This window comes from Pseudomonas sp. A0308, assembly GCF_044218815.1.
GTDB classification, from domain to species: Bacteria; Pseudomonadota; Gammaproteobacteria; order Pseudomonadales; family Pseudomonadaceae; genus Aquipseudomonas; species Aquipseudomonas iridis.
The window spans coordinates 4235458-4290817 of record NZ_CP162581.1; the positions used below are offsets into that span (position 1 = coordinate 4235458).

The 55360-nt window shown below is 58.1% G+C and carries 53 protein-coding genes and 5 pseudogenes (2 of these 58 running past the window's edge); 24 read left to right on the plus strand and 34 right to left on the minus strand.

What is annotated here, in order from left to right:
- A protein-coding gene (lptE, locus tag AB4P92_RS19560) for an LPS assembly lipoprotein LptE (protein ID WP_042561242.1) crosses the window boundary here: on the minus strand, nt 1-8 show its beginning. It extends 598 nt beyond the left edge of the window; 8 of the gene's 606 nt are visible here — the first part of the coding sequence; it begins with the start codon at nt 6-8; the stop codon falls past the left edge of the window.
- 88 nt (nt 9-96) lie between these two features.
- The gene (gene leuS / locus AB4P92_RS19565) at nt 97-2703 is read right to left on the minus strand and encodes a leucine--tRNA ligase (protein WP_395598026.1); all 2607 of its coding nucleotides are present in this window, start codon (nt 2701-2703) and stop codon (nt 97-99) included.
- Nucleotides 2704-2957: 254 nt separating this feature from the next.
- Between leuS and AB4P92_RS19570 the strand changes: the two genes are divergently transcribed.
- Together AB4P92_RS19570 and AB4P92_RS19575 are read left to right on the plus strand one after the other, a co-directional pair.
- Nucleotides 2958-3281 carry a hypothetical protein gene (locus AB4P92_RS19570; RefSeq protein ID WP_261736583.1) on the plus strand — a complete coding sequence of 108 codons (324 nt, stop codon included), beginning with the start codon at nt 2958-2960 and terminating at the stop codon, nt 3279-3281.
- A 105-nt stretch (nt 3282-3386) separates the two neighbouring features.
- A complete protein-coding gene (locus AB4P92_RS19575; protein ID WP_042561239.1) occupies nt 3387-4148 on the plus strand; it encodes a YdcF family protein in 762 nt (253 codons plus the stop codon).
- 86 nt (nt 4149-4234) lie between these two features.
- Here the strand turns inward: AB4P92_RS19575 and lnt are convergent, their stop codons facing one another.
- The 5 genes from lnt to miaB all read right to left on the minus strand — a co-directional run bounded on the left by lnt (nt 4235) and on the right by miaB (nt 9666).
- Entirely contained in the window at nt 4235-5758 is a 1524-nt protein-coding gene (lnt, locus tag AB4P92_RS19580) for an apolipoprotein N-acyltransferase (RefSeq protein ID WP_047303587.1), read from the minus strand.
- A gap of 14 nt (nt 5759-5772) precedes the next feature.
- On the minus strand, nt 5773-6612 hold the full coding sequence (locus AB4P92_RS19585; RefSeq protein ID WP_024014438.1) for an HlyC/CorC family transporter: 840 nt from the start codon (nt 6610-6612) through the stop codon (nt 5773-5775).
- Nucleotides 6613-6617: 5 nt separating this feature from the next.
- Nucleotides 6618-7112 (minus strand): rRNA maturation RNase YbeY, encoded by a 495-nt coding sequence (gene ybeY, locus AB4P92_RS19590; RefSeq protein WP_042561237.1) that lies wholly within the window; start codon nt 7110-7112, stop codon nt 6618-6620.
- Nucleotides 7105-8109 carry a PhoH family protein gene (locus tag AB4P92_RS19595; RefSeq protein WP_042561236.1) on the minus strand — a complete coding sequence of 335 codons (1005 nt, stop codon included), beginning with the start codon at nt 8107-8109 and terminating at the stop codon, nt 7105-7107. The genes ybeY and AB4P92_RS19595 overlap by 8 nt, the downstream gene beginning before the upstream one ends.
- A gap of 228 nt (nt 8110-8337) precedes the next feature.
- Complete coding sequence (gene miaB, locus AB4P92_RS19600) at nt 8338-9666, minus strand: tRNA (N6-isopentenyl adenosine(37)-C2)-methylthiotransferase MiaB (protein WP_047303584.1); 1329 nt, start codon at nt 9664-9666, stop codon at nt 8338-8340.
- Between the two features lie 133 nt (nt 9667-9799).
- Here miaB and AB4P92_RS19605 point away from each other — a divergent pair, with 133 nt between their 5' ends.
- Nucleotides 9800-10129 carry a DUF1820 family protein gene (locus AB4P92_RS19605; protein WP_042561234.1) on the plus strand — a complete coding sequence of 110 codons (330 nt, stop codon included), beginning with the start codon at nt 9800-9802 and terminating at the stop codon, nt 10127-10129.
- Nucleotides 10130-10252: 123 nt separating this feature from the next.
- Here the strand turns inward: AB4P92_RS19605 and AB4P92_RS19610 are convergent, their stop codons facing one another.
- The 4 genes from AB4P92_RS19610 to AB4P92_RS19625 all read right to left on the minus strand — a co-directional run bounded on the left by AB4P92_RS19610 (nt 10253) and on the right by AB4P92_RS19625 (nt 13772).
- Complete coding sequence (locus AB4P92_RS19610; RefSeq protein WP_042561233.1) at nt 10253-10807, minus strand: tetratricopeptide repeat protein; 555 nt, start codon at nt 10805-10807, stop codon at nt 10253-10255.
- A 224-nt stretch (nt 10808-11031) separates the two neighbouring features.
- Nucleotides 11032-12315, minus strand: coding sequence for a glutamate-1-semialdehyde 2,1-aminomutase (gene hemL, locus AB4P92_RS19615; protein ID WP_261736586.1), 1284 nt, complete (start codon nt 12313-12315; stop codon nt 11032-11034).
- 17 nt (nt 12316-12332) lie between these two features.
- Nucleotides 12333-12956 carry a thiamine phosphate synthase gene (gene thiE / locus AB4P92_RS19620; RefSeq protein ID WP_395598027.1) on the minus strand — a complete coding sequence of 208 codons (624 nt, stop codon included), beginning with the start codon at nt 12954-12956 and terminating at the stop codon, nt 12333-12335.
- 18 nt (nt 12957-12974) lie between these two features.
- The gene (locus AB4P92_RS19625) at nt 12975-13772 is read right to left on the minus strand and encodes a hydroxymethylpyrimidine/phosphomethylpyrimidine kinase (protein ID WP_047303578.1); all 798 of its coding nucleotides are present in this window, start codon (nt 13770-13772) and stop codon (nt 12975-12977) included.
- Nucleotides 13773-14086: 314 nt separating this feature from the next.
- Between AB4P92_RS19625 and AB4P92_RS19630 the strand changes: the two genes are divergently transcribed.
- From AB4P92_RS19630 to AB4P92_RS19645, 4 genes are all read left to right on the plus strand, one after another.
- Entirely contained in the window at nt 14087-16441 is a 2355-nt protein-coding gene (locus AB4P92_RS19630) for a 7TM diverse intracellular signaling domain-containing protein (RefSeq protein ID WP_395598028.1), read from the plus strand.
- Nucleotides 16442-16535: 94 nt separating this feature from the next.
- Nucleotides 16536-18185, plus strand: a complete 1650-nt coding sequence (locus AB4P92_RS19635) for an acyl-CoA dehydrogenase family protein (protein WP_395598029.1) — start codon at nt 16536-16538, stop codon at nt 18183-18185.
- 192 nt (nt 18186-18377) lie between these two features.
- On the plus strand, nt 18378-19877 hold the full coding sequence (amn, locus tag AB4P92_RS19640) for an AMP nucleosidase (RefSeq protein ID WP_162184593.1): 1500 nt from the start codon (nt 18378-18380) through the stop codon (nt 19875-19877).
- Between the two features lie 72 nt (nt 19878-19949).
- The gene (locus AB4P92_RS19645; protein ID WP_261736590.1) at nt 19950-20585 is read left to right on the plus strand and encodes a pseudouridine synthase; all 636 of its coding nucleotides are present in this window, start codon (nt 19950-19952) and stop codon (nt 20583-20585) included.
- On the opposite strand, the gene AB4P92_RS19650 is transcribed toward AB4P92_RS19645, so the two are convergent.
- Both AB4P92_RS19650 and AB4P92_RS19655 read right to left on the minus strand, forming a co-directional pair.
- A complete protein-coding gene (locus AB4P92_RS19650; protein WP_042561226.1) occupies nt 20580-20789 on the minus strand; it encodes a DUF2788 domain-containing protein in 210 nt (69 codons plus the stop codon). The two genes, AB4P92_RS19645 and AB4P92_RS19650, sit on opposite strands and share 6 nt — an antisense overlap.
- Before the next feature lie 125 nt (nt 20790-20914).
- Entirely contained in the window at nt 20915-21394 is a 480-nt protein-coding gene (locus AB4P92_RS19655) for an Lrp/AsnC family transcriptional regulator (RefSeq protein WP_042561225.1), read from the minus strand.
- A 454-nt stretch (nt 21395-21848) separates the two neighbouring features.
- Between AB4P92_RS19655 and AB4P92_RS19660 the strand changes: the two genes are divergently transcribed.
- Nucleotides 21849-22850 (plus strand): DUF6515 family protein, encoded by a 1002-nt coding sequence (locus tag AB4P92_RS19660; RefSeq protein WP_395598030.1) that lies wholly within the window; start codon nt 21849-21851, stop codon nt 22848-22850.
- A gap of 41 nt (nt 22851-22891) precedes the next feature.
- Here the strand turns inward: AB4P92_RS19660 and AB4P92_RS19665 are convergent, their stop codons facing one another.
- Nucleotides 22892-23779 (minus strand): cation diffusion facilitator family transporter, encoded by an 888-nt coding sequence (locus AB4P92_RS19665; RefSeq protein WP_395598031.1) that lies wholly within the window; start codon nt 23777-23779, stop codon nt 22892-22894.
- Between the two features lie 15 nt (nt 23780-23794).
- Complete coding sequence (locus tag AB4P92_RS19670; RefSeq protein ID WP_150602142.1) at nt 23795-24214, minus strand: polyribonucleotide nucleotidyltransferase; 420 nt, start codon at nt 24212-24214, stop codon at nt 23795-23797.
- A 365-nt stretch (nt 24215-24579) separates the two neighbouring features.
- Here AB4P92_RS19670 and AB4P92_RS19675 point away from each other — a divergent pair.
- A pseudogene (locus AB4P92_RS19675) lies at nt 24580-24960 on the plus strand (DEAD/DEAH box helicase); the annotation flags it as partial.
- A 457-nt stretch (nt 24961-25417) separates the two neighbouring features.
- On the opposite strand, the gene AB4P92_RS19680 reads toward AB4P92_RS19675, so the two are convergent.
- The 8 genes from AB4P92_RS19680 to AB4P92_RS19715 form a co-directional block, all read right to left on the minus strand.
- Nucleotides 25418-27247: a hypothetical protein gene (locus AB4P92_RS19680; protein ID WP_129591701.1), complete on the minus strand. Its 1830-nt coding sequence runs from the start codon at nt 27245-27247 to the stop codon at nt 25418-25420.
- Nucleotides 27248-27482: 235 nt separating this feature from the next.
- Entirely contained in the window at nt 27483-28286 is an 804-nt protein-coding gene (gene istB / locus AB4P92_RS19685; protein ID WP_134234421.1) for an IS21-like element ISPst3 family helper ATPase IstB, read from the minus strand.
- On the minus strand, nt 28279-29778 hold the full coding sequence (gene istA / locus AB4P92_RS19690; protein ID WP_395599682.1) for an IS21-like element ISPst3 family transposase: 1500 nt from the start codon (nt 29776-29778) through the stop codon (nt 28279-28281). The genes istB and istA overlap by 8 nt, the downstream gene beginning before the upstream one ends.
- Before the next feature lie 368 nt (nt 29779-30146).
- Nucleotides 30147-32795, minus strand: a complete 2649-nt coding sequence (locus tag AB4P92_RS19695; protein ID WP_395598032.1) for an AAA family ATPase — start codon at nt 32793-32795, stop codon at nt 30147-30149.
- A gap of 417 nt (nt 32796-33212) precedes the next feature.
- Complete coding sequence (locus AB4P92_RS19700; protein WP_074857882.1) at nt 33213-34202, minus strand: arsenic resistance protein; 990 nt, start codon at nt 34200-34202, stop codon at nt 33213-33215.
- Nucleotides 34203-34465: 263 nt separating this feature from the next.
- Complete coding sequence (locus AB4P92_RS19705) at nt 34466-35755, minus strand: ISL3-like element ISPpu12 family transposase (protein ID WP_395598033.1); 1290 nt, start codon at nt 35753-35755, stop codon at nt 34466-34468.
- 21 nt (nt 35756-35776) lie between these two features.
- Nucleotides 35777-36289: a signal peptidase II gene (lspA, locus tag AB4P92_RS19710; RefSeq protein WP_003821921.1), complete on the minus strand. Its 513-nt coding sequence runs from the start codon at nt 36287-36289 to the stop codon at nt 35777-35779.
- A gap of 3 nt (nt 36290-36292) precedes the next feature.
- The gene (locus AB4P92_RS19715; protein ID WP_004364974.1) at nt 36293-37189 is read right to left on the minus strand and encodes a cation transporter; all 897 of its coding nucleotides are present in this window, start codon (nt 37187-37189) and stop codon (nt 36293-36295) included.
- Nucleotides 37190-37284: 95 nt separating this feature from the next.
- Here AB4P92_RS19715 and cadR (AB4P92_RS19720) point away from each other — a divergent pair, with 95 nt between their 5' ends.
- From cadR (AB4P92_RS19720) to AB4P92_RS19735, 4 genes are all read left to right on the plus strand, one after another.
- On the plus strand, nt 37285-37692 hold the full coding sequence (gene cadR / locus AB4P92_RS19720) for a Cd(II)/Pb(II)-responsive transcriptional regulator (RefSeq protein WP_395598034.1): 408 nt from the start codon (nt 37285-37287) through the stop codon (nt 37690-37692).
- 675 nt (nt 37693-38367) lie between these two features.
- Nucleotides 38368-38565, plus strand: a complete 198-nt coding sequence (locus AB4P92_RS19725) for a hypothetical protein (protein WP_009686170.1) — start codon at nt 38368-38370, stop codon at nt 38563-38565.
- Nucleotides 38562-39005, plus strand: coding sequence for a disulfide bond formation protein B (locus AB4P92_RS19730; RefSeq protein ID WP_081430179.1), 444 nt, complete (start codon nt 38562-38564; stop codon nt 39003-39005). Before AB4P92_RS19725 ends, AB4P92_RS19730 begins: the two co-directional genes overlap by 4 nt.
- Nucleotides 39002-39646 carry a DsbA family protein gene (locus tag AB4P92_RS19735; protein ID WP_395598035.1) on the plus strand — a complete coding sequence of 215 codons (645 nt, stop codon included), beginning with the start codon at nt 39002-39004 and terminating at the stop codon, nt 39644-39646. Before AB4P92_RS19730 ends, AB4P92_RS19735 begins: the two co-directional genes overlap by 4 nt.
- Before the next feature lie 81 nt (nt 39647-39727).
- Here the strand turns inward: AB4P92_RS19735 and cadR (AB4P92_RS19740) are convergent, their stop codons facing one another.
- Complete coding sequence (gene cadR, locus AB4P92_RS19740) at nt 39728-40180, minus strand: Cd(II)/Pb(II)-responsive transcriptional regulator (RefSeq protein ID WP_009686167.1); 453 nt, start codon at nt 40178-40180, stop codon at nt 39728-39730.
- 235 nt (nt 40181-40415) lie between these two features.
- Here cadR (AB4P92_RS19740) and AB4P92_RS19745 point away from each other — a divergent pair, with 235 nt between their 5' ends.
- The 6 genes and pseudogenes from AB4P92_RS19745 to AB4P92_RS19770 all read left to right on the plus strand — a co-directional run.
- Nucleotides 40416-42698: a heavy metal translocating P-type ATPase gene (locus AB4P92_RS19745; RefSeq protein ID WP_045633917.1), complete on the plus strand. Its 2283-nt coding sequence runs from the start codon at nt 40416-40418 to the stop codon at nt 42696-42698.
- Between the two features lie 16 nt (nt 42699-42714).
- The gene (locus tag AB4P92_RS19750) at nt 42715-43077 is read left to right on the plus strand and encodes a DUF3703 domain-containing protein (RefSeq protein ID WP_009686164.1); all 363 of its coding nucleotides are present in this window, start codon (nt 42715-42717) and stop codon (nt 43075-43077) included.
- An 8-nt stretch (nt 43078-43085) separates the two neighbouring features.
- Complete coding sequence (locus AB4P92_RS19755; protein WP_395598036.1) at nt 43086-43544, plus strand: hypothetical protein; 459 nt, start codon at nt 43086-43088, stop codon at nt 43542-43544.
- Nucleotides 43545-43768: 224 nt separating this feature from the next.
- A complete protein-coding gene (locus AB4P92_RS19760) occupies nt 43769-44365 on the plus strand; it encodes a hypothetical protein (protein WP_395598037.1) in 597 nt (198 codons plus the stop codon).
- 1120 nt (nt 44366-45485) lie between these two features.
- Entirely contained in the window at nt 45486-45956 is a 471-nt protein-coding gene (locus AB4P92_RS19765) for an antitoxin Xre/MbcA/ParS toxin-binding domain-containing protein (RefSeq protein ID WP_042922181.1), read from the plus strand.
- Nucleotides 45953-46141, plus strand: a pseudogene (locus AB4P92_RS19770) (RES domain-containing protein); the annotation flags it as partial. The gene AB4P92_RS19765 and the pseudogene AB4P92_RS19770, both read left to right, overlap by 4 nt.
- A 413-nt stretch (nt 46142-46554) precedes the next feature.
- Here the strand turns inward: AB4P92_RS19770 and AB4P92_RS19775 are convergent.
- The gene (locus tag AB4P92_RS19775) at nt 46555-46935 is read right to left on the minus strand and encodes an antitoxin Xre/MbcA/ParS toxin-binding domain-containing protein (protein WP_395599683.1); all 381 of its coding nucleotides are present in this window, start codon (nt 46933-46935) and stop codon (nt 46555-46557) included.
- Between the two features lie 305 nt (nt 46936-47240).
- A pseudogene (locus tag AB4P92_RS19780) lies at nt 47241-47819 on the minus strand (endonuclease I family protein); the annotation flags it as partial.
- 336 nt (nt 47820-48155) lie between these two features.
- On the opposite strand from AB4P92_RS19780, the pseudogene AB4P92_RS19785 reads away from it, so the two are divergent.
- Nucleotides 48156-48312 (plus strand): annotated as a pseudogene (locus AB4P92_RS19785) (DUF4113 domain-containing protein); the annotation flags it as partial.
- A 141-nt stretch (nt 48313-48453) separates the two neighbouring features.
- Here the strand turns inward: AB4P92_RS19785 and AB4P92_RS19790 are convergent.
- From AB4P92_RS19790 to AB4P92_RS19810, 5 genes are all read right to left on the minus strand, one after another.
- A complete protein-coding gene (locus AB4P92_RS19790; protein ID WP_305582338.1) occupies nt 48454-48726 on the minus strand; it encodes a hypothetical protein in 273 nt (90 codons plus the stop codon).
- A 107-nt stretch (nt 48727-48833) separates the two neighbouring features.
- Nucleotides 48834-49115 carry a hypothetical protein gene (locus tag AB4P92_RS19795; protein WP_003298752.1) on the minus strand — a complete coding sequence of 94 codons (282 nt, stop codon included), beginning with the start codon at nt 49113-49115 and terminating at the stop codon, nt 48834-48836.
- 340 nt (nt 49116-49455) lie between these two features.
- Entirely contained in the window at nt 49456-49689 is a 234-nt protein-coding gene (locus AB4P92_RS19800) for a hypothetical protein (RefSeq protein ID WP_003298751.1), read from the minus strand.
- 128 nt (nt 49690-49817) lie between these two features.
- The gene (locus AB4P92_RS19805) at nt 49818-50276 is read right to left on the minus strand and encodes an antitoxin Xre-like helix-turn-helix domain-containing protein (protein WP_226930359.1); all 459 of its coding nucleotides are present in this window, start codon (nt 50274-50276) and stop codon (nt 49818-49820) included.
- Between the two features lie 181 nt (nt 50277-50457).
- Nucleotides 50458-50904, minus strand: coding sequence for a hypothetical protein (locus AB4P92_RS19810; RefSeq protein ID WP_003298997.1), 447 nt, complete (start codon nt 50902-50904; stop codon nt 50458-50460).
- Between the two features lie 104 nt (nt 50905-51008).
- Here AB4P92_RS19810 and AB4P92_RS19815 point away from each other — a divergent pair, with 104 nt between their 5' ends.
- From AB4P92_RS19815 to AB4P92_RS19825, 3 genes and pseudogenes are all read left to right on the plus strand, one after another.
- Nucleotides 51009-51299, plus strand: coding sequence for a helix-turn-helix domain-containing protein (locus AB4P92_RS19815; protein ID WP_003298996.1), 291 nt, complete (start codon nt 51009-51011; stop codon nt 51297-51299).
- Nucleotides 51300-51465: 166 nt separating this feature from the next.
- Nucleotides 51466-52050, plus strand: a complete 585-nt coding sequence (locus AB4P92_RS19820; protein WP_036998750.1) for a DUF6088 family protein — start codon at nt 51466-51468, stop codon at nt 52048-52050.
- Between the two features lie 158 nt (nt 52051-52208).
- A pseudogene (locus AB4P92_RS19825) lies at nt 52209-52310 on the plus strand (ATP-dependent helicase); the annotation flags it as partial.
- A gap of 30 nt (nt 52311-52340) precedes the next feature.
- Here the strand turns inward: AB4P92_RS19825 and tnpC are convergent.
- Genes tnpC through tnpA form a run of 3 tightly spaced genes read right to left on the minus strand, consistent with a single transcriptional unit; the run spans nt 52341 to nt 54567 of the window.
- Nucleotides 52341-53867 (minus strand): IS66 family transposase, encoded by a 1527-nt coding sequence (tnpC, locus tag AB4P92_RS19830; RefSeq protein WP_106120196.1) that lies wholly within the window; start codon nt 53865-53867, stop codon nt 52341-52343.
- Between the two features lie 50 nt (nt 53868-53917).
- A complete protein-coding gene (tnpB, locus tag AB4P92_RS19835) occupies nt 53918-54253 on the minus strand; it encodes an IS66 family insertion sequence element accessory protein TnpB (protein ID WP_040266828.1) in 336 nt (111 codons plus the stop codon).
- Nucleotides 54250-54567 (minus strand): IS66-like element accessory protein TnpA, encoded by a 318-nt coding sequence (gene tnpA / locus AB4P92_RS19840; protein WP_106120197.1) that lies wholly within the window; start codon nt 54565-54567, stop codon nt 54250-54252. Before tnpA ends, tnpB begins: the two co-directional genes overlap by 4 nt.
- Nucleotides 54568-54646: 79 nt before the next feature.
- Between tnpA and hrpB the strand changes: the two genes are divergently transcribed.
- Nucleotides 54647-55360, plus strand: the beginning of a protein-coding gene (gene hrpB, locus AB4P92_RS19845) for an ATP-dependent helicase HrpB (protein ID WP_395598038.1). The gene runs 1737 nt beyond the window's last position; the window shows 714 of its 2451 coding nt (coding positions 1-714); it begins with the start codon at nt 54647-54649; its stop codon lies off the right edge, out of view.

A 55360-nucleotide genomic window follows, 5' to 3' on the forward strand; every position in this document is an offset into this window, starting at 1 on the left:
TTGATCATTGTGTTGCTCCCCTTGAAACCATGTGGGCCGACCTGGCGGCCCGAAAGGTTTTACAGTGCGTCAGGCAAACCTGACGCCCAATCCAATTTAGCTGGCGACGATGTTGACCAGTTTTCCTGGCACAACGATCACTTTGCGAATGGTCAGACCGTCGACGAAACGCAGCACGTTTTCGTTGACGCGAGCGGCGGCTTCAACCTCTTCGCGCGTCGCGCTCGCCGGCATTTCGATCTGGCCACGCAACTTGCCGTTGACCTGGATAACCAGGGTCAGGCTGTCCTGCACCAGTGCGCTTTCGTCCACTGCAGGCCAGCCTGCGTCGATCACGGCGTCGGCGTGCCCCAGTTGATTCCACAGCTCATGGCTGATGTGTGGCGTGATCGGAGCCAGCAGCAAAGTGACGGCTTCCAGACCTTCGTGCACCAGAGCGCGATCCTGCTCGGTGCCTTGCGCGGCTTTTTCCAGCACGTTCATCAGCGTCATGACCTGAGCGATGGCGGTGTTGAATTTGTGGTTCTGGCCGACGTCGTGGCTGGCCTGCTTGATGGCCAGGTGGATCGAGCGGCGAACGGCTTTTTGCTCGTCGTTCAGGCTGGCAACGTCGAGTTTGCCCGGCAGGCCCTGGGTAACGTGGGCTTGCGCCAGACGCCAGACGCGCTTGAGGAAGCGATGCGAGCCTTCCACGCCCGAGTCGGACCATTCGGCGCTCATGTCAGGTGGCGAGGCAAACATCATGAACAGGCGGCAGGTGTCTGCGCCGAACTGATCAATCATCGACTGTGGGTCGACGCCGTTGTTCTTCGACTTGGCCATTTTCTCGGTACCGCCGATTTCCACCGGCAGGCCGTCGGCGATCAGCTTGGCGCTGATGACCTTGGCCTTGCTGTCGCGCTCCAGTTCTACGTCCGCCGGGTTGAACCAGGTGTAGGCACCGTTGGCTTCGCGACGGTAGTAAGTTTCGGCGATTACCATGCCTTGGGTCAGCAGGTTCTTGAATGGCTCGTTGGAGCTAACCAGGCCTTCGTCACGCATCAGCTTGTGGAAGAAACGTGCGTACAGCAGGTGCAGAATCGCGTGTTCGATACCGCCGATGTACTGATCCACCGGCAGCCAGTGGTCGGCCGCGGATTTCTCGACCAGGCCACCTTCAAAGTGCGGCGAGGCGTAACGGGCGTAGTACCACGACGACTCGACGAAGGTGTCCATGGTGTCGGTTTCACGCTTGGCAGGCTGGCCACATTTCGGGCAGCTGCACTCGTAAAACTCAGGCATGCGCGCCAGCGGCGAACCGGCGCCATCCGGCACCACGTCTTCCGGCAACACGACGGGCAGTTGATCTTCCGGTACCGGCACGTCACCGCAAGCGTCGCAGTGGATGATCGGGATAGGGCAGCCCCAGTAGCGCTGGCGGCTGATGCCCCAGTCGCGCAGGCGGAACTGGGTGCGCGAGGCGCCCAGTTCTTTTTTGATCAGTGCCACTTCGATCGCGTCGAACGCGCCGGCGAAATCCAGACCATCGAACACGCCGGAGTTGATCAGCGTGCCGTGCTCGCCGTAGGCGTCTTGCCACGGGGCGGGGTTGGTCTCGCCGGAGCTGGTGCGCACTACCGATTTGATCGGCAGGTCGTACTTGTGGGCGAACTCGAAATCACGCTCGTCGTGCGCTGGCACAGCCATGACCGCGCCGTCGCCATAGTGCATCAGCACATAGTTGGCGACCCAGACCGGGAGTTTTTCACCGGTCAGCGGGTGCTCGACGAACAGGCCGGTCGGCAGGCCTTTTTTCTCTTGAGTGGCGACGTCGGCTTCAGCCACGCTGCCGCCCTTGCATTCAGCGATGAACGCTTGCAGCTCAGGGTTGTTCTGCGCGGCCTGGGTGGCCAGCGGGTGTTCGGCAGCGACGGCCACGTAAGTCGCGCCCATCAGGGTGTCCGGACGGGTGGTGAAGACTTTCAGGGTGCCGGCTGTGCCGATCGAGTCGACGTTGTACGGGAACTGCACTTCCATACCGCGGGATTTGCCGATCCAGTTGCGCTGCATGGTCTTGACCTGTTCAGGCCAGCCAGTCAGTTCGTCGAGGCTCTCCAGCAGCTCATCCGCATAAGCGGTGATCTTGAAGTAGTACATCGGGATTTCACGCTTTTCGATCAGCGCGCCGGAACGCCAGCCGCGACCGTCAATGACTTGTTCGTTGGCCAGAACGGTCTGATCGACCGGGTCCCAGTTCACGGTGCCGCTTTTTTTGTAGATCACGCCTTTTTCGAACAGGCGAGTGAACAGCCATTGTTCCCAGCGGTAGTAATCAGGTTTGCAGGTGGTGACTTCACGCGACCAGTCCACCGCCAGGCCCAGGCTGCGCAGCTGGGTTTTCATGTAGGCGATGTTTTCGTAGGTCCACTTGGCGGGCGCTACGTTGTTTTTCATCGCGGCGTTTTCCGCCGGCATGCCGAAGGCATCCCAACCCATCGGTTGCAGAACGTTCTTGCCTTGCATGCGCTGGTAACGGGAGATCACGTCGCCGATGGTGTAGTTGCGCACGTGCCCCATGTGTAGCTTGCCGCTGGGGTAAGGGAACATCGACAGGCAGTAGAAAGTCTCCTTGCCTGGCTGTTCGCTGACTTCAAAGGACTTTTGCTCATCCCAGAACGACTGGGCGGCGGCTTCGATTTCACGGGGCTGATATTGTTCGTGCATGGCTACTTTTGTACTGGATAGGGGTGGCCTAATCCTCTTCAACGCGGCATTCGGGCTGGCCCGGACGAGCTGGAAGTGGAATGACAGGAAGCGCCGTAGCATACATGACCGCGCTTGGCCTAGGGAAACCCTGATTGCAGCTGTTTGGCCCGCTGAATGGGTGGCGAGGGCCGTTGGTCGCGGCGTGCAGCCGGTTCGTGCAGCGAAGCTAAGCTCTAACTGGGGAGTGAGTCTTATCTTCAATGAGGTGAGGGATGGTGGAGCAACAGCAAAGAAACGTCACGAAACCTGAGTTGTACGAGCGGTTGATGGACCGTCTGGGCATTGCTCTGGACGCTGCAAAAACCGCAGACCGGCTGCGCGACGAGCGCCCCCTGGAACTGGAGTTGCGTGGCTTGAGCCCCGCCGAGTTCAAACTGGTCAAGGCCTATCTGGATCGCAGTGAACGTGAAACGCACGGATGTCTGTCGCAGGCAGTGAAGCAGCTCGATGAAACACATTCGGCCAAGGTCATCTGGCTCAAGGACAAGGCGCCGCGCAAAGACATCGTCAAGGTGCGTGCTTTGCGGGCCAAGTAAGCGCATGGCAGGTCAAGAAACGGATCTTTTTCAACAGGATCCCACCCTATCGGTTGTCGCGTTGTATTAACCCACTTAGGCTTCGGGCATCTTTGGAGATGCCCGATGCCTTTACGTTATTTCATCAAACAACTTCTATTGCCGCCCGGCATTCTTTTGCTGCTGTTGCTGGCCGCGTGGTGGCTGCGCCGCTCACGGCCGCGACTGGCTGGATTGTGTTTTGCCCTCGGTTTTGGCGGATTCTGGCTGATGAGCCTGCCGGTGGTGGTGCAATGGGGTGCAAAAGCCCTCGAGCGAGAGCCGCCACTGGCCCGCGAAGAGTGGGCGACATTGGCGCAGCGTGCCGATGCGATTGTGGTGCTGGGGTCCGGGCGTGAGCGGGGTGATCTGGCCTGGGGCGACGATCAACCCACCGGCGTGGGACTTGAGCGTCAGCGTTATGCGGCGCGATTGGCGAAAGCCTCGGGACTGCCGATTTTGACCAGTGGCGGCTTGCACTACGGTACGCCTCCGACCGAGGCAAAGTTGATGGCCGATTCATTGCTGGACGATTTCGGCGTGACCGTGCGTTGGCAGGAAGGGGAGAGCCGCACCACCTGGGAAAACGCCAGATTCAGCGCCGATATGCTGTTGCCGCAGGGGATCAAGCGCGTAGTCGTGGTGACGCAGGCGTGGCACATGCCGCGATCGGTGTGGAGTTTTCAGGCGGCAGGGTTTGAAGTGGTGCCCGCGCCAGTGGGCTTCTTGGGGACAGACAACGCTCGGCCGTTTGGTGGCTGGCTGCCGGAGTTCAAATCGATCTGGCAGAGCGGACAGTTGCTGAATGAAGCGGTGGGGCAGGTGGGGTATTCGCTGTTTTACCGCTGAGAATCAAAAGATCGCAGCCTGTGGCAGTTCCTACAGGGGGAATACAAATCCCATGTAGGAGCTGCCGCAGGCTGCGATCTTTTGTTTTACAGGGTCTTGGACATCCGGCTAGCCATCAACGCCCAACCGAACAGTCCCAGACACAGGACGATTAGCGGCCACGAACGCCATTGCAGATACGGCGTCAGGTTGTGCATTGGCACCACTTCGCCATACAAAATGCCTTGTTCGAACTGCGGAATCTGCTCGGTGATCTGCCCGAACGGGTTGATCAGGCCGGTCACGCCATTGTTGGTGGCGCGGATCATCCAGCGTCCGGCTTCCAGCGCGCGCATCTGCGCCATCTGCAAATGTTGCAGCGGGCCGATCGAGGTGCCGAACCACGTGTCGTTGCTGATCGTCAGCAGCAGGTCACTGCGCGCCGACAGGCTGGCGGCGAACTCCGGATACACCACTTCGTAGCAGATGAACGGCGCAATCTGGTAACCCTTGGCCTGCAGCATCGGCTGATCGGCGGGACCGCGGGCGAAGTCCGACATCGGCAGGTCGAAGAATGCGATCAGTCCGCGCAGCACATCCTGCAACGGCACGTACTCACCGAACGGCACCAGTTTCTGTTTCAGGTAAGTGCCATCGCCTTCGCCCACCACAGTGATGCCATTGTAGAAGCGTCTTTCGTGGTGCACCGTTTCGCGGATCGGTACGCCGGTGATCAGCGCCGATTTACGTTCGGCGGCGAAGTTACCCATCATGCTCAGGTAGCCCTCGGCGGACTCCTTGAGTACCGGCACCGCCGTTTCCGGCCAGATCAGCAGATCCACTGGTTTGGAGCGGAAACTCAGATCGCGGTACAGCGCCAATTGCGCATTGAGCTGCGCCGGGTCCCACTTCATGCTTTGTTCGACGTTACCCTGAATGGCAGCAACGGTCAGCGGCTCGCCTGAAGGGCTGGTCCAGGCGTGGCCCTTGAGTGCAATCCCTGCCACCCATGGCCCGACCAGCAATAGCAGGCCAACCGCAACAAAAGCCTTGCGACCGGTTTGCAGCAGACGCGGCGCGTTGTAGATCAACGCAGCCGTCAACGCCAGAACGAACGACACCAGCCACATCCCGCCGACCGGCGCGAGACCGGCCAATGGGCCGTCGAGCTGGCTGTAACCGGAATAAAGCCACGGGAAGCCAGTGAGGAACCAGCCGCGAAAGGCTTCCTGGCCCACCCACAGCGCGGCGAATGCCAAAGCATCGGCCAGCGGTGCCTCGTTACGGCGCAGCCAGCGCGCCCAGAGCCAGGCGGGCAGGGCGAAGAAAAAGGCAATCGCCGCGGTAAACAACAGCATCAGGAATCCGGCCAGCAGCACCGAAGCGCCGCCGAAGTGATGAATGCTGTAATAGATCCAACTGGTACCGGCGCCGAACAGGCCGAAACCGAAGCACCAGCCACGGCCCAGTGCCTGACGGGGGCTTAGCTCACGCAGGCCGGCATAGAACAAACCGACCGCCAGCAAAGCCAGCGGCCAGATATCGAAGGGTGCCAGAGCGAACGTGGTGATTGCACCGGCCGCCACGGCCAGCAGGTTACCGGGCCAGCCGGGGCGGGTTGTCCAGCGCATTTCAGTCCTTAGATTTAACGAGCGATGGGCGTCAGTCGCAGCAAGTGAATCCGACGGCTGTCGGCGTTCAGGATGCGGAAACGATAAGCGCCGATTTCAGTGGTTTCGTTGCGTTTTGGCAAGTGCCCGAACGCGCTCATCACCAGGCCGCCGACGGTGTCGAACTCGTCGTCGGAAAACTCGCTGTCGAAGAACTCGTTGAAGTTCTCGATCGGCGTCAGTGCCTTGATCAGGAAGTCACCGCTGGGCAGCGGCTTGATGTAGCTGTCTTCTTCGACGTCGTGCTCGTCCTCGATATCGCCGACGATCTGTTCCAGCACGTCTTCGATGGTCACCAGACCTGCCACGCCGCCGTATTCATCAATGACGATGGCCATGTGGTTGTGGTTGGCGCGGAACTCACGCAGCAACACATTCAGACGCTTGGACTCCGGCACGAACGTGGCCGGGCGCAGCAGGTCCTTGATGTTGAAGCTGTCGCCGTTTTCCTTGAGGATCAGCGGCAGCAGATCCTTGGCCAGCAGCACGCCCATCACGTCGTCATGGCTTTCGCCGATGACCGGATAGCGCGAGTGGGCGGAATCGACCACGGCCGGCAGGAATTCACGCGGTGTCTGGGTCGCCTTGATGCTGACCATCTGCGAACGCGGCACCATGATGTCGCGTACTTGCAGGTCAGCCACCTGAATGGCGCCTTCGACGATGGCCAGCGCTTCGCTGTCCAGCAGTTTGTTCTGATGTGCATCGCGCAGCAGCTCAAGGAGCTCCTGGCGGTTCTTCGGCTCGTGGGCAAAAGCCTGGGTCAGTTTACCCAGCCATGACTTCTGCCCGTTGCTCGATCGATCTTCGCTCATAGCGATTACTCTGAATCCTTTGTTGTAACGATTGGGGATGGTTCGGTTTCGTCGTCCGCGTACGGATCGGGATAGCCCAGTTCAGCAAGCAACTCGCGTTCCAGTGCTTCCATTTCTTCGGCTTCTTCGTCATCTATATGGTCGTAACCAAGCAGATGCAAGCAGCCGTGAATGACCAGATGTGCCCAGTGGGCCTTTAGTTCCTTGCCTTGTTCGGCGGCTTCGCGCTCAACCACGGCCACGCAGATCACCAGATCGCCGAGCAGCGGGATATCGAGAAACTCGTCGGGCACGTCAGCCGGGAACGACAGGACGTTGGTCGCGTAATCCTTCTGGCGCCAGGTGTGATTGAGCTCACGGCCTTCTTCCTCGTCGACCAGACGAATGGTCATTTCCGAGTCAGCGGTGCGCTGGCGCAGGGCCAGTTCGCACCATTGGCGGAACTCGGTTTCACTGGGAGCGGACGCTTCGGTCGCTATTTGCAGGTCAAGCTCAAGCATCGCGGCGAGTGTCCTTCGCAGGTTCATCAGTCACGCGATTTTCGAAGCGCTCGTAGGCTTCGACGATGCGTTGAACCAGCGGGTGGCGCACAACGTCCTTGGGCATGAAGTGCGTGAAGCTGATACCCGGCACGTCTTTGAGCACTTCGATCACGTGGTGCAGGCCCGACTTGGTGCCTTTCGGCAGGTCGACCTGGGTGATGTCCCCCGTGATAACCGCGGTCGAGCCGAAACCGATACGCGTCAGGAACATCTTCATCTGTTCGACGGTAGTGTTCTGGCTTTCGTCGAGAATGATGAAGCTGTTGTTCAGCGTACGACCGCGCATATAGGCCAGCGGCGCGACTTCGATCACCTGACGTTCGATCAGCTTGGCCACATATTCGAAGCCGAGCATTTCGTAGAGTGCGTCATAGAGCGGGCGCAGGTACGGGTCGATCTTCTGCGACAGATCGCCGGGCAGGAAACCGAGCTTTTCACCCGCCTCAACCGCCGGGCGCACCAGCAGGATGCGCCGGATCTGCTCGCGCTCCAGTGCATCGACCGCGCAGGCCACGGCCAGATAGGTCTTGCCGGTACCGGCCGGGCCTATGCCGAAGTTGATGTCGTTACCGAGTATTTCCTTCACGTAGCGCAACTGATTCAAGCCGCGAGGGCGAATCATGCCTTTTTTGGTGCGCAGGGCGACGGAGGCTTCCGCGGGGGCGTGGTTGTCCAGCTCGACGACGGCTGATTCCTGCAGAAACAGGTGAACCATATCTGGCGACAACTCCGTACCCTTGGTTTCGCGGTACAGGCGGCGAATCAGATTTTCCGCAGACGTGGTGTGCTTGGAGTCGCCGATCAGCTCGAACTGGTTTCCGCGGTTGCGGATCTCGATACTCAGGCGCTGTTCGATCAAGCGCAAATGCTCGTCGAATTGCCCGCACAGATTGGCGAAGCGATGAGCCTCAAAGGGCTCGAGAATAAAACGATGTGGTTCTATGGGAGCGTTCAAGGTCGTATTTAGCCGCCCTGGGGCAATTAAGATGAAATCAAGGATAACGCCAGTGGCCTGGGTGCGAAAGCTCTTAAATTAATGAACACAATCTCAGTAACAGTGCAGTCCACTGTGGGAGCTGGCTTGCCAGCGATAGCGGTGCAACAGGCGACATATTTGTCGGGGCTGATGGCCTTATCGCTGGCAAGCCAGCTCCCACAGGATTCTCTATGTTCCTGATATTTGTTACTGGATCAATGAGCCGCGCAGCGAGTGCGGTTGCGCCGCATCGATGTGCACATCTGCGAACTGGCCGATCAGCGTTGGATTGTCGCAGCGGAAGTTGACGATACGATTATTCTCGGTGCGCCCTTGCAGTTCGCCCGGGTCTTTCTTCGAGTAATCGGTCACCAGAATTCGCTGGGTCGAGCCGACCATTTGTCGGCTGATCTCGAAACCTTGCTGATTCAGGCGGTGCTGAAGCGCGTTCAGGCGTTCTTTCTTGAGCGCTTCTGGCGTGTCATCGGCCAGATCGGCAGCCGGTGTGCCCGGGCGCTGGCTGTAGACGAACGAGTAGGAAAAATCGAAACCGACGTCTTCGATCAGCTTCATGGTCTGTTCGAAGTCTTTCTCGGTTTCACCCGGGAAGCCGACGATGAAGTCCGAGCTGATGCAAATCCCCGGCACCGCCGCGCGCAGTTTGCGCAACTTGGATTTGTACTCCAGCGCGGTGTGGTTGCGCTTCATCGCCGCCAGAATCCGGTCAGAGCCCGATTGCACTGGCAAGTGCAGGTGCTTCACCAGTTCCGGTACTTCGGCGTGGGCCTGGATCAGGCTGTCGGAGAACTCCAGCGGATGCGAGGTGGTGTAGCGAATGCGGTCGATGCCATCGACGGCGGCGACCACGCGGATCAATTCCGCCAGGTCGGCCAGACGACCGTCGTGGGTTGCGCCGCGATAGCCGTTGACGTTCTGCCCCAGCAAAGTGACTTCACGTACGCCGTTTTCGGCCAGATGAATGATTTCGGCGAGCACGTCGTCGAAGGGGCGGCTGACTTCTTCACCGCGGGTATAAGGCACCACGCAGAACGTGCAGTACTTGCTGCAACCTTCCATCACCGACACGTAAGCACTCGGGCCGTCAATGCGCGGCTCGGGCAAGTGGTCGAATTTTTCGATTTCCGGGAACGAGACGTCGACTTGCGGCAATTTGGTGATGCGTGCGGCGTCGATCATTTCCGGCAGGCGGTGCAGGGTCTGCGGGCCGAACACCACGTCGACGTAGGGTGCGCGATCACGGATCGCCGCGCCTTCCTGGCTGGCCACGCAACCGCCGACCGCGATCACCATGTCCGGGTTGGCCAGTTTCAATTCGCGCCAGCGGCCCAGTTGCGAGTACACCCGGTCCTGGGCGCGTTCGCGGATCGAGCAGGTATTGAGCAGAATCACGTCGGCATCTTCGGCGCGAGCAGTGACTTCCAGGGCCTGATGTTCACCCAGCAGATCGACCATGCGCGAGCTGTCGTACTCGTTCATCTGGCAACCGTGGGTTTCGATGTAAAGCTTCTTGGCCATGGATTAGGATCGTCACGTGATTCAAAGAACCGCGCATTATAGGGAACATGTCTCCATGTTCCTACCGTTGTGCGTCCGGTGGCTATGCTATAGTTCGCGCCCTCATTTTTATCCCCGATGTTATCCGCCCGCCATGACCAAACGCGAAGCTCCAATCTACAAGGTGATTTTCCTCAACCAGGGCCAGGTGTTCGAAATGTACGCCAAGCAGATCTATCAAAGTGATCTGTGGGGCTTCCTGGAAGTGGAAGAGTTCGTCTTTGGCGAGCGCACGCAGATGGTCGTCGATCCGAGCGAAGAAAAGCTCAAGGCGCAATTCGAAGGCGTGGTGCGCAGCTTTGTGCCGATGCATTCGATCGTGCGCATCGACGAGGTTGAGCGTCTGGGTACACCGAAAATCAGCGAAGCCCGCGGTACCGTCGGCAATGTGATGCCGTTTCCGATGCCGATGCCTGAGAAGTAAGTTTCAAGACCGCGTCGCTCCATTCGCGAGCAGGCTCGCTCCCACATTTGATCTCCAGTGTTCCGAAGACCACTTGTGGGAGCGAGCCTGATCGCGATGGGGCCCGCAAGATCGGCTCAGAAATCAGGGAAGAGGCGAAAACGGCGTGCGCCCATCGGCGCTCTGCAGTTCCATCAGGTATTTACGGAAAATTTGCCCGAGCACCTGTGTGGCGGTTTCGAGGTCTTCGCGGGACATTTTTTCAGAGACTTCGTCGGCAGTGTCCAGCGCCTCTTCGGCGCCGTTGACCGCGGCCATCTTCAGCACGATGTACGCCTGAATGTTGTTGGCCTGCACGCCTTCGCCGTGGAAGAACATGGTGCCGAGCTTGAATTGCGCCTGGGCATGGCCTTGCAGCGAGGCTTTTTCGAAATAGCTCAGGGCTTGATTGAGGTCGCGCGGCGCATTCTTGCCGTCGTAGTAGAACTCACCCAACTCGTATTGCGCTTGCGCATCCCCTTCATCCGCTGCCTTTTGGCAGGCGGCCAGTGCCTGCGTGACGTCTTGCGGCTGAGTATTGAGGGTGCAACGACCCATCGCCGGGATCAACAACGAGTTGCCGCCTGCTTGTGCATGCGCGAGCAGGGGCTGAAGGAGCAACAGGCAGCCCAAGGCAAGGGTGCGGCCGGTGCGGTTCATGGGAATCGACTTACCTCTGAAGGGCACGCGGACCCATCGAGGGATCCAATAAGCGCGCATTATGAAATAAGCAGGGCCATCCTTACAAAGTCTTTACTCGTTTTTCTGCTGCGCGGGGAATATATCGCCCACTTCAGGCGGATATTTAGCAGAGGCGTCGGAAAAACAGCTCGGGTGTAGGTGAAAGCTGACGCTGGCAATGGCCAACGTCAGCGGTTCGGCGATTATTTCAGTTTGGCGAAGGCGCGCTCGGCTGCATCCAGAGTCAACTTCAACTCGGCTTCGCCGTGGGCGATAGAAGTGAAACCGGCTTCGAATGCACTCGGTGCCAGGTACACGCCGCCTTCCAGCATCAGGTGGAAGAAGCGACCGAACAGGGCAGCGTCACTGGCCATCACGTCTTCAAAGGTGACGATGTCGTCGGCACCGCTGAAGTACAGGCCGAACATGCCGCCGGCCTGAGTGGTCACGAACGGAATACCCGCTGCATCAGCGCGTTGTTGCAGGCCGTCTAGCATGCGCGTGGTGTAATCGGTCAGTTCGTCGTGGAAACCCGCACGGCTGATCAGGCGCAGAGTGGTCAAACCGGCAGCCATGGCCAGCGGGTTACCCGACAGCGTGCCGGCCTGATACACCGGGCCCAGTGGCGCGATGCGTTCCATGATTTCACGCTTGCCGCCGAAACAGCCGACGGGCATGCCGCCGCCGATGATCTTGCCGAAGGTGGTCAGGTCTGGTTTCACTCCGTAGTAAGCCTGCGCGCCACCGAGGGCCACGCGGAAACCGGTCATCACTTCGTCGAAAATCAGCACAACGCCATGTTTGTCGCACAGCGAGCGCAGACCTTCGAGGAAGCCCGGCGCTGGCGGTACGCAGTTCATGTTGCCGGCCACTGGCTCAACGATGATGCAGGCGACTTCTTCACCGACTTCGGCGAGCATTTTTTCCACGGCGTCGATGTCGTTGAACGGCAGGGTCAGCGTGTGTTTGGCGAACGCGGCCGGTACACCCGCCGAGCTCGGAACGCCTTGGGTCAGTGCGCCGGAACCGGCCTTGACCAGCAGGCTGTCGGAGTGACCGTGGTAGCAGCCTTCGAATTTGATGATGCTGTCGCGGCCGGTGAAACCACGGGCCAGGCGGATGGCGCTCATGGTCGCTTCGGTGCCGGAGCTGACCATGCGCACCATGTCCATCGACGGCACCAGCGAGCAGACCAGGTCGGCCATCTCGGTTTCCATCGCGGTCGGCGCACCGTACGACAAGCCGTGTTGCAGTTGATTGCGCACCGCGTCCAGCACGTCCGGGTGGCTGTGGCCAAGAATCATCGGGCCCCACGAGCCAACGTAATCGACATAACGCTTGTCGTCTTCGTCAGTGACGTAGGCGCCTTCGGCGTGTTTGAAGAACAGCGGCGTGCCACCCACGCTCTTGAACGCGCGAACCGGTGAGTTCACGCCACCGGGAATGTGTTTCTGGGCATTGGCAAACAGGGTTTCGGAACGAGACATGATCGGGCTCTCAAAAATCAGGATTTGAACAATTCATTGAATGCGCGGGCGCGGCGGGTCACTTCGGCGGTGCTGTCGGCACCAAACAAACCGTGGACCACAGCAAGCAAGTCGACACCGTGGGCCACCAGCGGCGCAGCGTTGTCGAGGGTAATGCCACCAATCGCGCAGATCGGTAGATGCAGCGCACGTTTGGCTTCGTCGAGCAGATCAAGGCTGCAGGTCGGTGCACCGGGTTTTGTGTTGGAATTGAAGAAACGACCGAAGGCGACGTAACTCGCGCCTTCCTTGGCAGCCTGTTGCGCCAGTTCGATTTGCGCGTGGCAAGTCGAGCCGATGATCGCTTTCGAGCCGAGCAGGGCGCGGGTCGGTGACAGCGGGCCGTCGGTCTGGCCCAGGTGTACACCGACGTTCAGGCGCGCGGCCAGTTCGGCGTCGTCGTTGATGATTAGCTGCGTGTTGTAGCGTTCGCACAAATTGCGCAGCGCCTCGGCCTCGCGCAGACGGCGGGCCTCGTCGCTGCTCTTGTCGCGGTATTGCAGCAGAGTGACGCCGCCTTCCAGCGCCGCCTCCACGTACGACAGGAACTTGCCGGCCAGCAACTGGCTGTCGGTAATGGCGTACAGGCCACGTAGTTTCATCAGGCAGACCTCACGACGTTACGAGCAGAAATCCAGCGGCAGGCGACGCGGGACAAACTGGCCTTTGCCCAGCTGTTCGGCATCGCGCAGGGTGCGCCAGGTGTAATCCAGTGCACTGCGCACGGCGCTGGCAAGGTTTTCACCTTGCGCCAGGCGACCGGCCAAGGCACTGGCGAGGGTGCAGCCAGAACCGTGATAACTGCCCGGCAAGCGCTGGCAGTAAAAGGTTTCACGCAGACCGTCGCGGCTGTACAGGCGATTGTGGATTTCAGTTTCGTCGCCGTGGCCACCGGTAATCAGCAGGTTTTTGACGAACGGCAGAAGTTTTTCAGCGCACTCGTCCGCGGTGCCTTCGGGCAGTTCGGCAAGGATGCGTGCTTCGGGAAGGTTGGGGGTCGCGATGATCGACAGTGGCAGCAGACGTTCGCGCATCGCATAGCCGACTTCGTCCTTGCCCAGACGTCCACCGCCGCCGGCGCGCAGTACCGGGTCACAGACCACCGGCAAGTGCGGGTGCGCCGACAACAGTTCGACAACGGTGTCGACCATTTCCAGCGAACCGAGCATGCCCAGTTTGACCGCAGCGACTTCGGAGTCGTTGAGTACGGCATTGGCCTGGGCCAATACCCACTCACGGTCGAGGACGCGAAAGTCAGTGACGTTGACGGTGTCTTGCACGGTCAGGGCGGTGACGGCCGGAGCCGCATGGCAACCCTGCGCGAGCAGGGCTTCGATATCTGCCTGCAAGCCGGCGCCACCACTGGGGTCGTGGCCGGAGAGACAGAGGACAACGGGGCGGGAGCTGTAGATATTCATGGTGCGCGAGCTTACCACCAAAGCTGATTTTCGGGTGTGGCTGGCGCAGCAAGATCAAAAGATCGTCCGATCGCGGCCCGAGTCGTTGGAGGATCTTTTGATCTACCTGACCAATCAAACAGCTCTAGCTCGCTGCTTTGCTCTGGAACGCCCGTTCTAGAGCCTTTGTAGGAAAAATTCCGATGGTGCTCAATGGCCATCAACGGCTATGCTAGTCTGGATCCAAACCAATAACAGGTAACACCGGTTTTACGTCTACTCACAAGGAATGGGGGGCTTCCTGACACAACCGGACGAGCCACGCTGGGGCTTCAATGCGCTATCTGCTGATGTTGCTGTTCTGCTTGCCCCTCATGGCGAGCGCCGTCGAATTCGACGAATTCACCCAGAGCCTCCCTCTGGGCCGGTCACTGCAAGTGTTCGAAGACCCGAGCGGTCAGGCGAGCATTGCCGATGTCCGCGCGCAGGCTGCTGCCGGCAATTTCAAAGCCCACGACAAAGCCACGCTCAATGCCGGGTACTCACGCTCGGCATTCTGGCTGAAGATCGACCTGCATTACCGCCCGAGCAATCCTGGCGCCCAGCGCACCTGGCTGCTGGAGTTGGCGTATCCGCCGCTCGACCATCTCGACCTGTATCTGCCCGACGCCCATGGCGACTTTCATCTGATCCGGCAAACCGGCGATGCCTTGCCGTTCGCCAGTCGTGAGATCCGCCAGAACAACTATCTGTTCGACCTGACGTTCGCGCCGGATCAACAGCAAACCGTGTACCTGCGACTCGCCAGCGAAGGCTCGATCCAGGCGCCGGTGACGTTGTGGTCGAGCACCGCGTATCTCGAAGACCAGCCGGTGCGCCTGTACGTGCTGGGCATCATTTATGGCGTGCTGCTGGGGATGGTGGTCTACAACCTGTTCATCTACCTGAGCGTGCGAGACACCAGTTACCTCTATTACATCTTCTACATTGCCTCGTTCGGGCTCTATCAGCTGTCGGTGAATGGTGCGGCGGTCGAGTATTTCTGGCCGAACAATCCGTGGTGGGCCAACGCCGCCACCCCGTTCTTCATCGGTTGTGCGGGGTTGTTCGGCAGCCAGTTCGCCCGCAGCTTTTTGCAGACCAAGACGCACAGCCGCTGGCTTGACCGCTTGCTGATCGCCTTGATCGCATTCGGCGCGCTGGTGGTTGGTCTGTCGTTGATGGCCAGTTATGCCTTGGCCCTGCGCCTGGCAACAACGTTGGCGCTGACCTTCACCGTGGTGATTTTCGCCGCCGGGATTCTGGCCTGGTGCCGCGGCCTGCGGGTGGCGCGCTACTTCATCATCGCCTGGTCGGCGTTTCTGCTCGGTGGCGTGATCAACACGCTGATGGTGCTGGGCTTGCTGCCGAACGTGTTCCTGACCATGTACGCCAGCCAGATCGGCTCGGCCATCGAAGTGGCGCTGCTGTCGCTGGCATTGGCCGATCGCATCAACGCGATGCGCGAACAACAGGCGCAGACTCTGTTCGATGCCAGCCAGAAACTCGAAGTGCTCAACCAGCAACTGGCCCGCAGTAACAAGCTCAAGGATGAATTCCTCGCGACCCTGACCCACGAACTGCGCACGCCGATGAACGGTGTGATCGGCTCGCTGGAACTGATGCAGACCGTTGACCTCGACCCGGAGCTTGAGCAATACCAGCAAACCGCTGCCGGTTCCGCCCGGGACATGATGCGCATGGTCAACGGCATCCTCACCCTTACCGAATTGCAAGCCGGCAAGCTCAAGGCGACACCGGGCAGCTTCAGCCTGCGCGGCGTGGTCGAGGCATTACGTGTGCAATTTGAAAGTAATGCGGCGAGCAAGTCGCTGGACTTCAAAGTCGACGTGTTGCCGACCCTGCCGGATCGCCTGAATGGCGACAGCACGAAACTGGCGCAATGCCTGGAATGCTTGCTGGATAACGCGATCAAGTTCACTCGCGTGGGCGGTCTGGCGCTACGTGTTAGCGGCAAACCGACGACGGACAATCGTATGGCGCTGTCGTTTGCGGTGATCGACACCGGTATCGGCTTCACTGATCTGGGCGAGGCGACGATGTATCAACGCTTCTTCCAGCTCGACGGGTCGATGACCCGTGAGTACGGCGGCTTGGGCGTGGGTCTGGCGATTTGCCGACAGTTGGTGGAATTGCTCGGCGGCAAGCTCACCCATCGTTCCGAACCCGGTCGCGGCAGCCGTTTCCAGCTGGACGTCGAGTTCGAATTGCCGGTGGTCGAACCTGCGCCAACAGCGGCGCCTGCCCGCGATTGCATACGCGCCCCACAAGACTGCACGGTGTTGTTGGTCGATAACAACAGCGTCAACCAACTGGTGATGCGCGGCATGCTGCTCAAGCTCGGTTTCCGCGTGCGCGCCGCCGATAATAGTGCGGCAGCGCTCGATTACCTGCAGCGCGAGAACTTCGACGCGGTACTGATCGATTGCCAGTCGCCTGCCCAGGACGGCGCGGCATTGTGCTGCCAGATCCATGCTTTGCCGGGTTGCGCGCATCTGCCGGTGTTCATTTTGGCGCTGAGTGCCGACCGCGAGATGTGCAGCCCTGGCGCGGTGATCGATTACTTGAACAAACCGGTGAAATTCGAAGATTTGCAGGCAGCGCTGGAGCGGCGCGTGCTCTGCTGCTGACAGGGTAAAAGCGCCGCAAAAACGGCGGATATGACACTTTGTTCGGCGTGGGGGCGGTGCTTAACTGACCTTCTCGCTGAAGAAGGAACCCGTCATGAACCTGCATCAGTTCGCCGAAACCCACGAAGTCACCAACCAGCCGCCGTCGCTGGACGGCAGCAACCTGTACCGCATTGATCTGCCGTTGCAGGAGTGGTCGCGCCGGTTTGGCGCCGGTTGGGCCGAATCGCGAATTGATGCCTACGGTGCTCTCGCTGGCGGGCCGCTGATGGAAGCCGGGTTCCTCGCCAATCAGAACAAACCGGTATTCGCCAGCCATGACCGCTACGGTCATCGTATCGATCTGGTGGAATTCCATCCCGCTTATCACGAGCTGATGCGCACGGCCATCGAGCATGGCCTGACGTCCTTGCCATGGGCGCACCCGCAGGACGGCGCCCACGTTGCCCGGGCCTCCATGAGTTACCTGCACAGCCAGGCCGAGGCCGGCAGTGGCTGCCCGTTGACCATGACGTTCGCCAGCGTTCCGGCCCTGCGTTTGCAGCCGAACCTGGCCGAGCAATGGCTGCCGAAAATCCTCGCCACCGAATACGATCCGCGCAATGTCGGCATGGCGCACAAGGCCGGGGTCACCATCGGCATGGCGATGACCGAAAAACAGGGCGGCACCGACGTGCGCGCCAATACCACCAAAGCCTATCCGGTCGGTGCCAGTGGGTCGGGCGAGGCCTATGAACTGGTCGGGCACAAGTGGTTCTGCTCGGCGCCGATGTGCGATGCGTTCCTCACGCTGGCGCAGACCGACAAAGGCCTGACCTGTTTTCTGCTGCCGCGCCATCGTCCCGATGACACGCGCAATCAGTTCTACATCCAGCGCCTGAAAAACAAACTCGGCAATCAGTCAAACGCCTCCAGCGAGGTGGAATTTCGCGGGGCGCTGGCGTGGATGGTCGGTGAAGAGGGGCGCGGCGTGCCGACCATCATCGAGATGGTGGCCATGACCCGTTTCGATTGCATGGTCGGCTCCAGCGCGCTGATGCGTCAGGCGCTGACCCAGGCCAGCCATCACTGCGCGCACCGCAAGGTCGGTGGCAAACTGCTGAGCGAACAGCCGTTGATGCAGAACGTGCTGGCCGATCTGGCGCTTGAAAGCGAGGCCGCACTGGCCCTGAGCCTGCGCATGGGCAAAGCGCTCGATCATCTGGATGATCGCCACGAAGCGCAATTCGCCCGGTTGGTGACGGCGGTGGGCAAATACTGGGTCTGCAAACGCGCGCCGGCCATGATCAACGAAGCCGCCGAATGCATGGGCGGTGCGGGTTATGTCGAAGACAGCATCCTGCCGCGACTGTACCGCGAGGCGCCGGTCAACTCTACGTGGGAAGGCTCGGGCAACGTGCAGTGCCTCGACGTGTTGCGTGCCTTGTCGAAAGAGCCGGGCGTGCTGGATGTGTTGTTCAGCGAACTGGGTGACGGCCATGGCGATAAACGTCTGGCCGCACATATTCAGCAGTTGCAGGCGCAGTTCAAGGATACGAGCGACATTCAATACCGGGCGCGGCAGTTGACTGAGGATATTGCGCTGGGGCTACAGGCCAAACTGTTGCTGGAGGCTGGGAATTCGGCGGTCAGTGATGCATTTATTGCCAGTCGTCTGAGTGGGGGCGGACGAGTCTACGGCGCGCTGCCGCGTGGACTGGACGTCGAAGCCATCGTCGCCCGCTCGACGCCGCAAGGTTTCTGACCCCAATCTCCACAACACAACAAAACCCTGTGGGAGCTGGCTTGCCAGCGATGGCGTTCTGTCACTCGACATCGATGTTGAATGTGACGACCTCATCGCTGGCAAGCCAGCTCCCACAGGGATTCGGGTTGTCTGAAAGATTTAGGTGTAGCCACAACGCCACTGTTCCCGTCACGCCACGATGCAGGCAAGATGAAGCTCTGCAAGTCAGAACACAGGAAGCTGATCGTGACCGAAGCGTTTATTGTCGTTCAAACCGCCGAACAAGCCGTGGATCGTCTGGCCGAGCTCCATGAGCGGGCCACCTCTGCGCTGAACTCGGCGCTCAAGCGGTACCTCAAGGATCGCGTCGAGCCCGACGCCGAGCAGCGTGCTCAGTTTCGTTATCCCGAACTGCGTTTGACCTATCACTGCCAGGGCGAAGTCCCGCAGACCACCCGCGCCTACGCCAAGGTGCAACTGCCGGGCACCTACAGCGTCACCGTCACCCACCCGGCGGCCTTTCGCAAATACCTGCTCGAACAACTTGTGCCGCTGATGCATGACTTCACCGTGACCGTGGAAGTCGGCGTCAGCCAGCAAAACATTCCGTATCCATACGTGGTCGAACAGGGCGACGAACTGGCCGGCTCCGGCGTGACGGCAGCGGTGCTGGCGCGCGTTTTCCCGAGTACCGATTTGTCTGCCGCCACCGATGGCATCGCCGACGGTCTCTACGATTGGGAAAATACCGATCCGCTGCCATTGGCGCTGTTTGATGCGGCGCGTGTGGATTTCTCGCTGCGCCGACTGGTGCATTACACCGGCAGCGACTGGCGTCATGTGCAGCCGTGGATCCTGCTGACCAACTATCACCGTTACGTCGACCAGTTCATCGTCCATGGTCTGGAGCAATTGCGCAGCGATCCGCGTTTCGTGCGCATGGTGCTGCCGGGCAACGTGATCATCGAAAAGAGCATGGATCACGGCGAAGCTTCGGCGATTGCTGCCGGTGTGGTCTGGCACCGCTACCAGATGCCGGCCTATCACCTGATCGCCAGCGATGGCCACGGCGTGACCTTGGTCAATATCGGTGTCGGCCCGTCCAACGCCAAGAACATCACCGACCATTTGGCGGTACTGCGTCCGCATTGCTGGCTGATGATCGGTCACTGCGGCGGTCTGCGTCAGTCGCAGACCATCGGCGATTACGTGCTGGCCCACGCCTACATGCGTCGCGACGGTATTCTCGATCGCGTCGTGCCGCCCAACATTCCGATCCCGGCACTGGCCGAAGTGCAAATGGCGCTGCAACAAGCGGCAGCCAATATCACGGGCGAGAAGGGCGACGATCTGAAAAAACGCCTGCGCACCGGCACCGTGCTGACCTACGACGACCGTAACTGGGAACTGCGCTGGGCCCAGGAGCGACCGTTGATCAACCTGTCCCGTGCCGTGGCGGTGGACATGGAAAGTGGCACGATTGCCGCGCAGGGTTATCGCTTGCGAGTGCCGTATGGCACGTTGCTGTGCGTTTCGGACAAACCGCTGCACAGTGAAATCAAGCTGCCGGGTTCGGCCAACGCCTTTTACGAACGCGCGGTCAGCCAGCACTTGAAGATCGGCATCGAAGCAGTCGATCTGCTGCGCACCGAACTCAATTCGCTGCACTCGCGCAAACTGCGCAGCTTCGACGAACCGCCGTTCCGTTAACGGTTAGTCGTGGTCATTTGGCGATCCGGGCACTAGCATTGTCAGCCCAGATCGCCAGATGTTGTTTTGCCCATGTCCCGTCCTCCGCGTCCACCTTCCCGCCGTCCCGGCGCGAAGCCTCCGTCTTCTGCCCCTCGCCGTGTCGCCAAGGCGCCGCCGGCCGAGCCGAAACTGATCCTGTTCAACAAACCGTTCGATGTGCTGACGCAATTCAGCGACGGTGAAGGGCGGGCGACGCTCAAGGATTACATCGACGTGCCGGGCATCTACCCGGCCGGGCGTCTGGACCGAGACAGCGAAGGTTTGCTGCTGCTGACTAACGATGGCCAGTTGCAGGCGCGGATCGCAGACCCGAAACACAAGCTGGCGAAAACCTATTGGGTGCAGGTCGAAGGCGAGCCGACGGACGAGCAGTTGCAGCGTCTGCGTGATGGCGTCGAGTTGAATGACGGCATGACCTTGCCCGCCGAGGCGCGCCAACTCGACGAACCTGATCTGTGGCCACGCAACCCGCCCGTGCGCTTTCGCAAAAGCGTGCCGACGAGTTGGCTGGAACTGGTGATTCGCGAGGGACGCAACCGTCAGGTACGGCGCATGACTGCCGCGGTCGGGCTGCCGACGCTGCGGTTGGTGCGGGTCAGGATTGGTGACTGGACGATCGACGGTCTCGATCAGGGCCAGTGGGCGGAGGTGCCGGCGCGCTTATAGAGCGCCGGATTCGATCAGGCCGATCACCACGCTCTTGATGATGAACGCGGCCACACCCAGGCCCAGCACGAAGAACAGAATGAGCGAGCCGAAGCGACCGGCCTTGGACTTCTTCGCCAGATCCCAGACGATGAAACCCATGAAAATGATCAGGATGCTGACCAGACCGGTCATCATCCATTCTTCGAGTAGTGCAGGATCCATCGGACATCTCCGGCGCTGGGCGGGGTAAAGGGCGGCGGCGATTATACGCCATGGGCAATTGCTGAATCATTGACCTGCGTCGGTGTGCCACACCTCTTCAGTCACCGCTCCTACAGGGAGAGATTTCAGCTACGCAAATGAGTCAGCGGCAACTCGGTACTGTTCAATACCTGATTCAGCACAAAGCTTGAGCGAACGCTTGTTACGCCGTCGATGCGGGTGAGGTGACCGAGCAACAGCTTCTGATAGTGATCCATGTCCGGTACCACCACTTTCAACTGGTAATCAGCATCCACCCCCGTCACCAGGCTGCACTCCAGCACCTGCGGCAACGTGCGAATCGCCGCTTCGAAATTCTCGAAACGCTCTGGCGTGTGCCGGTCCATGCCGATCAGCACGTAAGCCGTCAGGCTCAGGCCGAGCATCTTGCGGTCCAGTAGCGCCACCTGACGCGAGATATAGCCGTCGTCTTCCAGCTGTTTGACCCGGCGCGAGCAAGGCGAGGGTGACAGACCGATGCGCTCGGCCAACTCCTGGTTGGAGATGCGGGCGTCGCGTTGCAATTCCGCCAAAATGCTCAGGTCGTAACGGTCGAGTTTGCTCATCAATCTGTCCTTGGTTGTAACTATTGCGGAGGATTATCTATCCAGGGTGAAAAATTGCGCAAGTGATGTTTATTTGAGCAATCTTCGCAATCCTCTGTCGCGGCCTCAGGCTTATTCTTATCACCAGAATCACTGCTCGGTAACACAGTCCACGCGGCCCGCCCAATCAGGCCTGCCGCGGCCGCCACCCCCACCGGGGTTGGGCCGGCCCCCGAGCTACGCACTGTCCACAAGACGGCGTGAGGTGAGCCGACGTCAAAAGCGTCGAGCCAGGACGAAGTTCTCTAAAGGGAGGCCGACGGGTCTCCCTTTTTTCTTGTGCGCGATTTACTGCTGCGCCGCTCAATAAATAAGTTGCGTGACTGATAACCTGTTGCAGAACCCGGTGTGTGTTTCCCCGGTCTTAGCTACAGGCCACTCCAATCAAGGTCTCTGAGCCGCAGTGAGGAATTTCATGAAGTCGCGCATCTGGCAGCTGGCCGGTGTTGGTTTGCTGTGTATGAGTCTCGGTGCGCAGGCACTGGCCGATGAGCCGCAAAATCGTGGCCCTGACGGCGGCGGTCGCGGGCCGGAACATCAGGGCAATAATCAGGGCCATGGCGGCGACAATCAGCAGCGCCCGCAGAACAACGAAATCATCCGTGGCGACAACAGCCGCCAGTTCGAGCACAACGGTCAGCAGAACAACGGCCAGAACCAGAACCGCCCGGCCTACAACCCCAACCCGGTGCGCCAGCCCCCTCCACCGCCGCAGCTACCGGCCAACAGCCTGCCGATCCAGCCGCGCCCCGACGCCGTGCGCCAGACCCAGGAACCGCGTCAGGGTTACTACCGCGATGAGCGTCCGCAAAACGGCTACAACAATCAGCATTGGCAGACCGGCAATCGGCCCAACGACAACCACTGGCCGGGACGTCCGGACGGTCACGGCACTGGTTGGGGACCCGGCCCGCAATATCGCCCGGGGCATGTGATCGATCGCTTCCCCGATCGTGACTATCGCGTGCCGTATCGCGGTCAGGACTACTTCTATTCCGGCGGCTATTGGTATCGCCCGCAAGGTCCGCGCTACATCGTCGTGCAACCGCCGCGCGGGATTCGTACGCAGTACTTGCCGGATTACGCCCGTGAAGTGTGGGTCGGTGGGTCGCTGCTGTTCCTCGCTGCCGGCTCTTACTACGCGTATCAGCAAGACACGCAGGATTACATCGTGGTCGCGCCGCCCGTGCAGCAGCAACAGCCGCAATCCCAGGGCTACGACGTCGAGGCCTATCCGGCCAATGGACAGTCGCCGCAGCAGGTGCAGCAGGACGGGTACCAGTGTTATCAGTACGCGGTGCAGCAAAGCGGTTTCGATCCGCGCACCGCGACGTATCAACCGGCGCCCGAGGTGGTCCAGGCCTACCGTCAGGCCCAGGGCAATTGCCTGAGCAGTCGCGGTTATCAGGTCAGATAGAAGCCGCTACGAGCTGCAAGTTTCGAGCTACAAGCTTGAAGCTAGCGGCTTGTATCTGCTTTGATCGGGTCTGCGTGCACCAGCACTTCGGCTCGCGGGTAGGCTTTGTGAATGGCATCGGCGGCCTGATCGCTGATGCCGTGAGCGACGGACAACGTCAGCTCCCCCGGCAATTCCAGATGCAACTGCACGAACCAGTGGTTGCCCGAGATCCGTGTGCGCAAGTCATGCGCGCCCAGCACCCCCGGCACACTGCACGCCAGTTCGAGCATGTGCTGGCTGACGTCCGTCGGTAGTTCCTCGTCCATCAACACTGAGAAACTTTCTCGGGCGATCTGCACCGCGCTCCACAGGATGTAGACAGCAATCCCCAGACCGAACCACGCATCCAGTTGCTCAAAGCCAAACCCGGCCAGCACCAGCGCAATCAGAATGCTGCCGTTTAGCAGCATGTCCGAGCGGTAATGCAACGAATCGGCGCGCACGGCATTGGAGCCGGTAGCCTTGATCACCCGATGCTGCAACACCAGCAGCGCCAGCGTCAGCAGCAGGGAAAACACGATCACGCCGATGCTCAGCCAAGGCGCGCCCAGCGGCTGCGGATTGTTCAGCCGCTCATACGCCTGAAATGCGATCAACACCGCACTGCCACCAATGAACAGCGCCTGCGCCATGCCGGCCAGCGACTCCGCCTTGCCGTGGCCATAGCGGTGATCGTCGTCCGCCGGACGTAACGCGTAGTGCACCGCCAGCAGATTGAGCAACGACGTGACGCCGTCCAGCGCCGAGTCGGTGAGGCCGGCGAGCATGCTCACCGAACCGCTCAGCCACCAGGCGATGGCTTTGGCGACGATCAGCGTGCAGGCCACCGCCACCGAGGCGCGGGTGGCCAGCCGCAGCAGGCGGGCGTGTTCGGGCTTGGAGATCATGGGCAGGGTGATTCCTTATGCGGCAGGTTGCAGGCCGAACATCGCCAGTTGCTGAGTGCTGCCCTTGTGCTGGATCAGGCGTGGATCGTCCAGCGGGAAGTTGCGCCCCAGTTCCGTTTCGAGAATAGCCTGCAACTTTTGGTTATCGACCTGACCGTCCGGGCCGACGGCTTGCTTGAGCTTGGCCGGATCGATTTGTGCGGTATGACCTGGCTCGAAATAGATCGCGCCAGTGGCGAAGTCGACAGCAAATGCGATCAGCCCGGGGATCACGTAGAACAGCAGCCCGACGGCATCGAGCACGGCAATCGCCGGGTCAATCTTGCCGTCGATCTGGCCGCGACGATCCGGATAGAAAATCGAGCCGCACGCGGTGATTTGAGTGAGCAGGGTGGCGACCAGCACGCCGCCGATCAGGCGAAAAGGTAAACGCATGGGAAATATCTCCTGAGTCATCTAATAACGAAGCGTCGTCGTGTGAAGTTAAGACCCTGACGAACGCCAAGCAGTTCGCCGTTATACTCGCCGCTGGCAGGGCGTGCCCACAGTAAATTGCGGCCTCGTCTCACCCCTACCGAAATATGTTGAGGATTGAAGTTGTTTTCTCCAGATCGACACCGCGTGAAGGCTGATGAGTCCTGTCGGGGTTCGGCCCTCCGGGCTAAAGCTGTGAGCGCGCCATGCTACGTTGCGGGACTTGGCAAGGAAACGACCCTTACCTGCGTCCCGCGCCTTGCCTGGCACGCTCACATCTTTAACGTGACTCGCCATTTACTGTGGGCACGCCCTGGGGAGCCAGCATGATTTCTTTGCCGATCGATGAAGTTTTACCCGCCCTGCGTGAAGCGTTGGCGACACGCCACGAAGCCGTGCTCGAAGCACCGCCCGGCGCCGGTAAAACCACCCGCGTGCCCTTGGCGCTGCTCAATGAAGCCTGGCTCGATGGGCAAACCATCCTCATGCTTGAGCCTCGTCGTCTGGCGGCGCGTGCCGCAGCGGAACGACTGGCCAGCGAGTTGGGTGAGAAGGTCGGGGAGACCGTCGGGTATCGCATTCGTCTCGACAGCAAGGTTGGCCCCAATACCCGCATCGAAGTGGTCACCGAAGGCATTCTCACTCGCCGCTTGCAGGATGACCCGGCACTGGAAGGCGTGGGTCTGCTGATCTTTGACGAATTCCACGTTTTGCCATTTGCACCGAAATAGTGGCATTTCTTGTCAAAATCATCCTGCCCTTCCTCCCTGGGCTCTCTCCCGCCTCTGGACGCTTACGGCGGCCAGCGTGGCCAATGACACCCAGGCCGGCAAACTTCTGTATGGCGAGGAAACCGTAGTGTGTACAGATGCCACCTACATCGGGGTCTAGAAGCGCAACGAACATGCGAGGTGCCAGGTGATCTTGAATATCTCAGCCCGGCGCAATACCTACCAGCGACACGACAAGCACAGTGTCCTCTACAAACAGTCCAGTCCGGCTGCTACACGAGGTTGATCAGGGTGATCAGAAGCTTCCCGTCCGACGTGAGCTTCTCAACTTGCTCAGTAAGTGACCAGGGCTCTGGGCTCTGGGCTTCTTGAACCGCGAATATTCCTTTGGCCTGGGTTCGCGCGTAGATCGGGCGAGCCAAAGTCTTATCTATCAGATTTGATTATTGCCTGCCTTGTTTGAGTCTGAGCGAAAAGCGTCCTCGTCTAAAGTCTTTAGAATGGTTAGCTGGAGTTGAGGTGGAAGATTGAGGTATTCAAGTATTGCGGGATTCAGTTTTTCATGAATTTCTATCTCCGCTTGACCAAAGAATTCATTGATATAGAAATATAGATCTCTAATAACTTCGTATGGTTTTGCGTGATGGGTCCGTAGAATTGATTTTGATTTAAGGCTATTGTTAAAGGTTGTCGAGGTGGCTGTTTTTATTGATTCTTCGTCAAAGGCTACGCTCTGGCAAAGTTTTCTGTGTATTTTAAGAAGCTTGGAGAGGTGCTTTTCAAGTTTTGATAAGGGGTTGCAAAGTTCGTCAGTGGTGCTGGTGGCGTTTTGCAGTGTTATTGAGTTGATTAGCGAGATGGCTTCAAAAACAAGCTTGGTCGAATCTGTCACCTGCGGGTTCTTAGAGAATGTCCAAAATGGGGTTGGCATGGGGATTTCAATTGATACGTTTTGCTGTTTATTTTGAGCTAAACAAATTATAAATGGATCTAGGCTGTTATTTATCCATCTCCCGGGTTTCTTCAATTCCAAGGTAATGGCATAACTTGCTGCAATAACTGCAATTTCACCTAGCTGTTGCTTCTTGCTGCAGTTCAGTATGTCCTTAAGATTCAGCAGCGCACTCGTATTGTCGCCCTCAATTATCTGAAGGCGTGCCTTTAGATAATGGTGTACTGGCTTGAAAATCTCGAAATCTTCGTCTTGCTCAAGAAGGGCGATAGCTTCTCTGACTGGGGTGGTATCCGAGGCCGCTCTGTCGATAATCTCTAGTGCATATGCTAGAGGTGCGCACTCTTCAATAGTCCTGGTGGCTACAAATCTCTCATAACAATTAAAGATTTCCATAATCGATGTGTCGAGATCTGGCTCGGGGAAACAGTTTGAACTTCCTATCATGTCATGATGCAAGATTATGTGAGACTGATGGAAATTGTCTTGAGTTTTTTTCTGGGCTTGGTTGGTGAACTCGTTAATGTAATACTTAAGGATTCCAAGGAGGCTGGCAGAGTGAATGTCTGGTGTGCCGTTGGATAAATGGCCAATAAATCTTTGAATTGCGGTCCCGGCTATATAGGCGGCGCGAACATTTTTGACTTTATCAGGTAGTTCTTCTTTGCAATCGCGACTGCTGAAATTTTGGTTCAGTTTACCAATTTTATCTTCTATTGTTTTTAACTTGATGTCAGATTTTGTTGTGATCTTATTTAGCGAACTCCTGAAGTCCGCAGTGTTTGCCTCGGTTATTTTGTCAAGCTGTTGTCTCACTGCGTTGCGGGTGTTTTTTGCGCAGTCATATTCCGTCATATGAATATCGGGAAGTAGGTCGAAGAGGTAATATAGAGGTGTTGATTCTGGAAGGCGCGCACGGATATGGCATAAAAATAGTGCCAGTTGGGGGAATGCAATTATTGATAAAAATGCTCCCAAACCAGTTCGGTATGACGTTCTGGTGAAAACAGCCCTTGAGCGAATAAATGACAGGAGAGTCTCTGCAGTGTCCAGGAACTCAGAAAGCTCGTCGGCAATATTTTGATCGTCGCCAGACAAGAGCATTAGCAACTCGCCGATTCGACCTTGGTTGGCACTTCGCCACGGTTTGGTTGCATTGGGACCAAAACGAGACTGTCTTCCATGCCACGAGCGCTGGAACGTCAATTTTTGCTCGTTCGCTTCTATCAGGCCGAATCCACTTGCTAGTGCGTCTATGGTTTCTGCGTAGGTTGGAATCCTTGCCCAGCCGAGGCCTGTTGCGTCCTTCATCGATTCTCGCCCTTTCCGGTACCTAGAAAATGCAGAGTCACTGTTGGCGCTGATGGAAAATTGACCCACCCTGCCGATTGAAATTTGACCCAGGGCGGATTGCTGATTTTGTTACCAGCAACTGTGGATAAGTCTACCAGCGCAGCTGCTGTTGCCCCCACTCCTTCGCTAGCCCAGTTCAGTTGTTTAAGACCTGCCACACGCAGCCATGTAGCAGGCCGTCGTCGCCATGAAATCAGAACGGCTCATCGTCCTCCGGTTCTTGGCCGCCCTTACGCTTTCGCTCCCGTGATTTGATCTTGGCCTGGGCCGCCAAGCTACTGTGTTGCAGGCGATAGGACTCGTTACCGGTTTCGACGATGTGGCAGTGGTGGGTCAGCCGATCCAGCAGGGCGGTGGTCATCTTGGCGTCGCCGAACACGCTCGACCATTCGGCGAAGCTCAGGTTGGTGGTGATCACCACGCTGGTGTGTTCGTACAGCTTGGACAGCAGGTGAAACAGCAACGCACCGCCAGCCTGGCTGAACGGCAGATAACCCAGTTCGTCGAGGATGACCAGATCCATGCGCAGCAGTGCCTGGGCGATCCGCCCGGCTTTGCCGTCGTGTTTTTCGCGCTCCAGCAGATTGACCAGATCGACCGTGGAGTAGAAGCGCACGCGCTTACCGTGCCGGGTGATGCCGGACACGGCCAGCGCGGTGGCTAGGTGGGTTTTACCGGTGCCTGGCCCACCGATCAGCACCACGTTCTGCGCGGTGTCGGTAAAGCTCAGATTGGCCAGCTCGCTGGTCAAGCGAGCGTCGGCGCTGGAGGCGCTGAAGTCGAAGCCGGCCAGATCGCGGTGCATCGGCAGCTTGGCCATGTTCATCTGGTGGCTCACCGAGCGCATGGCGCGATCTGTGTGCTCTTGTTCCAGCAGGTGTTCGAGCAGCCACTTGGACGAGGCTGTGTTCGACTCACCCTGTGCAGTTAACTCCGCCCAGGCCGTGGCCATGCCGTGCAGGCGCAGCTCCTTGAGTTCCGCCATCAAATCACGCATGACCGATCTCCTCGGTCTGGCCACGCAGGCGGTCGTAGCGCGCCGTGTTAGCGACGGGGGCTTCCTTGAGCGACAAGTGGGTTTCGACGCTGGGTGGTGGTTCGGTCGCGGCCAGGCGCGCCACGACATTGAGGATGTGTTCGGCGCTCAGGCTGCCGCTTTCCAGTACCAGCTCAACAGCCACCAGCACCGCATCGAGCCCGGCGACCGGTACGGCAGCCAGAACTTGCGCCATGATCCGGTCACCGCCGGCATGACGCCCCAGACCGTGCTTAAGCTGACGCAGCGGCGCCGGCAGATCAGCAAAGGGCGCGCCGTTGCGCAGCGCACCGGGCTTGCGTTCGATCAGCGGGAGGTAGTGCTGCCAGTCATAGCTGACCTGGTCGCGATCCAGCAAGCGGACATGGCTGGCGATCAGCGCGTCGTCAGCCACCACCTCGATTCGCGTCGGATACAAACGGCTGCTGACCCACTTACCCGCGTACTCACACGGCACCGAGTAGCGGTTGCGCCCGACGCTGACCAGGCAGGTGCTGGAGACCCGCGCAGGCCGCTCGACGTAACCGTCGAATGGCGCTGGCACAGGCATCAGTTCAGCGCGCTCCAACTCCAGCACTTCGGCCACACTCAGCCCGCTGTATTGAGGGTGCGTCAGCTCGTTCCAAAGCGCGCGGCAGCGCTGGCCCAGCCAGGCATTGAGTTCCTCGAAGGAGTGAAACTGACAGTCCTGGGCGTCTAGCCAGATACGCCTGCGGCTGTCTTGCACGTTCTTTTCAACGATGCCCTTTTCCCAACCAGCGGCGACGTTGCAGAAGTCCGGATCGAACAGGTAATGCGCGCACATCACCGCAAAGCGCGCATTCACCGCCCGGCTTTTGCCCTTATTGACCTTGTCGACGGCGGTCTTCATGTTGTCGTAGATGCCCCGGCGCGGCACGCCGCCCAAGGAGCCGAACGAGCGTGTATGGGCGTCAAATAACATCTCATGGCCCTGGCTCGGATACGCCACAAGCCAGAACGCACGGCTGGCACACAGCTTCAGATGTGCCACCTGCATACGCCGGTAAATGCCGCCGACCAGCAAGCCTTCCTCGCTCCAGTCAAACTGAAACGCCTCGCCAAGAGCAAAGGTCAGCGGCACAAAGGCCTGCGACGCCTTGCCCTGTCCCCCTCGCCAGGCACGGATAAACGCGGTGAGCTGGCTGTAGCCACCGTCATAACCTTCGGCTTTGATTTGCGCCAACAGCGCCTTGGCACTGCGCCGCTGTTGCTTGGGCCGTAGCGAATCGGCTTTTAGCGCCTGCTCCAGCGTGGCGTGAAAAGGGCTGAGTTTGTTGAAGATCGCGCGGCGTTGGTAGACCGGCGGCTTGGCCTCAGGTGCTCTGACCCACTTGCGAATCGTGTTGCGCGCCAACCCGGTGCGCTTGGCTATCTCATGCAGCGACAGCTTGTCGCGGAAATACATCCGGCGGATTTTGCCCATCATTTCCATACTGATCACCCTGTGTTCTCCTGCTCAAAAATTGAGCAGAAGCAGTTGAACACCTGGGTCAGTTTTCAGTCGGCAGAACAGCCTCTACTGGGTCAGTTTTCGGTCAGCGGCAACATGGAGTCGGCCAAAAGCGGGCAGTCAGTCTGATCCTGCGGCGAACGCTCAAGCGTCTGCTCCCCTCCAAAACCGCCGGATGCAGTACTTCGGCTTCTAAACCGAAGCTGACGTTCTCGCTCAGCGGAAAGAAAGGCTGCTATGTGACTGCCTTCTGTCACAAAGCGCACTTGCAGTCTGAACGGCAGCATTCACGACCGTCGGCCGTAGTACACGTCGCCCGGAAAACATGTCAGAAGTCCGCAGAGCCACCATCAGGCCTGCGGGGCCTCGATCGCCTCGTCAAGCTTGATGACGGTCTCGAGCATGCGCCGAACGATAACTGCATCGAACTCTTCCGCCCGGTCCCCTTCATGGGTCCCTTTGTTCAGGCAGTTCCACTCGACTTTGTGCTTATCGCGGTATCCAAGTATCTCGCCCAGGTGCGGCACGGCCTCCTGGAAAACGGCCACGTCCTTCCCGCCGAGGAACTTGTGGAGCCCCGTCGCCAAGCTCATGAGGTCAGGGTCTCCCGGCCCCCTCATCCCAACACTGATCTGCGCCTGCAGATTCTTACTTGCAATCTTCTTCCAGAGACGGTTGAGCTCTTCTTCGAAGGCCTTCCGGATGTAACTCAGGGAGTCGCGAATACGCCCTTCTTCGTAGCTGCGGGTCGCCACCGTGAGGTAGTGGCGGGGCGAGTCGAGCTTCACGGTGATCTTCTTGGCGGCGAACGGTACGAGGAAGTCGATCCGGGTCACCGTTTCCTTGTACTTTTTCATCGGCACGGCGTTCTCGAGGCGCTTCACGAAATCCTCACCGTGGGTCGTGACGATGAGTTGCCTCTTGCCGACCTCTTCTGGATTCAAGATGAGGTCGATGATCGCGCCCCGGTGCTCATCGTCGATCGAGTTCACGACATCGTCGAATATCAGGAACGGGAGGCGGTCTCTGGTGATCTTCGCCAACAGGATCGCGAGCCCGAGGCACCGAATGTGACCTTCGCTTAGTACCTGGAGCGCGTCGCACTTGTCCCCGTTCTCGAACTCAATCTCTATCCTCTCCCCGGCGGCCGTCGGCAACCTCAGGGAGTTGAGCCTGTCGGAAGGGTGGTCGTTCTTGTTGATCTCGTTGTAGAACTTGAGGGTCTTCTCGTTGAGATCCGCTGCCAAGGCCAAGGGCAGTCCGGCGTTGTAGGCCAGGAGTTTCTGGCGGAGCGAGTCGTAAGAGATGCTGTAGCTCCAGCTTCTCGCGACCCCTGGTTTCTCGGCTTCCGCCTCCCTGATGAGATCTTCGTTCTCTTGGTTGAACTTCTCGATAGCCTGCGTCGCCTCCTTCTCGCTCTTCGCGTTCGCAGCGACGAGGGTCGAGATGGCCACGATTTCCTCGAGGTCCTTGGTGATCGCGAGGTTATCGTCCTCGAGCCTCTTGATCGCGGCTTTGGATTGTTCGACTTTTCCGTTATGGGTGGCGGTCGCGTCCTTCAGCTCCTGTAGGAGCTCGCGCATTGCCGGCACGGCTCGGAGGAAGGTCTCGATGCCCGCCGCGTCCTTAGCGTCGGAAGCCTCAACGCTGAACGAGCCAACCTCGGGCGCTTTGGCGAACCCGACAGCCGTGGCGGACGCCGGAAGCTTGGCGATTGCTGAAATCAAGTCCCGCCAGCCGAGGTCGAGTGCCTCTCGGACTTCCTTGATCCGTTCTTCGGTCCTCAGGGCGGCGTCGAAGTGCTTCAGCTTTTCCTCCGCATTGCTATACGGATCGACCGGAACTACGAGTCGTCCGTCTCGGTAGAGTTCGGAGGCGCACGCGGGGCACTCGTTCTCAAACTTTTCGCGGTTCCCCTGGATCGCGGCGTAAAGATCCCGAAGAGAAAGTTGGTCCTTGTACTGGTTGAGGAACGCTTCCGATTCCGCCTTCTCTTTGATGAGCCGGAGTAGTTCGTCGACGCTGGCAAGGATAACGTCTGTTCCGGGATCGGTGGCCGTTTTAAGGTTCTGCAGGCGGCCGATTTCGGTGTTGTTCGCCTTTTGCTTGCCACCATTGCCTTCGGGTCCGGTTAGGACGGCCTTGATTTCCTCGAGGTCCTTGCACTCCGGATATTTCGATAGCAGCGCAGCGCCTCGCGTTTCAGCGGCTTTGGCTTTTTCCGGGAGGCCTTCGAGGGTCGCCTTGTGTCCGGCGAGGACCTTCGCCCGCTCCGCGAGATCCCTCCCATTCTTTCCAACTAACTCGGCCAGGTAAGTGTCGAGGCTATCGTTGAACTGCGTTGCGAACGTGTTGAACTCTTCCAAGCCGAACAGCGCCGCCAACCGCGCCTGCTGGGCGACCGGGGTATTGGCCGCCACTCGCGCGAATCCGTCGATCCGGTTCTTTTCGATGAAGCAGAATTCGAAACTTCGGGGGTCCGCTTTTACTTCGATTCCTTTCTCCTTCGCGGTATCTCCATACAGGACAGGTTTCGCCGACCTCCTCGATGTGGCGTTCCTGATGTAGTCCGAGACAGGGATCCGCTTCGAATCCGCTTCGTGGATCGAGGCGAGCAATCCGTATTCGAGTGCCTCGCAGAGACTCGACTTTCCCGTCCCGTTCGGTCCATAGACGAAGGTGTACGGATTCTTGAATTCGAAAGTGTGCTTGTCGGAGAACCCACGAAAGTGCTCGACTTCCACCTTGGTTAGCCGGACGATCTCGCTTTCGTTGGCGTCCGCTTCGTCGACCGCGATTTCGAGTGCCGGAGGCGCTGCCTCCCCCTTGTCGACGATCAGTTTTGCCAAGACTTTCCCGCGCCGGCCTCCGGCTGACCCGACCGCCGCGATTTCGTCGAAACCGCCCAGTATCAGGTTGGCTAGTTTTTTCTCGTATTCGGATAGAGTCGGGGCCGACTTGACCAAGAAGCGTTTGAATTCGACTAGGGACTTGGACATATGCGCTCGCGTAGGGGTTGTTGTCGATTATGCGGTCGGGCGCGGGATGTCGGCACGATGCCTCCATTCTATGCAAAAGCATTTTCGGGGAAAGCCGTGTTCGATGTTTTGCGGAAGATGGCGAGGCACCAATCGACGGCTTTTAGCCTATAGCAGACGCGCAACCCGATACGGTCGGCTGTCCACTTCGAACCGGGTGCTCTCGGACAAAAGCTGGGCTCTTCGTCCTCTCGACCCTGCCATTGGAGCCTAAACCGACGAACGTCCGGATTGGGGCGGATGCGGCCGGTCGCGAATGACCGAAACCGACCCATTGCTGTCACTCACCACAGGCCGTAACCGGCCAAAAGCAGACATCCGCAACAAGATGTTGTCCTACGTCCGCTATCGATGTCACGTGACCAACCCGGAGCAGGTTCAGCCGTTGAGCGGTTCGCTAGTCTCGGCACGATCACGGCAAAGAAACGCTGGCACAGCCCGGACATAGACCAGTTCAGCAACCAGCTCGACAAGGGTCTGGGTAATCACCGCAGCGGCGGCGAGCCCCCGCAGCTGTTCAGGCAGCGCTAATGCAAGGGGCAGCACCACCAGTGAGTTGCGCGTCGAGCTGCTGAAGATCACAGCCCTTGCCGACCGCACAGGCAGCTTGCACACCTTGGAGACCAGTGCACCGATTACGGGAGCCAAGAAGGCAAAGGCGATGTAGATCGGCAGTACGGGAGCAAGCCTGCCGATCTCATTCACTACGGGAGCAATCTGCGAGCCGACCACGGCTATGAGCACCGCCGCCATGGCCGGCACAGGTAACCAGGCCCAAGCATCGGCCCATGTCTTCACCGCTGCGGAGCGCTTTACCAATGCTTCTGTCAGCAGTGCCAGGATCAGGGGGGCCATGATGAGTGCCAGAAAGGCTTCGACAAAGGGGCCTATCGACACGACCACCCCCGAAGTATCACTCAGCATAAGCCCCAGGTAGAGCGGTAAAAGAGCAAGCTGAAGTAACAGCAAAATCGGCGTCGCCGAAAGGATCAGGCGTGAGTCACCCCGGCCAATGTGGGTGAACACGACCACGTAATCGATGCAGGGCGTCAGTAGCACCAATAGCACGCCAATCAGGATGGCGGGATGTCCATCCAGGAAGCGGGTCAGCCCCCAAGCCAGGAGAGGAATCAAAACAAAGTTGGCGACTAGGAGCGCAGCCATGAAGGGCTTGTTGTGCAAGCCATCTTTAAGGTTCAGCAACGGAATCTGAAGAAACATCGCATACATCAGAACAGCGATGGTGGGCGTGACCAAGACCGACAATCCCTGGGCGGTATTCGGAGCCAGCAATCCGCCAATCGCCGCGACAATAACCGCTACGAAGTAGATCGGTACTTGGTTCTGCTCTAGTGCATCTCTTGTCATGGTTCACTCAAAGTCATGGTTTGCTCTCCGCGTTAGGGAGGACAAGGATGGTTAGCTAGGGATAAGGCAAGCAGCGCTAACGGCCAATGGTCATTCATCAATGGCTGCTTCAGGCCTGTACTTGCAGGTTAAAAAGGGCAAGGTCGACCCAAACTGGGCACCCTGAAAATTCGATCATTGGCCAAAAACGGAAGCACTGATTTTTGGGTATACGGATTTAATGGTTGATGGGGCACCTTCACCCCATCAATCTGATACCACCCTCAGATGGTTGATAGATCGACTCCGTAGTTGAGTTCCTCTGCGAAGTCCGGCAGTCCGTAACCGATGGTTTTCTTGTAGAAAGGAGAGACCTTCGCAGTCGGTGCCTTCTTCTTGTGCTTCGTGGTGTAGAGCATTCGTGCCAGCATCACCTCGAAGGAGTAACCGCGCCCTTCACGGTTCTTGTCCTTGGCCAGTCGGTTGATGGACTCCGTGTAAGCGTTGGTGACGGGCATGTCCGTCTCGAAGTAGGTCATGGTCTCTTCGCGCCAGTTTCCCACTGCCCTGACCAGATCGCTCCAGACTTCCTTTTGGCCCTTCGGGATGGTGGCTATCCACTCGTCCAGGGCGGCTTCTGCCTGGAGCCGTGTGGTGGCGTCCCAGATGCCGTAGAAGCGCTCCTTGTGCTCGTAGGCGGCCAGCAGTTGCGGGAACGCGCCTGTCCAGGTCTCCATGATGAGGCGCTCCCGGTCTGAGACTTCGTGAGCGCGTTTCAGCAGGATTTTCCGGTCTCCCTTGAGAGTCCGGCTCTGGGACGGTTTCAGCTCCTTTCTGAGGCCCTTGCGCACTCTCTCTAGGGCATCGTTGGCCATGCGCACCACATGGAACTTATCGACCACGATACGGGCCTGGGGCAGCACAGCCTTGACCGCTGCCCGGTAGGGGTTCCACATGTCCATGCTGACGATCTCGACCTTCTGCCGGTCTTTCAGCTTCATCAGGTAGTTGGTCACCACGTCCTGGCGGCGGGTGGCCAGCAGGTCGAGCAGGGTTCGCTCCTCAATGTTGGTCAGAATGCAGCGGTAGCGCTTGTTCAGGTATAGCTCGTCAATGCCCAGGATGCGGGGCGTCTCGAAGCGGTGCCAGCGCCCCAGGAACTCGGCGCGGGCGTTGAAGATGTCGCGCACCGTCTTCTCGTCCAGGCCGGTCTGTGCCGCCACAAAGGTGTAGGGGTGGTTGAAGGATTCCTTCTCCACGTACTCATGCAGCCGCAGTGTCATACGGAATCCGTCCACCATCTCCGGTAGCTGGGGCCTGAATGTTGTCTTGCAGGCCCGGCAGGTGTATCGGCGGCGGACCACCCAGAGAGTGACCCGCTTGCCGTGGATGGGCAGATCACGATAGGGAACGTCACGCTTGCCGAACCGTACGAACTCACCCTGCACGCCGCATTCCTCGCAGGCGATGGGATCGGGCACGTCCACCTGGAAGTGCATTTCGTCGTCGGTTGATTTGCAGCCCAGTACTTGGTATTGCGGCAGGTGAAGGATGTTGTCGGGAAGTTCGGTCATGGTGTTGTATAGGCGTAGGTGTCAGTCAGATCCATCCGACTCGGCATTGGTGTTTGCTTTTTTACCCAACAAGCTGCTGGAAACGAAAAGTAAGGCACCGAGGACAATTGCAATATCAGCCAGGTTGAAGGCCGGCCAATGCCAGTCTCGCCAATAGAAATCAAAGGAATCCACAACATAGCCGCGAAAGACCCGGTCAATCAGGTTGCCCATGGCGCCACCGAGGATAAGACTGTAAGCGATGGCTTCTCCTTTATGACGATTTTCAAGGATCAGCTTGATCAGAAAAATCGAGACCACTACCGCGATTCCGATAAAAAAGTAGCGCTGCCAGCCTCCACCATTCGCAAAAAGACTGAATGCGGCACCGGTGTTCCATAGGTGCACCCAGTTAAAGAACGGGGTCACCGAAACATACTCGCCATAGGCCATTGATTGCTGCACCAGCCACTTTACAGCCTGATCAGACGCTGCCAGCAGGCCCGATATGGACAATAGGGCATACGGCGAGAGCTTTTTGCCAATAATGAGCATTATTTAACCCTTCAACGCCAAAATGCGTCTGGCACCGTTAAGTACAATGCCCCCCGCGATGGTGCCGATAATCAGATCCGGATAATTGGAACCGGTCCACGCGACCAGGGCGCCGGCGGTGATGACCCCCAGGTTGATCACCACGTCGTTGGCCGAGAATATCCAGCTTGCCTTCATGTGCGCCCCGCCTTCCCGATGTTTGGATATGAGCAGCAGACAACTGGTATTGGCAATCAATGCGACGAATGCGATAGCCATCATCACCAGCGATTCAGGCTCACTACCGAATACAAAGCGTCTCACCACCTCTACGAGCACGCCCACAGCCAAGATCAGTTGCAGTACACCAGCAAGATGCGCGGCACGTACCTGCATTTTCACGCTATGTCCAACCGCATAAAGGGCAAGCCCGTACACCGCCGCATCGGCAAAATTGTCCAGGGATTCTCCAATCAGGCCGGTGGACCGGGCGATCAGACCGGCAGTCATTTCCACCACGAACAGAAGTGCATTGATGCCGAGCAGCCAGCGCAGGGTCCCGGATTCTTGCTTAGCAGAAGCTGCCGAAAACTCGGCGGCCTTGATGGTCTCCGGATTTGCAGCGACGGTTTCCTGAAGCGAGGCGCCTAGCCCCAAGGTCTTCAGTTTCGAGGTGACGGGCTCGACCTCGCCGTCATGCACGACCTTCAGCCGGCGGTTCGACAAGTCGAAGGACAGCGCCCGAATCTCCTCAAAGCCGTTCAGGGCTAGGCGAATCATTCGTTCTTCTGATGGACAGTCCATCTTCGGCACGGCATAAACACTGACCCATCTCCCTGGCGCCTCGGAGGAGGCCTGTATATCGGTATCCGCTGCGGACGTTGCATCACCGCCACAGGCGCCACCACAGGATTTGCTCATGATACGACTCCACTTGAACAATGTTGTGGTACCATTTAAAACTATAAAGCTACTATAAGGTCAATAGAGTAAAGAATCCGTTGGGGAGGAGGCTGATGCGCATTGGTCAGTTGGCGCAGTTGGTAGGGGTCGAAACACAGACGATCCGCTTCTATGAACAGCAGGGCTTGTTGCCGCCGCCTGATCGGCAGGACAACGGTTACCGTGTCTATACCGAGAAGCATGGTGAGGGGCTGGCCTTCATCCGTCGCTGCAGAATCCTGGGCCTGTCACTGGCTGAGATTCACGAACTACAGAGCTATGAGGACGACCCTCATCAGCCTTGTACCGCCGTCAACGCCTTGCTCGATGATCACATCTCTCATGTGCGGTCGCAGATAGCCGCTCTGCAAGCGCTTGAGAAACAACTCGTTTCACTGAGAGCGAGTTGCAACGATGACCGGGAAGTTGAGGCGTGTGGGGTTCTTGCTGGAATTAGCGAAGGAAACATGCACCAGCAGTAGGTGAAGCATCAACCAGATAATCCGATGAGATGCCGGTCTGTCTCACTCTCATGCAAAGGTAAGATCAACCATTTAATCCGCTTACCCTGATTTTTCCATCATGCATCCTAGCCCGCCCCACCTAAGCCGCACAGGTATCGCCATGGTGCTTGTGCCTACTCCCCGAGAATGGTCTCATTGCGGAGAAATTCGTACGGCGACCGTATCTTCATACCCATGAGGGTCGGAGCAAATACCTCTCACCTCTATACATATCGACATCATCCCGATGCCCAGGCGTAAGGTCACAATCCAAGTAGTGCTTACACTGAGCCTGGCATTGCTGCTGGTCATGGGTTGGCATATGTCTTCCCTGTTGGTTGGTGCAGAGCCGCAAGCGGGATTCAAGAGCGAAGCCGCGCACAGTAGCTTGCTCACAGAGGCAGCCCCCTCTTGCGTCTTTTGTGCAGGTCACCAGCACTCGCCGATGACTGCCGACCATGTGCACGAGACCCCTTACCTTGGGCCGCTGCTTATCCTGCCAGCACAGGCAGAAAGCAACATCCTGACTACCCTGCCGGATGAAGCCGCACCAACTCGCCTGGTCTACTTGATTGAGCGCCCTCCGCGATCCAGCCGCGTGATCTAAGCACAGCCGCACTGCGGCTAAAGACCACTGCAATCCAGGATCAACTTATGCAATCGCTTTCTCCGCGCGAGCCAGGGGCGTTGTTTGCGCACCTGCGCCGCCCGATGCGCTTATTACTGCTCGCTATCGTGCTGATGCTCATGGGCATGGCAGATGCACTGGCTCAAGACGTCACCACGAACGATATCGCGTCGACGGTAGTTCCCGTGCCACCCACCTCTGTAGAGGGTAGATATCAACCATGATGGAAACAGAGACAAACACTCGCTTTCCCAGCCCCTGGAGCCTGTTGCTTATGGCCTGGGGTATTGCGTTGGTTTCGACCTTAGCCGCCTTGTTCATCGGCGAGGTCATGGGCAAAACGCCCTGCGTGCTCTGCTGGTTCCAGCGCGCATTCATGTTTCCACTGGTCGTGATTCTGGCCGTTGGTTGCTACACCTCGGATTTCGGGGTCTGGCGTTATGCGTTGCCGGTTACCGTCGTGGGCTGGCTCATCGCGCTCTACCACAGCCTGCTCTACTTTGGGGCCATACCGGAGAGCATCAAGCCCTGCGGGGCAGGCCCGTCCTGCTCCAGCGCTGACATGACGATTTTCGGCAGCGTCCCTCTGCCACTGCTTTCGCTGGTCGCATTCACCCTTATCGCTGTTCTTCTTGTTCTCATCCGTCGGAGGTCTTCCCTATGAGCAGACGTGCAATCGTCCTCGTCATCAGCATTCTTACTGCGCTCGGCTTCACTGCTGCGGCATTCTTTTATGATCGATATTCGGTAAGTGAAGAGACCCCGCCAGTTGCTCCAGTGGCTAGCTCGTTGGTGCGCTTCCATTCGCCCGTTATCGGCACCGCCAATGCGCCCGTAACCATCGTTGAGTTCTTCGATCCGTCCTGCGAGGCCTGCCGCGCCTTCTTTCCAGTAGTGAAACAGATCCTGGCTGACAACCCGAATGATGTGCGCCTGGTGCTGCGTTACGTCCTCTTCCATGAAGGCTCTGAAACAGCAGCAAGAATCCTCGAAACTGCACGCAAGCAGGGGGTCTTCGAGCCTGTTCTGGAAGCACTCATGGTGGCGCAACCGCAATGGCACAGTGACCCACTGGTGCAGAAGGCCTGGGAAGCTGCTGAAGCGGCAGGCTTGGATGTGGAAAAGGCCCGTGTGGAGATGATGGCTGGCGATATCACCGAGGCCCTGAAAAGGGACTCTCAGGATGCCCAGGCTGCTGGCGTGCGCCAGACGCCCACGTTCTTTGTGAATGGCAAGCCGCTATTGAGTTTCGGCGCGCAGCCACTGATTGATCTGGTCAAAGCTGAAGTCGAACAAAGCAAATAAGCGCTAACCGTCTGCATACAGCTGAGCCAGACTCACCACCTGCCATGTAGCGTGCCTCGCATGGCAGGTGGTGGCGCATGTTTAGTGGCGGTGGCTTTTCCCAACATGAGTGTGGCCATCATCCGGAAGCGCACTGACACCGCCAGTGGTGTTCAGGCGCTGGAGGATTCCACACTCGTCTACGCCGCGCTCAGAGGCGCAACGGTGTCGTAACTCAACCAGCTGTTGTTGCAGGGCCAGCAGGCTGGTCACGCGCGCTTGCACATGCTCAATGTGCTCATCCACTAAGCTATTCACACCCTCACAGTTCCCCTCTGGCCGATCCATCAGCGCCAACAAGCTTCTGATCTCGTCCAGGGTCATGTCCAGTGTTCGGCAGTTACGGATGAACGTAAGTCGCTCAAGGTGCTCACTGCTGTACAGGCGGTAATTACCCTCGCTGCGGGCCGGAGCGGGCAACAGCCCCTCGCGCTCGTAATAGCGAACCGTTTCAACTTGGCAATCGGCAAGCTTGGCCAGCTCTCCAATCTTCATGAGTTACCTCTTCAGCAAACGCTTGACCCTGTAGTGGCTTCAGGGTGTTCACTCTGCACAACTGTTCAACGAGGATACCTTCATGGCTGGCTGCTGCGGTGACGAATACAAACCTGAAGCGGTTTCAAAGGATGTCTGCTGTGACTCCAACGAAGCAAGCAAGTGCTCTGCCACAGCGGCTACAGCAGTAAATGCCGTAACCGGCTCCAGGCTCAGCAGCTTCCGCATTGCGCAAATGGACTGCCCTACTGAGCAGACGCTGATTCAGGACAAACTGAGCAAGCTCGCAGGCATAGATAAGCTCGACTTCAACCTGATCAATCGGATTCTTGGGGTATGGCACAGCTTGCCGTCGACCGCGCCTATCGAAGCGGCAATCTCGTCCCTGGGTATGCAAGCAGAGCCGCTATCTGCTGAAGGGCAAGCCCGCATCAAAATCGAACAGATGGACTGCCCAACGGAAGAAAAGCTAATCCGCGACAAGCTGACCTCGCTACCCGGCATCAGTGCGTTGGAGTTCAACCTGCTTCAGCGCGTACTGACGCTCAGCCACTCAGCAGAAGCACTGCCAGCAGCACTGGCAGCTATTCGCGAGCTTGGTTTCACGCCAGTGGTTGAGGGTTCCGCAACAGCAAACGAAGAAACGCAAAGCACCCCGCGCAAGAAGGCCTGGTGGCCCTTGGCGCTATCGGGCGTGGCCGCCGTATCGGCGGAAGTGATCCACTTTGCCGAGCTTGCGCCAGATTGGGCTGTGGCTGGCATGGCGCTGCTCGCCATTCTGCTGTGCGGCCTGACGACCTATAAAAAGGGCTGGATCGCGCTGAAGAACCGTAACCTGAACATCAATGCGCTGATGAGTATCGCGGTGACCGGTGCGGTGCTGATTGGACAATGGCCAGAAGCGGCCATGGTCATGTTCCTCTTTTCTGTCGCCGAGTTGATCGAAGCGAAGTCGCTGGATCGGGCGCGCAATGCCATACGCGGCCTGATGGATCTGACGCCGGAGCGCGCCACGGTGCAGCAGATCGATGGCACATGGCTTGAAGTTGACGTTAAAACCATCGCCGTAGGCGCATTGGTCAGGGTAAGACCGGGCGAACGAATCGGTCTCGATGGCGAGGTAACTTCCGGGAATTCCACCATCAACCAAGCGCCCATCACAGGGGAAAGCCTGCCTGTAGAGAAAACCATCGGCGATCCGGTTTTTGCAGGAACCATCAACGAAGCCGGCTCCTTGGAATACCGCGTCCTGGCCGCCGCAGCCAACACCACGCTGGCACGTATCATTCACGCGGTCGAAGAGGCGCAGGGTTCACGTGCGCCGACCCAGCGCTTTGTCGATCAGTTCGCCAAGGTATACACCCCTGTCGTATTCCTATTCGCCCTGGCTATCGCCATTGTGCCGCCACTCTTCATGGCCGAGCCCTGGTACGACTGGATCTACCGTGCCTTGGTGCTGCTGGTGGTCGCTTGCCCTTGCGCCTTGGTCATCTCGACGCCCGTCACCATTGTCAGTGGCCTGGCAGCGGCGGCGCGTAAAGGCATTTTGGTCAAAGGCGGCGTCTATCTGGAAATCGGTGGCAAGCTTGGCGTCCTGGCACTCGACAAAACCGGAACCATTACTCATGGCAAGCCGGTACAGACCGATTACATGCCGTTGGTTGAACAGGACTCAGAACTCTACCGTACTCATGCTGCCAGTCTCGCCAGTCGCTCTGACCACCCGGTTTCGCAGGCAATAGCCAAGCATGCCACTGAGAATGGCCTGACGTTTGCTGCCGTTGAGGGATTCGAAGCCCTACTGGGTCGAGGTGTTCGAGGCACCATCGAAGGCATAGATTTCCACCTGGGTAACCACCGTCTGGTGGAAGAGCTTGGCCTCTGCTCACCCGAGCTGGAAGCGACGCTGGAGCGTCTCGAACGCCAAGGTAAAACAGTGGTGGTGCTGTGCAATCCGCAGCGTGCCATTGCCCTGTTCGCCGTTGCCGATACCGTCAAGGACTCCAGCCGCCAGGCAATTGAGGAACTTCACGCGCTTGGCGTGAAGACCACAATGCTGACCGGCGATAACCCGCACACCGCAGATGCGATTGCACAGCAGGTAGGCATCGACGAGGCACGCGGCAATCTCCTGCCAGTCGACAAATTGCAGGCCGTTGAAGCATTGCAAGCGCGCGGCTACGTTGTTGGGATGGTCGGCGATGGCATCAACGATGCGCCGGCGCTGGCGAAGTCTGAAATCGGTTTCGCCATGGCCGCCGCAGGCACAGACACTGCCATCGAAACTGCGGATGTGGCCTTGATGGATGACGACCTGCGCAAGATCCCGGCCTTCATCCGCCTGTCTCAACAGACCGCCGCCATCCTCAAGCAGAACATCGTGCTGGCGTTAGGGATCAAGGCCCTGTTTCTCGCCATTACCTTAACGGGGCAGGCGACGATGTGGATGGCCGTCTTTGCAGACATGGGTGTCAGTCTGCTGGTGGTGTTCAACGGCCTGCGCCTGCTTAAAAAGTAGGGTTGGAGGATTGAAGATGAAAGCAGCATTGCAACTCGCAATTGAACAAGCCTTTCAGCAGGCCCGGCAGGCCATGCAGGAACAGCGCAGTACAGATGCCTTTCAATGGCTGGAGCGCGCGCACATCCTGACTCAGCGCCAACCTTTGCTGCATGCCAGGTCACACTGGCTGATGCTCACGCTCGGCTGGCAAATTGGCGATTATCGCGAGGTGGCCGGGCAAATACCGCGCATTTTCGCGGCCTTGTTGTTCTCCAAAATCTGGGTGCCCCTCGGCAATACAGGCCGCTCCAGAATCAGTGCGTTCAAGCCCATGCCGGTTCCTGAAGAACTCCAGACCTTGCTTGCGAGTGACGAGCAAAACCTGTCCAGTCGGTAATTGCGCCCATGCAAGTCGATCTCGCCACCCAGCTGCCGTGCCCACTCGCAAAGGTGATCGCCCAGGTGCGCAAACCACGCCTGTTGCGTCAGGTTGCTTCACCCTTATTGAGTTTCAGCCCGCTGGATCCGGCTGAGTTTCCTGATACCTGGAGCGAGGGCACCTACTGGGTCAAGCTGAAGCTATTCGGCGTACTTCCCATTGGCCGTCAGGCAATTGTGACTACCTACCCGCAGACGGAAAACGCTCAGGCCTTCATGCTCAGAGACAACGGCTACAGCCCGCTGATCAATAAGTGGGATCACCTGATTACGGCACAAGAAGTGAGTGGCGGAACGCTTTACCGAGATCGCGTGACTATCGATGCCGGCATCCTCACCCCGTTCGTGTGGCTTTTTGCGCGCCTGTTTTACGCCCATCGTCAGCGCGGCTGGGCAGTCCTGGCGGCAAATGGCTTTAACTACTGAAGCACGACATGCCCAGGCAGGCTGCTCATCCAGAAGGCAGTCCATCTTGGCCACTGAAAATTCGCTCACGCAGGCAACCTCCTTGGTCGGAGCAGCTTCAATACAACCTGTAGCAGGTACGGGATCAACTTTTGACCTGCATCAGGCTACACCCGTCTTCGAGGTCTATATTGACTACTGGTGACTCACCCCACGACCCACTTTCACCTGCAAGGAACTGAGCAATGAAAGCACCAAAACTCGCCACCTTCGCTTTGGCGGCTGCGCTTTTTCCGGCCTTAACCTTTGCGCAGCAGGACTCCAGTACCACCAGCCAGGCTCAACAGCAGCCAATGAGCGTTGAGCAATTTGATCAAGAGATGGCGAAGGCACAAGAAAACCTGAAGAGAATGCAGGAGCAAATGAGCCAAATTCAGAAAGCAAGCGACCCTGCACAGCGTCAGAAACTGATGCAAGAGCACCAAACCATGATGCAGCAAGGAATGCACATGATGAACGGAATGCGTGGCGGCGGAATGATGGGGTGCTGCGGAGGGGGCATGCAGGGCGGCCATATGATGGGTGACGGTCAGATGATGGGCGGGGGCCACATGATGGGTAACGGTAAGATGATGGGTGGGGGCCACATGATGGGTAACGGTAAGATGATGGGTGGGGGCCACATGATGGGCTGGGATCAAATGGGCAGCCACTACTCCCAGATGACGCCTGAGCAGATGAAGCAGCATCAATACATGATGGACAGGTACATGGGCATGCAACAGATGATGATGGATCAGATGATGCAGCATCAGCAGCATATGGGCATGCCACAGCGCTGAGACTTCACACTTATTCCACGGGCAGCATGCTGTTCCCGTACGGTATGAATACTCTCATGCGCCAGCCCAACTCACGCTAGGGGCGTTGGGCTCCCCCGATTCAATTTTTGGCTCACCTGAAGATTCAGCGCTAAAGCTCCTGTGAATGGTGACTTTTTTGTGCGCTCCGTCGACGCATCAACCAATAGGGGGCACGAATACGTCAACTCTGTATCAGCGGACACCTACATGTCTGGCTGGCTAATGGCTGCTTTTGGCCGTTAGCTGCCTCTTACCGGCGACAGCGGGGCGAAGACCGTGGCCAGGTGAAACAGCCGTTTCCCGTCGCGATTAGCGATCAGAGTCAACAGATATTAGCTGCTGGTCTATCAGAAATTTGAGGGCTTCGATTGGATCAGATGGCGGCAGTGGATGGTGTTGACGTTCGTATTCCACGATCAGTTTCGCCAATAGTTCCAGCTCGCTGCCCTCTGAGCAGTCGGATTCTGCACCCCAAAGTTGCGTCAAGCGCGCTAAGGCGGTGGCTAGCTCCTCATCGGAGCGAATCGGCTTTTTGTTAATAGCGCTGTCTCCTTCATAGATCTGGTTGTAACGCTACCTGCGCTGGCTTTTGCAAGCCACTGCTATCATCGCGGCCCTCGATAATTCAGCGCGCCGTGCTCTCGTTCTATCGAAGGAGACGCAACGAATCGCTGTAGAATGATGTGGCTCGATAAATCCTGGGCTCAATAACTGAGTTCAGCATATTATCCGCCGAAGCGCTTGAGGCCATCGACAGCTATTGACTGGTTACTGTATTTCGTGACAACAGCTGTAAGTCGATAACGACCCGCCCAACGCCGTCCGGCTCCCGTACAGCTCCCTCAGATTGGCAGGCCTGGACAAGGCGTGGCTATCTCGCCCGGCGCGCAGCCCTTATCGCAGTTTGGTGGCTGGCAGTTTCAGGACTGGCGCCGGGCAGCTCAACTGCGCAGTGCGAAATGAGCATCCCGAATGGGCGTCAGGTGATGCGCATAATTGATTCAGACGATGAACAGAGCGATGTGATATCAAGCACCTACTGCCTATGGTGCCGAACAGCGCTACATTCATGTCATTTTTCGCATCTGGAGGTGACGCTATGGATTCCGCGTTTGCTCGTACTCGCAGGGCAGCGGCCGCCCCCCGCAAGCCAACGGAATACCTTCTCCAAAAAAGTGCTGACCAGCTCAGTCCTGTCATCGTCTACAGGCTCACGGTCAAAGGCTTTGATCTGAAAGACGTTAAAGACATGCTTGCGATATCTGATCTGTATTCAACCAAGAAGATCATGAGTCGCATTGTTGGTAAGTCCATCAGGACAATTCAGCGCCAGGGCAGCAGGCAGCCAGCACACCTGAACTCTCAACAGAGCGCCGTTGCTTTCCAGTACGCGAAGGTGCTGGAGCACGCGATGAATGTGTTCGGCACCCAGAAGCTGGCTGAAGAATGGCTAGGGCGCCCTTGCAAGCACCTGGATGGCGACGTGCCGCTGGACGTTATCGACAATCCGTTCGGCTTTCAGGCGGTCGAGGATTATCTGGAACGTATCGAATACGGGGTCTATCAGTGAATTTAATTCACTGGTCTAGCTCTTGGTACGCATGGCGCCTCGACCGCGAGCTCTACCAGGACACCTGGGACTGTGGAATGGGTGCGTACAAGATGTGGGGCCGTTGGAATCCTCCGGGACGAAACGTCGTGTATGCCTCCGTGGACCCCTCAACCGACATTTTGGAGGCAGCCCAAGTTGGCGGAATGACGGGAGGCAAAAATGGGGCGTAATCGTGTCGAGCGCTCTGAGTCGTAGAAAGGCCTGGACGAGAGTCAGCGGCTGGTTAGAGCAAATCGTCGCTGCTGCGTGGCTTCTATCACGGCGCTTCATCGCAGCGGCAACTGTCGTACCATGCCATCGGAGCAAGCGTGAGCACGCGAGGTTTCGATGAAAAAGCGGAAACGTACATCTGAAGCTGAAATGATAGCTCGATTCCGAGAAGAAGCGCGCTTGGTGTTGGCTAAACGCCATGGTGCTCAAGGGCGCTTGTTAGCTATTGCCGCTGCCGCGGGTCGAGATATGGAGCCGGTCGGCCGCTTGGCCGGTTCTACCCTTAAAATAAAGGATATCTAGGGCGGAAACTGGTTAGAGGCGCTCATGATTCGTAGTTGCGCCGCTACAAGTTCCGTATCGAAGCTAGGTAGCGGTGCACCTCCGCCAGTTCAGCAGTGCGCCCTGACAGCATGAACTGCAGAGCGCTTTGGCCGTTGAAGAGGGGTGTTTTGTTGGGTTTTCTAACCCAATGGTAGCCGTAGTCGGCATGATTGCTGAAGACCACCCTCAAGGATCTGTGGATCCCCATCAGGTAGGAAATCCTCTCCATGAGATCGTGGCACAGGCATACCTCTGGCAAACACTTGTACTTGTGATAGGCGGCGTCGCCTATTATTCCCAGCAGAACTTTCTGCTCAGCTTCAGAGCAGTCCCATTTTTCCATAAGGTTAAAGAAAAACGTCAACGCGACCTTGCCTGCAAGTGGACTATTAGGGGCTGCCATTTGATCTTCATCATTTAAAGTCACGTTAATAGACCTCAGTTTACAGCCGCAAAACGCGGGCCTTGGCTACGGGAATCATCCTTTCCACTATAACCAGCGTGGCGCGCGCTACGGACAGACCTGCGGATCTCGCCGCACGGCCTCGATGGGAGCCAAGCTGCGTCTACTCAATTTCCGTAGCGCCCCGTGAATGCGGTCGGGACTGTGCGATGGCAACGTGCCGCATTCCCGCACGCACTGTTGTGGGCACCCGCTGCCCGCCAGAGCCGAAATGAAAGCCGATCTGCGAAGCCTGTCAGAATAAGCTAGCGACAGTTCCCCGCCATCCTGTAGCCCGCGGCAATGGCTGAGGACTCATTGGCAAAATGCTCCTGATTCTTGGGGGCCACTTTGGTGTAACTCGGGCAGCCCTTCGGCAGGTGGTACACCCGGCTGTTCCTGTTTCCGATGATCACATCACTGGGCACGGCTTTAGCGGAAGGAGGGGGCGTGACGCTGGTGAGGACCGGGCTCACGATACCCTCGCGCGATGGCTTGTGCCCCTGCGTCCAAGCGCGTTCGCCGGTGATGAAGGGGTTGTGATGTCCCATGACTCTTGCCGTGCGGCTGCCCCACTCCCGCTCCCAGGTCGAAACCGGATGCTGGCGATCCCAAGCCATCAGCAGCAGCTGTTGTTGCCGCGACATCGATAAACCGTAGCGGTCGTACATGTAGAACGTCGATCTGGCAACCAGACCCTTCACCTCATCACGCGGCTCGGCGGCGCGTCCCTTGAAGTCCACTCTGGTGCCGCATGCCCCGTACTGTGCAGGGGCGCCAGCCACACGCCCGTACTGGTAGTTACTGCGGTCGCCGTTCACCTCGCCCACGGATGGGTAAAGTGTTGCCGCCGATGATTTTTTGACCCGGGTGCCGACGCTATGCAGACCCAACCCAGCAGTCTTAAAAGTTGAAATGCAACAGCGAGTTCAGCGTTCGAAACTGGGGCAATGAAATACCGGCATGTGGGTCAAAAATGCATCGGCAGCAACAGATACAGTATTTTTGAAGCCGTCATCATGAGTTTGACACCGCTCGGCCCGCTGCGCGCGTCCATCCAGCGGCTGCCCCTGTTCCTGAGTCCGATCGCCTCTGGCTTCCCCTCGCCGGCCGAGGATCACATCGAGGTCACCCTGTCTCTGGACGACCCGTGCGTCGCTACACCGCCAGTGACTGCCGAGCGGGTGATGGGCGTGATGGATGCGATCAATGCGCGATGGGGACGGGGAACCATGCGATCTGCAGGGGTGCCGGTGAAACCGGACTGAGGGCATGCGGCGGGAGATGATGAGCCCGAGCAATACGACGCGGATTGATCAGTTATGGACGGTAACGTAAGCGCTTGAGGCAGCCTACCCTGGAAGAAACAGGTATAAGCCAAGAGCTGCCCGAGTGCGAATTGATTCGCTCTAGTTGATTCAGGCGTTCATTGCCCCAGAGCAGTCAGCGAGATTGGCCTGACTGGCGACTGTTTTAGTTCTATGATGAAACCTGCCTGATATCCAACACGACCCAGACTTCATACCCTTTCTCTCGAGCCGCTTTCTCGGCCTCGAGTTGGGCAGCGAGTGTACTGATGGAGCGGGAGCTGTGCTCGAAGCGGAATGGCGAGCCACCGTTCTTGCGCACGCTCAATTCAACGAGTGTGAAGGTGGAGTGCTGTTTGGGTATTGGCTGCTTCGATTTCGAAGGAGCGGGGTCTAGGCCAAGTGCGCGCCGCATCTCGGCTTCAATGAGTTTTGCGTCAGTCAAGCGAGATCCCTAGAGCGATTGCGGGTGACGCCATTGTAGCGAGGAGTGGTGCTGACATGGCCTGAGTTCGATGCTGGCGAGCCAACAACCTCATCTCTGCGATATGGCTACGAATCACCAAAGTAGTCATCACAGGCGACTAGTCCGAATGGGCGTTCCTCGCAGGGCTGCTCATCGCTGAACAGATTCTGCGTGCGGCGCTCCTGCTTCAAAAACGCTAGCGCCGCGAAAAAGCAACTTTCGCATAGATTGACTCGATAGCGCTCGCCATCATGCCCTGCGCCATAGCCCCAGAGCGCCTGGAGCGTCCCGAACTGCTCGCCGTATCCCGGCACCCTCGTACTGGTAGCGCATACATCGCAAATGGTGTCTTTATGGGGCTCTGTCATCGGGCAGTTCTCGTGTTCGTATTAAAGAGGGCGGCGGGGGGGCACTGCACAACGGAGTGCCTTTTGCCAATTTGCAAGCGCCGCTGCGTCAGCTCAAGCATGGTCTGGTGCACCATGCCAGCGGTGGATGTGGCAGGTCTTCGACAACTGAACTGGGCTATCGAAGGGAGGATTCAAAAGCAACTGCGCTGATAAACTTATCGACAGTTGCAGATGCAGAAATCAGCAATCCGACTGGGTCAATTTCCCATCAGCGCCAACACTTCAAGCTGTCCATCGACGACCTGTGCCATGATTGGAAATGCGACGAGTGTCTGGAGATGCGGTTGGCTTTGGTTTGTCAAGGTTGTCCCCTGCACGTTTCTTGCGTTGCCGGCGGCGACCACTCCATTCCCTCTTCGAGGATCGGATGGCTTTCGCTCACGACGATCAACGGTTTGTTCCGATTCTCCAGCGCGAACATGGCGATGGAGCCTCCGGCGTCCGCCACCGGCACCGCCCCCTGTGGCTCAAGCCTGCCAACCCAGACATATTGCCGGGTCTCCAAACATGCAAGGTAATACGAAATACCCATGTTTCCTCCGAATTCGAATCAAGTCTTTTGCTGCGCCAATCCGGAACGGGAGGCGGTACTGCCGCAATCATCAAAGGCAGCATGACACGCTCACACGACAACTATCCTGACGCGGCGGGGTTCCTCTTTCACTGATCAGCACTTGCTTTGTTGCTGACCACCGTTTGCATTCGACCTATCCCCTCTTGGTTAAGCTCACCAGCCCTACAAAGGGCGTCAATCCCCTTGTAAGTCTCGAACAGGGACATGAGGTCGCCCTGCGCCATGATTTCCAACGGTTTACGGCCATTAAAGAAATCGTTGTGGTTTTCCTTGCCCGCAAAACCGTAGACGTTCTCAGGGTTATCAAAGACCAGTCGCAAGCTGGCGTGGCAGTTCAATACGATGCTGGCCCGCTCCAGTTGATCGAAGTCGAGTTCCACGCCCTTGCCCTGCTGAGCATGGGAAATGCTGCTGCGCGAGACACGAAGAATACTGCACACCTGCTCAGTAGTAGACTTCCATTTCTCTAGGATTCTCAGTGCCGTTCGGAGAATCACGCTGCCCTGATCCTTTGAGAATGCAAGGGTTTTGGATGCTGCATGCATGGTGGTAGCTCCTGTATCTACGCAACATGGCGGTCGAGTCAGGTCATGCGCAACGGGGGGAAGTATTTCGCTAAACCGTGACCGCCTGTTTCGAAGTAGGCTGGAAATTGGTCACGTTGTTAGCGAAATGAGTGGTCATGCGTTAGCGAAAAGGCCGGTCACGATGGGCCGAAATACGCACCTAGCCTCGCAGATGCAATGCCGCAGAGAAGATCACGTGGGTACTCATCCGAGTATCGAGAGGCTGACTCGCTGAGGTTGAGTACGTGCGATCGCCTTCCACTCTGTACTGATGCCCAAGCACATTACCTTGAGCGTCTCGAATGGAGCTAATCTCCAGCAATGGCTCCATCATCCAACGACCAGCCTTGTTCATGTGCCCTGGATTCACAAGATACGCCTGCTCCAGCCAGGCGTGCTCAGTCTGCGCAGCTATGACCTGTTCCAGCAATGGAACCGACGGGACCATTAGCATGCTTCGAAAGGCCTCGTTTCCATCGTCCTCAACGATCTGCAAATAGAACCAGAGCCAGGTCACCTCTAGCTCGACATATGACCAGAACTGGACGCCATCTGGCGCTGTTGAGAGTCCGGGGAGCAGCTCCGCATTTCGGCTGGTCTTGAACACGCGGCAATCACCTAATGAGAATTGTGTTTGATTGGTGCACAATATATTTTGTAGTCATATATTGTTCAATCGCGCTTCATCTTTCCATTTTGCGGAGCAGCAAAATGGAAGTCCGGGATTCGTTCGGGAAAGCGTTGAGATTCGTGCGGCACCGTAGGGGGCTGGCGCAGGAAGATTTCTCGCTCGTTAGCAGCCGTACCTTCGTCAGCATGCTGGAGCGCGGGGCAACGAGCCCGACTCTCGAAAAGCTCGATAGCCTCTGCACGGTGCTCGACACTCATCCGGTCACCCTCTTGGCCCTGACCTACTTGCTTGGATCCGAAGCTCCTGAAAGTTTTGAGCAGCTCCTGGAGAAGGTTGGTGAGGAGTTGAGAGCTCTAGTCGAACCTGACTGATTACTCAGCGAGGCTGTGTGAGGGACCGGTTCCGTGGCCGCACAGTGAGTGTTGACCTTGCTGTCCCTCTGTGCCCTGTGGCTGGCCTGGAGGTCCCGTTTTTGGCAGGGCTTATAGTTTTTGTGGGCGTCAGAAAATATGTGGATTCTGACTTTTTGGGGCTCATATGTCCGTCGCACAAGCTATTTTAAATCGAGTCAAGCACATGCCAAAGGGGAGGCCCTTTGCCGGCGCGGTGTTCGCGCAGATCGGTTCCCGTGCGTCGATTGATAAAGCGCTTTCTAGGCTGGTGCAATCAGGCACGCTGGAGCGAGTAGCTCGCGGTGTCTACATGCGCCCCAAAATGAGCAAGTACACCGGCAGGGTGGTGCGCCCGAGTCCGCTGGCTGTCATGGAGGTCATCACGAAGGCGAGCGGCGAGACGATCCAGATACACGGCGCGGAGGCTGTTCGGAGGTTGGGCCTCAGCACACAGATGCAGGTGTTGCCGACCTTTTACACCAGCGGATCTACTCGCGAGATCAAGGTTGGCAATGCGGTGGTTCGCCTCCGCCACGTATCCAAGGATCGCTTGCAGCACGCCGGCACGACGGTAGGTGTGGCGCTTACTGCTCTCTACTACATCGGGAAAGAAGGGCTGTCCGCTAATGTGGTTTCCAAGATTGTTAGAGCGCTGAGCGGCGAAGAGCTGATGAAGCTCCGGGCCTGCAAGATGCCGGCATGGATGCGGTCGACATTGAGCCTTGTGTGAGCGTACGTGGATGCGACTTGCGTACTCGATCACTCGGCCTCGATGGTGATGATGTGTGTGGCGATCAGACCTTCCAGCACTTTTCACAAGAAAGGAGCCATTCGCTCTGATATGCGTGATCATCTCTGTCAGTCCTCCTTGTGTACTGTAAAATTCGTATGAGCTTTCTCCCTATCGACGTTGCTCTGCCTGCCCTTCGCTCAGCATTGGCAGAGCGAAATGAAGCTGTCCTTGAAGCTCCTCCAGGAGCGGGTAAGACGTAAGCGGCCAGCGAACACACCTTGCGCAGATTAGGCAGGCGTCCACTGATGCGGCAGCAGTCGCTCCATCTCGCTGGCCCGCTGCGTCGGCAGCCGCGTCAGTACATCCTTGAGATAAGCATACGGATCATGCCCGTTGATGCGCGCTGACTGGATCAGGCTCATGATCGCGGCCGCCCGCTTGCCGCTGCGCAGCGATCCCGCAAACAACCAGTTAGACCGCCCAAGCGCCCACGGCCGGATCAAGTTCTCGATCTGGTTGTTGTCGATGGGCACAGCACCATCTGCCAGGTAGCGCGTCAGCGCTACCCAGCGTTTGAGGCTGTAATCCAGAGCCTTCGCTGTGGCCGAACCCTCGGGCACAATTTCACGCTGGGCCAGCATCCACTCATGCAGCTTTTCAGCGATGGGCACTGCTGTTTCCTGGCGTAATCGCCAACGGTCTTCGTCGCTCATTTCCTTGGCGTGTCGCTCGACTTCGTAAAGCCCGCCAATCGAGTGAAGCGCCTGCTCCGCCAATTGGCTTTTATTGGCTACATGCAAGTCAAAGAACTTACGGCGTGCATGGGCCATGCAGCCGATCTCGGTGATGCCCAGCTCAAAGCTGGCCTTGTAGCCGGCAAAGTCATCACAGACCAGCTTCCCGTTCCAGGTGCCCAGGAAGTTGCGCGCATGTTCGCCGGCACGGCTGGGGCTGAAGTCGTAGACAACAGCCTTGAGTGCCGAAAAAGGCGTGCTGCTGTAGGCCCAGACGTAAGCACGATGGGTTTTCTTCTCTCCCGGAGCCAGCATTTGTACCGGCGTTTCATCGGCGTGAACCACGCGCTGGGCCAGCACCACTTCGCGCAACGCATCGACCAGGGGCTGAAGCTGCACGCCGGTTTGACCCACCCACTGCGCCAGTGTCGAGCGCGGGATGGCCAGGCCGGCACGGCCGAAGATCTTTTCTTGCCGGTACAGCGGCAGGTGGTCGGCGAACTTGGCCACCATCACGTGGGCCAGCAGGCCGGCAGTGGGGATACCCTTGTCGATTACCTGCGCCGGCACCGGGGCCTGGATCAGTGTTTCGCACTGCCGACATGCCCATTTCCCACGCACATGCTGTTCGACGGTGAACACGCCCGGCGTGTAGTCCAGCTTTTCGCTGACATCTTCACCGATGCGCTGAAGCTGGCAGCCGCACGCGCACTGGGTGTTGTCCGGCTCGTGATGGATCACAGTACGTGGGAACTGCGGTGGCAACGGCACACGCTTGGGTTGCTGGCGTGGTTCTGCCTGTGCGGGAGCGGGATGAAGGGCTTTTAACTCCGCCTCGATGGCTTCGAGGTCGGTATTGAGTAGGTCATCGAGCAGGCTGCCCTGCGCCGGGCTGATCTGCTCGCTGCGCTTGGCGAACTTGTGCCGTTTAAGGATGGCGATCTCGTGAGTGAGCTGCTCGATAATCGTTTCATCACGATGGATCTTTCGGCTCTGGGTGTCGACCTTGGACATCAACTGCGCAGCTAGTGTGCGCAGTTGTTCGGGGGTCATTTGGTCGAGATCGGGCAAGGAAGTCATGGGGTGGATTTTACCAAAGCAGCCCGACTGCTTCAGCTAAAAGGCAGCATTTAAAGCAATGTAATTGCACCGCCCGCACCGACTCGTTGCCAGGGTAATCCAAGTACCAGCGCCTGGAGTTGTTCGGGGTCGAGTTCGACCTCCGTTCCACGATGGAGGCCTGGCCAATGAAACTTACCTTGGTTCAAGCGCCGTGCCGCTAGCCAGATACCGACGCCGTCGTGCACCAGGACTTTCATCCGATTGGCCCGACGGTTGGCAAAGAGGTAAGCGCAGTGCGGCTTCGCCGCACCGAACACCGCGACCACTCGGGCCAACGCAGTCTCAGTGCCGGCGCGCATGTCCATAGGCTCGGTGGCGAGCCAGATTGCATCGACGCGAATCATTGGGCCAGGCTACGAATGAAACAGGCGCAGCCGTCCGGATCCGAGGCTGGCCATTTTACGGTGATGGATTTATCACCCAGAGGCAGCGAGATGATCACCATCTCTTCTGATGCTCGCCTTGGTCCCGTTTTTACCGGAACGAAAGCCGGCAAGGTTGCAGGCGATTGATCCCGGTAAGTCGGTAGCCACTTGCGGATCACGTTGGCGTTGATGCCGTGATGGATGGCTACGCTGGAAATTGTCGCTCCGGGTTGCAGGCATTCCTGGACGACCTGGGCTTTGAATGGTTTCGGGTAAGAGCTTCGTTGGCGCATGGAAATCCTTGCGATAAGGGCGATCGCGTCCGCTTAAAAATACGCGGACACCATCGCCCTTAATGCTGGAGTTCGGTAGGTGACTTGGCCGGACGGTTACGGTAAGACAACCCGAGTTCCCCTCGCTCTATTGAATGAGGCATGGCTTGGAACCCAAACCATCTTGATGCTCGAGCCGAGGCGTCTTGCTGCTCGAGCTGCGGCTGAGCGTCTAGCTAGCGAATTGGGTGAGAGAGTAGGTGAAACCATCGGGTACCGGATTCGCTTGGAAAGCAAAGTCGGTCCGAAAACCCGAGTTGAAGTCGTCACCGAGGGCATCCTGTCCCGTCGTTTACAAGAGGATCCTGCCCTCGACGGTGTTGGGGTTGTCATCTTCGATGAATACCATCTTCGTACGCTCGACGCAGATTTAGCCTTAGCACTTTGCCTTAACGGCCGTGAGCTTCTGAGGGACGAAAGCCAACCTCTTAAGATCCTTCTCATGTCTGCAACGCTTGAGGGGGATCGCCTTTCTAAGCTCCTGAACGACGCTCCAATAGTGACGAGCGACGGTCGTATGTTCCCGGTCACCACGTATTGGGGGAGACCTTATCAACTCGGTGAGTTCGTCGAGCCACGCGTGATTCAGATCTGCCTGCAGGCCCTATCTGAACAAAGCGGGAGCATCCTTGTATTCCTTCCCGGTCAGGCTGAAATACGCCGGGTTAACGAGCAGTTGAAAGATCAACTGAAGGGCCAAGAGAACATTATGCTTTGTCCGCTCCATGGCGAACTTGACCTATCGTCCCAGCGA

Bases quoted from the DNA above. Each gene is read 5' to 3' on its own strand.
- tnpC (WP_106120196.1), bottom strand. From the start codon at position 53,867: ATGACTTCCTTGCCCGATCTCGACCAAATGACCCCCGAACAACTGCGC.
- thiE (WP_395598027.1), bottom strand. From the start codon at position 12,956: ATGAAACTACGTGGCCTGTACGCCATTACCGACAGCCAGTTGCTGGCC.
- AB4P92_RS19715 (WP_004364974.1), bottom strand. From the start codon at position 37,189: ATGAGCAAATCCTGTGGTGGCGCCTGTGGCGGTGATGCAACGTCCGCA.
- AB4P92_RS19755 (WP_395598036.1), top strand. From the start codon at position 43,086: ATGCAAGTCGATCTCGCCACCCAGCTGCCGTGCCCACTCGCAAAGGTG.
- AB4P92_RS19795 (WP_003298752.1), bottom strand. From the start codon at position 49,115: ATGACAGAGCCCCATAAAGACACCATTTGCGATGTATGCGCTACCAGT.
- tnpB (WP_040266828.1), bottom strand. From the start codon at position 54,253: ATGATTCGCGTCGATGCAATCTGGCTCGCCACCGAGCCTATGGACATG.
- leuS (WP_395598026.1), bottom strand. From the start codon at position 2,703: ATGCACGAACAATATCAGCCCCGTGAAATCGAAGCCGCCGCCCAGTCG.
- lspA (WP_003821921.1), bottom strand. From the start codon at position 36,289: ATGCTCATTATTGGCAAAAAGCTCTCGCCGTATGCCCTATTGTCCATA.
- AB4P92_RS19735 (WP_395598035.1), top strand. From the start codon at position 39,002: ATGAGCAGACGTGCAATCGTCCTCGTCATCAGCATTCTTACTGCGCTC.
- AB4P92_RS19815 (WP_003298996.1), top strand. From the start codon at position 51,009: ATGGAAGTCCGGGATTCGTTCGGGAAAGCGTTGAGATTCGTGCGGCAC.
- AB4P92_RS19695 (WP_395598032.1), bottom strand. From the start codon at position 32,795: ATGTCCAAGTCCCTAGTCGAATTCAAACGCTTCTTGGTCAAGTCGGCC.
- AB4P92_RS19665 (WP_395598031.1), bottom strand. From the start codon at position 23,779: ATGATCTCCAAGCCCGAACACGCCCGCCTGCTGCGGCTGGCCACCCGC.
- AB4P92_RS19765 (WP_042922181.1), top strand. From the start codon at position 45,486: ATGGATTCCGCGTTTGCTCGTACTCGCAGGGCAGCGGCCGCCCCCCGC.
- AB4P92_RS19575 (WP_042561239.1), top strand. From the start codon at position 3,387: ATGCCTTTACGTTATTTCATCAAACAACTTCTATTGCCGCCCGGCATT.
- AB4P92_RS19610 (WP_042561233.1), bottom strand. From the start codon at position 10,807: ATGAACCGCACCGGCCGCACCCTTGCCTTGGGCTGCCTGTTGCTCCTT.
- AB4P92_RS19680 (WP_129591701.1), bottom strand. From the start codon at position 27,247: ATGAAGGACGCAACAGGCCTCGGCTGGGCAAGGATTCCAACCTACGCA.
- AB4P92_RS19630 (WP_395598028.1), top strand. From the start codon at position 14,087: ATGCGCTATCTGCTGATGTTGCTGTTCTGCTTGCCCCTCATGGCGAGC.
- AB4P92_RS19625 (WP_047303578.1), bottom strand. From the start codon at position 13,772: ATGAATATCTACAGCTCCCGCCCCGTTGTCCTCTGTCTCTCCGGCCAC.
- tnpA (WP_106120197.1), bottom strand. From the start codon at position 54,567: ATGCGCCAACGAAGCTCTTACCCGAAACCATTCAAAGCCCAGGTCGTC.
- AB4P92_RS19645 (WP_261736590.1), top strand. From the start codon at position 19,950: ATGTCCCGTCCTCCGCGTCCACCTTCCCGCCGTCCCGGCGCGAAGCCT.
- AB4P92_RS19585 (WP_024014438.1), bottom strand. From the start codon at position 6,612: ATGAGCGAAGATCGATCGAGCAACGGGCAGAAGTCATGGCTGGGTAAA.
- AB4P92_RS19650 (WP_042561226.1), bottom strand. From the start codon at position 20,789: ATGGATCCTGCACTACTCGAAGAATGGATGATGACCGGTCTGGTCAGC.
- AB4P92_RS19570 (WP_261736583.1), top strand. From the start codon at position 2,958: ATGGTGGAGCAACAGCAAAGAAACGTCACGAAACCTGAGTTGTACGAG.
- AB4P92_RS19775 (WP_395599683.1), bottom strand. From the start codon at position 46,935: ATGGCAGCCCCTAATAGTCCACTTGCAGGCAAGGTCGCGTTGACGTTT.
- AB4P92_RS19705 (WP_395598033.1), bottom strand. From the start codon at position 35,755: ATGACCGAACTTCCCGACAACATCCTTCACCTGCCGCAATACCAAGTA.
- AB4P92_RS19655 (WP_042561225.1), bottom strand. From the start codon at position 21,394: ATGAGCAAACTCGACCGTTACGACCTGAGCATTTTGGCGGAATTGCAA.
- AB4P92_RS19745 (WP_045633917.1), top strand. From the start codon at position 40,416: ATGGACTGCCCTACTGAGCAGACGCTGATTCAGGACAAACTGAGCAAG.
- istB (WP_134234421.1), bottom strand. From the start codon at position 28,286: ATGCGTGATTTGATGGCGGAACTCAAGGAGCTGCGCCTGCACGGCATG.
- AB4P92_RS19730 (WP_081430179.1), top strand. From the start codon at position 38,562: ATGATGGAAACAGAGACAAACACTCGCTTTCCCAGCCCCTGGAGCCTG.
- miaB (WP_047303584.1), bottom strand. From the start codon at position 9,666: ATGGCCAAGAAGCTTTACATCGAAACCCACGGTTGCCAGATGAACGAG.
- AB4P92_RS19805 (WP_226930359.1), bottom strand. From the start codon at position 50,276: ATGCATGCAGCATCCAAAACCCTTGCATTCTCAAAGGATCAGGGCAGC.
- amn (WP_162184593.1), top strand. From the start codon at position 18,378: ATGAAGCTCTGCAAGTCAGAACACAGGAAGCTGATCGTGACCGAAGCG.
- AB4P92_RS19660 (WP_395598030.1), top strand. From the start codon at position 21,849: ATGAAGTCGCGCATCTGGCAGCTGGCCGGTGTTGGTTTGCTGTGTATG.
- lnt (WP_047303587.1), bottom strand. From the start codon at position 5,758: ATGCGCTGGACAACCCGCCCCGGCTGGCCCGGTAACCTGCTGGCCGTG.
- AB4P92_RS19605 (WP_042561234.1), top strand. From the start codon at position 9,800: ATGACCAAACGCGAAGCTCCAATCTACAAGGTGATTTTCCTCAACCAG.
- cadR (WP_009686167.1), bottom strand. From the start codon at position 40,180: ATGAAGATTGGAGAGCTGGCCAAGCTTGCCGATTGCCAAGTTGAAACG.
- cadR (WP_395598034.1), top strand. From the start codon at position 37,285: ATGCGCATTGGTCAGTTGGCGCAGTTGGTAGGGGTCGAAACACAGACG.
- AB4P92_RS19635 (WP_395598029.1), top strand. From the start codon at position 16,536: ATGAACCTGCATCAGTTCGCCGAAACCCACGAAGTCACCAACCAGCCG.
- AB4P92_RS19725 (WP_009686170.1), top strand. From the start codon at position 38,368: ATGCAATCGCTTTCTCCGCGCGAGCCAGGGGCGTTGTTTGCGCACCTG.
- AB4P92_RS19750 (WP_009686164.1), top strand. From the start codon at position 42,715: ATGAAAGCAGCATTGCAACTCGCAATTGAACAAGCCTTTCAGCAGGCC.
- ybeY (WP_042561237.1), bottom strand. From the start codon at position 7,112: ATGCTTGAGCTTGACCTGCAAATAGCGACCGAAGCGTCCGCTCCCAGT.
- AB4P92_RS19670 (WP_150602142.1), bottom strand. From the start codon at position 24,214: ATGCGTTTACCTTTTCGCCTGATCGGCGGCGTGCTGGTCGCCACCCTG.
- AB4P92_RS19700 (WP_074857882.1), bottom strand. From the start codon at position 34,202: ATGACAAGAGATGCACTAGAGCAGAACCAAGTACCGATCTACTTCGTA.
- istA (WP_395599682.1), bottom strand. From the start codon at position 29,778: ATGGAAATGATGGGCAAAATCCGCCGGATGTATTTCCGCGACAAGCTG.
- AB4P92_RS19800 (WP_003298751.1), bottom strand. From the start codon at position 49,689: ATGGGTATTTCGTATTACCTTGCATGTTTGGAGACCCGGCAATATGTC.
- AB4P92_RS19760 (WP_395598037.1), top strand. From the start codon at position 43,769: ATGAAAGCACCAAAACTCGCCACCTTCGCTTTGGCGGCTGCGCTTTTT.
- hemL (WP_261736586.1), bottom strand. From the start codon at position 12,315: ATGTCTCGTTCCGAAACCCTGTTTGCCAATGCCCAGAAACACATTCCC.
- AB4P92_RS19820 (WP_036998750.1), top strand. From the start codon at position 51,466: ATGTCCGTCGCACAAGCTATTTTAAATCGAGTCAAGCACATGCCAAAG.